Raw genomic sequence first — 42,318 nt, 5'->3', positions numbered from 1 at the left:
GTTGGACGTCGGAGAACCCGACTTCTTCACGTTCCGGACCGTCACGTTCCGGATGATGATGTTGCGCGACTCCCGGATGTGGATGCCCAACTGGTCGAAGACCGCACCGCTGCCCACGCCGACGATCGTGACGTTGCCGATCTGCTTGAGCTCGATCACGCCGGCGGCCGTCGAGCAGCTGTTGCCCGAGACCTTGGCGGTGTTGCCGTGGTTGATCGTGCCCTCGACCTCGATGATGATCGGGGTATCACTGGCGGCCCGCTTGCACAGGGCCTCGTGGATCTGGGTTCCGGTGGTGGCCCGGACCGTCGCACCGCCGCGACCACCGGTCGTCCCGCCGTTCTGGGACGCGTAGCCGGTCGCGACGCCCGCAGGCGGGTTCGTCGTGGTGGTGGTCGTGGTGGTGGAGGTCGTCGTCGACGTGGTGGTCGAGGTCGACGTGGACGTCGACGTGGAGGTCGACGTCGTGGTGGAGGTGTCGGTGGGCTGCCCGGTGCAGGCCACACCGTTGAGCTTGAAGGAGGTGGGCGCGGGGTTGGAGCCGGTCCAGGAGCCGTTGAAGCCCGGCGTGACCGACGCGCCCGTGGCCAGCGAGCCGTTGTAGCTCGCGTTGCGGACCGTCACCGCACTGCCCGACTGGGAGAACTCACCGCCCCACAACTGCGTGACCTGCTGACCCGCCGCGAAGCTCCACTCCAGGGTCCAGCCCGACAGCGCGTCACCCAGGTTCGTGATCGTGACGTTGGCGCCGAAACCGCCCTGCCACTGGTTGGTCACGCTGTAGTCCACTCGGCACCCGGCCGCGGCGGCCCCGGCGTTCGTGCCGCCGGCCACCACCATCAACGCCGTCACCGACACCGCCGAAGCGACGGCGGTCACGACCGGGATCCACCGCGTGCGTCTGATCATGCGCAGGTTCATGCATCGCCTCCTTGCGAGCAGAGACCGGAACATCCAGGCCTCCAAGCCATCCCGAGACCGTCCCGGAACAGTCGACCGCGGACACCGCGGCCGGCGGGGTGGCAGGTCGGCGCTCCGATGCGGACCGACCACCCCGCCGTGTTCGGGGGCGGTTGCGGACACGGGAGCATCCACTTCTCCCGTGGCCGCACACCGCCCCACGTACCGGTTACCGCTGGGTGATGTCGGACGGTGAGTAGAAGCAGTTCTTGCCGTCCGCGCCCTCACCGATCTTCTTGGGCTCGGAGCCCTTGGGCACGCCCTGGTACTTCTCGCAGATCACCGTGCTGCCGTACACCGTGATACGGGAGAAACGGGCCGTGTCGCCCCAGTTCGTGTTGATGCCCGCCAGCACCTTCGTGGACCGTGCGGTGACGCCGTCCATCACCACGTGCCGCTGGTAGGACGTCGAGCAGTTCCCGCACGCCCGGTACAACTTGCCCGCGCTGTGCACCTGGAAGTTGCGGATGGTGACGGTGCCCGCGCCGTTGTGCTGGAACACCTTGTCCGACGCCGACTTCGCCCCACCACCGTCCACCAGGTAGGTCGCCGAGGCACTGGTCGCCTTGAACGTGGCCGCGTCCTCGCCGACGTCGTTCCACCACACGTTGCGGATCGTGCAGGAGCCCTCGCAGTGGATCCCGTCACCCGCCGGCGCGTCGATGATCACGTTCTGGATCGTGCCGCCGTTCGCCACCACGAACATCGGGTCCTGGCTTTCGCCTTGGCCGCCGTCGCCGATGCCGTAGAACCGCTTCATCCCACCGTCGAAGAACGTCCCGGCGTTGCGGGTCGTCGTCTGGTGCACGCTGCCCGTGTCCGTGGGCCACGGACCACTGCCGTCACCGCCACCACCCGGCGTGGTGGTCGTCGTGCTGGTGCTGGTGCTCGTGGACGTGCTGGTGGACGTGCTCGTGGACGTCGAGGTGCCGGTGGTCGAGCCGGTGCACGCCACGCCGTTGAGCGTGAACGACGACGGCGCGGGGTTGGCGCCCGTCCAGGAGCCGTTGAAGCCGGGCGTGACCGACGCGCCCGTGGCCAGCGAGCCGTTGTAGCTCGCGTTGCGGACCGTCACCGTGCTGCCCGACTGGGAGAACTCGCCACCCCACAGCTGCGTGACCTGCTGACCGGCCGCGAAGCTCCACTTCAGCGTCCAGGACGACAGCGCGTCACCCAGGTTCGTGATCGTGATGTTGGCGCCGAACCCACCCTGCCACTGGCTGGTCACCGCGTAGTCCACCCGGCACCCGACGGCCGCGTTGGCGTTGGTGCCCGCTGCCATCACCAGGCCACCGGTCAGCGCCGCCACCGACACGGCCGCGGCAACACCGGCGGTACGGCTCTTCTTGTGCTTACCCATGCGCAGACTCATGCATCGCCTCCTTGCGAGCAGGACTGTCCGACCGCGAGCCCAGGCGGCGCCGATCGCGACAGCGCCGATTCGAGCGATGGCGGATCATGTCTGGGAACGCTCCCAGAGCATTGCGCAAGGTTACGCAACAAGCAACAACATTCACAATGATGAACAACCGCCGGTTTGTTCACCTGCTTGAACGCCCGCACCCCAATTCGGCGGGACTTTAATCGATCAGGTCGCCGCGTCAAAATGATTCACAAACATGAACGGCAAGCGTCACGTCGTGCCACAAATTCCCCCGGAACGTCGACGTCGCCACCGGGTTCCGACGCCACACAGGCCGGCGCCCCCACCCCCGGTGAGGGGTGAGGGCGCCGGCTTGGTCGGGCAGACCTGCGTCAGGTCATCAGCGTGATCAGCGCTGCAGCGTCAGCAGGCCCGGTCGGTACGGCAGGAGGCCGTAGTCCACGCCGTCGGAGCTGGGGCTGCGGCCTTGGTAGAGCAGCTGCAGGTTGCAGGGGTCGATCGTCTTGGTCTGGTCGGGGTTGTTGCGGATCAGGTCACCGTGACTGATGTCGTTGGTCCAGGTCGCGCCGCTGTTGGCCTTGCCCGCGAACGGGTTGCTCTCGGTGGCGGCCTGCGGGGTCCACGAACCGCCCAGGCTGCTGGACGTGAACGAGCGGAAGTAACGTCCCCTCGAACCCATCGCCTCGACGATCATCAGGTACTGGTTCTGGCCCTGGACCTTGTACACCTCGACGCCCTCGAACAGGTTCGCCTGGGTGTCGCTCATGATCGTCGTGTAGGACGAGCCGAAGCTGCTCGGGAAGTTCCCGATCGGCATCACCTGGCGGTAGATCTTGCCGTTGTCGCCGGCGAAGAACAGGTACATGTTCTGGCCGTCACCGATGACCGTCTGGTCGATCGGACCAGTGCCGGAACCGGTGATGCTCGCCGTGGAAAGAACCTGCGGGGACGACCAGCCGTTCGCGTTGCTGGGGTCGCTCGACGTCCGGTAGGTGAACGCGGTCCCACCCCACTGGTAAGCGAGCACCCAGATGTTCTTCGGGGCGAAGTAGAACAGCGTGGAAGCGACCGCGCCGGAATTCATCCCGTTCTGCGGCGTCGACGCCATGTCGGACCAGTTCGTGAACGAGGTGAAGTTCATCGAACCCCAACTCGACCCGAAGTCGTGCGTCGTGGCGTAGACCAGGTGCTTGCCGTTGTGCATGACGTGGGTGAAGTCCTTGAGCGAAACCCACCCCGACTTCGGGTTGGCCAGCGATCCCGTGGACGACCAGCGGTAGGTCGACGGCAGCGAACACGTGCCGGGCGTCGAAGTCGTCGTCGTGGTGGTGGTGGGGTTCCCGCCACCGACGCGCACGAACTGCCACTGCTGGTTGGCGCCGCCCCAGTCGCTGTACTGCACGACGTTGCCGCCGTCGGCGGTGGACGCGCCCTGGACCTCGACCGCCTTGTTGCTGTTGCGGTTGATCAGGCGCACGTAGCCGCTGTCGGAGTCGGCGAGGCGGAACTGCTGGTTGGTGCCGTTGAGGTCGGCCCACTGGACGATGGCGCCGCCGTCGGCGGTGGAGAAGTTGTGCACGTCGAGGACCTTGCCCGACAGCCGCGACTTCACCCGGTAGTAGCCGCCGCCGGAGTCGACGAACTGCCACTGCTGCTGGTTGCCGTCGTTGCGGGTCCACTGGGTGATGCGGGCGCCGTCGCTCGTCGCGAGGTTGTAGACGTCCAACGCCTTGCCGCTGTTGCGGTTGACCAGCACGTACCAGGCGTTCGTGTCAACGGTCGCCGCCGACGCGGGTGCCGCGTTGAGCGCCGCCACCATCCCGCCGAGCAACACGGCGACAACGGCGGTGGCACCGGCCAAGCGACGCCTGCGGGCTCGCGGGACGGCGGTGGGCGGGTGGCCTGATCTGGCCATGAGCGGGCTCCTCTTCGTCGAGGCGGGGGCGAACCGCGGCAGGGACAACGTTCACGCGACCGCTTGCACCGAGTGGTCCAGCACGCACCCTCTGAACGGACAACTATTACGGCTGCGTGGACAATCCGAGTCCCAAGGACGGGCGCAGGACTGAGGTGCCCACGGGTGCGGGTCGCATTCATCAAACTGTGAGGGATGATCTCCGTACGGTCAAGATGCGACGAAAATGTTTCGTACGGGTAAGCAGTCGAACGCTTCGAACGCATTGTCGAATAGCTAAAACCGGCGCTAACTATTTAGCTGCGGGCGCCCTTGCGTGGAAGAAGAAGGGGCACAGCGCCGTCGGCTCGGCCACCTCCGCTCCCGCAGCCGCACAGCCGGCCCCTGCCGCCCCCTGCCGACCGCGGCGACCGCGGCGACCGTCAGCGAACACGCAGGCCCACGCAGCTCCGTCACGGCTCGTGGCCTGGGAGCGTTCCTACGCCGTTCGGGGGTTTTCGCACCTAAACGGTGATCGTCACCGGGGAACCGCGCCTAGTGTGCGGCCATGATCGCCGGTGAGGGCCGTGCCGGGCCGTTCCCGCACGGAGCGGAGGAGTGGCGGGTGCGGCTTCGGTGCCGCGGGCGGCGCGGTGTGTTGGGTGCGGGCGTGCTGCTGGACAGCGAGCACGTGCTCACGTGCGCCCATGTCGCGCTGGCCGCCGAAGACCTCACCGTCGAGATGGTCGGCCTGCCGGGGATTCCGGTGAGCGCCGCTCACATCGTCGAGCACGCCGAGCCGCAGCACGAGCGCGGTGACGTGGCCTTGCTGCGCCTGTCGACCCCACAGCCGGGGGTGCGCCCGGCGACGTTGCGCAAGGTCGCCATGACGTGGAACAGGTCCGTGCACGCACAGGGCTTCCCGCGTGGTCTGGAAGAGGTCGGCGCCTGGGCGACGATGACGCTCTCCGGCCTGGCGGGCACCGAGTGGCAGCAGATGAACGGCGGCAACGGGCACCGGGTGCAGCGGGGGTTCAGCGGCGCCGGGGTGGCCGACGACGCGAACGGGCACGTGCTGGGCATCGTGGTCAGCGAGTACACCGACGACGGCGCCGGGCTGTCGTGGATGATCCCGGTCGCGGCGATCGAGCAGAACCTGCCCGTGCTGTCGCGCTGGGTGGTCGGCGACGACGGCATCGACGAGCGCTTCAAGAAGCGCACGGCCCACTACAACGACAGGGTGCGGGGGCTGATGGACTGGCTCGCCCGCAGGCAGGACGGCGGCGCGGTGCTGATCATCGTGGGCGAGGACCTGGAACACCTCCAGGACGCGGTCACGTTCTCCACCGTCGGCGAGTCGCCCGCGCCCGACCTCGCGATCAACGTCGAGGGCCTGACCACCGAGGAGGTCTCGCGCCGGATCGTCGACCGGGCCGGGCTGGTCAGCCGCGGCTCCAGCACCGAACGCGTGCGGGAGGGCACCCCGCCGATGACGGTGGTGATCGACGGCGTCGACACGGCCCGTGAACCCAAGTCGCTGCTCGACCACGTCGGCAGGCCGATGGTGGCGAGCGGGGCACGGCTGGTGCTGGGCTTCCGCGACGAGGACGCCGCGGACCTGGTCGCCGCGCGGGAGCTGGCCCGGGCCGCGGTCGTGACGCGGCTGGACGGGCTCGTCGAGCGGGTGACCGAGCTGATGCGGGAGGACCCGGACACCGCGGCCACCAAGCTGCGGATCGGGCTGAGCGCGTTGCGCCGCGCCGCCGCGGCGGACTGGCAGCTCGTCGAGCGGAAGCTGCCGCGGTTCCACCAGGCGGTCACGCGGACCGAGCGCGAACGTGCGGCGCTGCGGCACGTGCGGAACGAGTTGTCCGTGCTGCGCGGGCGGCTGGCGACGGCGCAGGCGAGGGCCGCCGCGGCGGGTTTCGCCGAGGACGTCGAGCTCGACAAGCACCACCGCAGGGCGCACGCGGCACTGGAGGCCGAACCGGCCGACCTGGCGGTGGCGCTGCGGGCCGTGCAGGCCTGCGAGGCGGCGGTGCGGCGGCGTTCGGGGAAAGGGGATCAGGGATGACCGCGTGCACCCAGTGCGGTGGGGCCGTCGACGACACCGGGTTCTGCGTCGACTGCGGCGAACCCGCGGTGGTGCGCGGTGCTTCCGCCCAGAGGCCGGCCCGGCCGTCGAGCACCACGACGAGCACCACGGCGAGCAGCCGCCGTTCGCACACCGGCGACCCGATGTCGTTGCCCGTGTTCGACTTCAAGGACCCGACCAGCCGGATCATCACCGACCCGCGCGTGCCGGTGCGCACCCGCCTGTGCCCCAACGACCAGTGCCACGACCGGACCGCGCTGCCCAAGCGCGACTCGGGGTTCTGCCTGGCCTGCGGCACGCCGTTCTCGTTCCTGCCCAGCCTGGAACCGGGCGCGCTGGTGGCCGACCAGTACCACGTGGTCGGCTGCTTCGCGCGCGGCGGCCTCGGCTGGATCTACCTGGCCAGGGACACGCACCTGGACGACAACCCGGTGGTGCTCAAGGGCCTCATCGACGTCGCCGACCTGGAGATCTCGACCAAGGAGCGCCAGGCGCTGACGCTGCTGGACCACCCGAACATCGTGCGGATCTACAACTTCGTCAGCCACCCGGACGCGCACACCGGCCAGGACCGCGCGTACATCGTGATGGAGTACGTGGACGGGCTCGTGCTCGAAGAGGTCGCCGAGCTGTCGACCCGCGGCATGGTGCCGCTGGGCGAGCCGCTGCGCACCGAGCACGTGATCGCCGCCGGGCTGCAACTGCTGGCCGCGTTCGACTACCTGCACGAGCGCGGGTTCCTGTACTGCGACCTGAAGCCCGACAACGTGATCATCCGCTCCGGCAAGTACGGCGAGCGCGGCAACCGGGTGAAGCTCATCGACCTCGGCGCGGTGCGCCGGATCGGCGACCGGAGCAGCAAGATCGTCGGCACCCGGCCGTACCAGGTGGACGAGCGGGAGATCGCCGAGCGCGGCCTGACCGTGCAGTCCGACCTGCACACGCTCGGCGTGATGCTGCGGAGGCTGGACTACGCGACCGCCGACCACGACGAGCCCGAGCGCTCGCACCTCGCGGTGGGGCTGAGCTCGTTCCTCCGCGCCTACGAACGGGCCAAGCACCCCGAACCGGACCAGCGCTACGGCTCGGCGGCGGAGATGGCCGACCAGTTGCGCGGTGTGCTGCGCGAGGTGGCGTCGTTGCGCGACGGTGTGCCGCGACCGGAGCCGTCGACGGTGTTCGTGCACACGACGACGCTGCTGGACGCCGGGCTCGGCGCGGTGCCGGCACTGACCACGTGGACCGGGCGCGCGGTCGACGTGCTCGCCGAGACCGAGCTGTCCGACGGCAGGCCGGCCGCCGACGCGGTCGCGGTCGGGTTGCCGGTGCCGCGCGCCACCGCGGACGACCCGGCCGCCGACGTGCTGGCCGCCGCCGACACCGAGGACCCCCGGCGCCTGATCGCGCGGCTGGACAGCGACAACCTGACCTCGCCGGAGACCGCGCTCGTGCGCTGCCGGGCGGCGCTGGCCGCGGCGGACGTCGCCGCGGCCCGGGAGAGCCTGACGCAGGCACGCGGCCTGCTCGGCAAGGACTGGCGGGTGCGGTGGCACGAGGGCCTGATCGCGCTGGCGAGCGAGGAGGTCGACGCGGCGCGGCAGGCGTTCGACGACGTGTACTCGTGGCTGCCGGGTGAGGACGCGCCCAAGCTCGCGCTGGCGTACTGCGCGGAGCACGCCCGCGACTTCGACCGGGCCGAGGAGCTGTACGAGGCGGTGTGGCGGCGCGACCGGTCGGTGGTGAGCGCGGTGTTCGGGCTGGCCAGGGTGCGGCTCGCGCGCGGCGACCGGGCCGGCGCGGTGGGGTTGCTCGACGAGACGCCGCAAGCTTCGCGGTACTTCGACGCGGCGCGCATCGCAGCCGTCCGGGTGCTCAGCGGCGGCATCCGGGCCGACGTCGGTGTCCTCCCGCCCACCGACGCGGACCTCGCCGCCGCCACCGACCGGATGGGCGACCTCTACCTCGACGGGGGCGCGTCCTCGGGCGAGGCGCGCGTGCGGCTGGAGACCACGGTGCGGGAGGCGGCGCTCGTCGTCTCGCTGGCCGGGGGCCGCGACTCCGCGCCGTTGCGGTTGAACGTCGAGCAGTCGTACCGCGCGCTGGCCCGGCAGGCCGCCACCCGCGCGGACCGTTCGCTGCTGGTCGACCGCGCGAACTTCCACCGGCCGATCACCAGCCGCTGAGGGGGAGCCATGGAGTCCGGGTTTTCGTTGTCGGTGAGCCAGAACCGCTACCTGTCCACGGAGGACGACGAGATGGACGCGGTGCTGACCGTGTCCGCTCAGGGCGTGGTCGGTGGTGGAGCCGCACCGGAGGTCGCGCAGGTGATCGCGATCGACTGCTCCGGCTCGATGGCGTTCCCGCGCAACAAGATGGCGGCGGCGCAACGGGCGACGAGCGCGGCGATCGACGCGTTGCGCGACGGCGCGTTGTTCGCGGTGATCGAGGGGACGCACGACGCGCGGGTCGTCTACCCGGCCGGACCGCGGCTGATCGCGGCGACCCAGAAGACCCGCCGGGACGCGAAGAACGCCGTGCGGCTGCTGAAAGCCGGTGGCGGCACGAGCATGGGCGAGTGGCTGGAGCTGGCGCGGAGCCTGCTGTCCGGGCACCCGACCGCGGTGCGGCACGTCATCATGCTCACCGACGGGCAGAACAACCCCGGCGACTCGAAGCTCGACCACGAGCTGCCGGAGTGCTCCCGGGTGTTCACCTGTGACGCACGCGGTGTCGGCGCGGACTGGGACAAGCGCGACCTGCTGCGGATCGCCGAGGCGCTGCACGGCACCGCGGACGCCGTGCGGCGGCCGGAAGACCTCGTCGCCGACTTCGAGGCGATGACCAGGACGGCGATGGAGAAGGTCATCCCCGAGGCGCGGCTCGTGGTGTCGACGACGACCCGCTCGTCGGTCGACTTCCTGCGGCAGACGTTCCCGACCGAGGCCGCGCTGGTAGGCGATCCGCTGGGCGAGCGGAAGACCGCGTTCCCGACCGGGTCGTGGGGCGCCGAGACCCGCGAGTTCTTCCTGCGGCTCGGCGTGTCGTCGGCCGGGGTGAGCCTGAACCACGACGTGCGGGTGGCGCGGGTCGACCTGGAGGTGCGCAAGCCGGGTTCGACGGAGTTCGTGCAGGTGTGCGACCCGGCCCTGGTGGTGGCGCAGTGGACCAACGACCTGAAGCTGTCCAGCGTGATCGACCCGAAGATCGCGCACGTGACGCGGCAGACCGAGCTGGGCGAGGCCGTGACGGCGGGCTGCGACGCGCACGACGCGGACGACCTGGACGCGGCGGCCCGGCACTGGGGACGTGCGGTGGCGCTGGCGAGTTCGCTCGGCAACGACAAGGTGCTGAACCGGCTGCTGCGGCTGGTCGACGTGATCGGCGACCCGGCCGACGGGAACGTGCGGATCCGGTCGGGGCTCACGCCGGAGGAGCTGCTGTACGCGGGGATGAGCTCGGTGATGTCGAGCATGAGCCCCGCGGCCATGCCTCCTCCCCTTGCGGCCAAGACTCCCGTGGACGACCCTCTCGAAGCGGCACTTCCGGACCTCACCTGTCCGAAGTGCGCGCAGCGGTGGGAAGGCAGGTACAAGTTCTGCGGCGCCTGCGGCGAACCGCTGGCCGGATGAGATGAGGGTTGTTCGTGACTGATTCGGAGCTCGTGCGTTTCCCGCTGGCCGGCGGGGGCTCGGTCCTCGTCGAGGTGACCGAGGTCCCCGGCGTCTCGCGCGCCGGACGGACCGGGAGGGTGCTGCAGGAGGCGCGGGACACGTTCGAGCAGGCGGTCGCTGGAGTGCGGGACGCGGCCGCGTCGGCGCTGGCACAGTTCACGTCGATGACGCGCGCGCCGGACGAGGTGGAGCTGAAGTTCGGGTTGAAGCTCGACGCCGAGGCCGGCGCGGTGATCGCGCGCACCGGCGTGCAAGGTCAGTTCGAGGTGAAGCTGCGGTGGCGTCGCGACAACGGACCGCTGGAGGAAGAGGTCGTCGAGGAAGGCGACTAGTCGACGTAGGTGATGGGCGGCAGCGGGAGCACCGGCCCCTCCTGGACCCCTGCCGCCCGCACGTTGTCGCGGAACCACTTGTCGTGCGAGGCCTGCAGCGAGCCGTCCGCGCGCATCCGGGCGATCACGCCGTTGACGAACCGGACCAGGTCCTTGTGCTTGTTGCTGATCGCGACCCCCGCCGTGCCGCCGCCCTGGCCGGGCAGGTCGGTCAGCTGGGTGCCGGGGTCCTGCATCTGCAGGCCCTGCAGGATCGGGAAGTCGGTGTAGACCGCGTCCACGAGGCCGCGTTGCAGCAGCATCAGGCACTCGCTGGAGTCGGGCGTGGACACCGGCTTGATGCCGGTGGTCTTCTGCGACTCGAGCAGGTCGACGATGCTCGTGGTGGCCGACGCGGCGCACACCTTCCGGTCGCGCAGCTTGGCCAGCGAGTCGCGCGCCTCGGTGCCCTTGCGGGTCAGCAGGCCCGCGTTCGTGGCGAGGTAGGGCGTCGAGTAGATGATGTCGTGGTTGAAGACGCGGTCGCAGGTCATCGTCACGTCGGCGACGACCATGTCCACGACCGGGACCTCGCGCAACGTCTGGTCGGCGTCCTTGGTGGCGTTGTTCTTCTCGGTGTCGAGCGCGAGCAGCCTGCTGCCGGTGGGCATGGTGACCAGGCGCAGCATCGGGTCGTTCGGCTGGATCGGACGGCCGAACAGCTCGGCCGCGATCTCGTTGATCAGCTCGATCTCGAAGCCCTGCATCGCGCCCGTCACCTGGTCGCGGCGGCTGAGCAGGGGCGTGGTCTGGCTGACGCCGACGTCGAGTCCGTTCTCGCGGATCTCCGCGAGCGTGGCGCCGTCGAGCACGCTCGTGCCGTCGCCTTGGCCGCCCGCGGAGTTGAGGGTGCGCCTCGGGTCGTACTTCGCCCTGCCGTCCTGCGTCGTGCACTCCGGCGGCAGTGAGGCCGGCTGCCCGGGATCGCGGTACCCGTTGGGCAGCACGGGTTCGGCGGTGCGCTCGACCGGCTGGGCGGGCTGCACCGCGCAGCCCGTGAGCAGCAGGAGGACCAGCAGCAGACGTTTCATCGGTAGTACTCCGCGATCCGGGGCCTGAGTCCGGCCAGTGCCGCGATGGCCGCACCCGCCATCAGCAGGGCGAAGACGACGTCCAGTCCGCTGATCCACGCGCGTGCCTTCGCGGTGGAGGCGGCGGACGCGGTGGTGTAGGCGGAGATCGCCGCGGTGAGGTGCTCGTCCACCAGCTCCGCCGTCGACCTGCCCTGCTCGGGCGGCGTCACGAGCGCGACGGTGTCCGGGTAGGTGAGCTTCGCGTCGGTGGCGATCAGCGCGGCGTCGGCGTCGGTCCACTTCCGCGTCGCGTCGGCCGCCTGGTCGATGTGCTCGCGGTCGGTGGCGGTCTCCTGCGCCTCCGTGATGAGTTCGGCGATCCTGGCGAGGTCGTTCTTCAACGCCTCCTTGTCGCCGACCGACGGGTAGATCAGCAGGCGGGCCTCGTTGCCGTCGGCGGACCGGCCGACGTTGCGCGCCTCCGCGAGCGGTGCGACCACCTGCTCCCGGTTCCGGATGCTGTCGTCGGCGTGACCGCTGGAGATCAGCAGCGGGACCGCGGTGACCACGAGCGCGGCGCCGGTCAGCACCGCCGCGACGATGAGGCCGGTGTTGTAGCGGCGTTTGGTGTGCCGGAAGAGGAACCTGTTCGACCAGTGGAGGACGCCCAGCACGACGAGACCCAGCAGCCAGATGGTCCAGGACTGGCTGGAGGCGTCGCTCTGGGCCTCGGTGAGCTCGGTGATCTGCTCCCGGTGCAGTGCCGCGGCGTCTTCGAGGATCTTGTCGCGCGCCAGGAAGCTCGCCTGGCTCAGGTAGGAGGTGGCGACCGGGTGGCCCTCGCGGGCGGCGCTCCAGCCGGTCTCCACGAGCTGCACGTACTGCGGCACCAGGTCGGTGAGGCGCTGGACGCGTTCGGCCGCGCTCCCGCCACCGTCCCGCTCCGCCGCCGTCCGCAACGCGTCGAGCGCGTCGAAGACGTTCTCCCGGAACTCCTGCTGCAACTGCGGCGAGCGCTGCTGGTTCACCAGCACCGCGTCGAGCGAGGTGGCGTCGGCGTCCGCGAACGCGCGGTAGATGTCGAGGGCCGCGGACGTGAGCACGCCACGCCGTTCCACGGCGTCGTCCAGCAGGTTCTGCCTGCCCTGGAGCACCACCAGGCCGATCAGGCCGAGCAGCAGCGCCGAGACGGACGTCAGCGCGGCGATCATGGCCAGCTTGCCCTCGGAGCGCCGGAGATAGGCGCGTAACTCCTTGCGCACGCTCGTTCGACACCTCCGCCCTTGAACGGGGCGAGTGAATCATTCGACGCCGCGCGGTGTCGTCGGAATCGGTGAAGTGCACACGTTCGGCCCTATCCGCGCGGCACGCTGATCAGCCGGCCAGCCCGCGGAGCAGGCCCTCAAGGTCGCGTTCGCCGTCACGGGTCTGGGCGCCGCGGGCCAGGCCGCCGCGGATCAGCCGTTCGGCGGCGGGCAGGACGACCTGGCCCGCCCACGCGTCGTGCTCCCGCAGGTAGCCCTCGGCCAGGTCGTCGGGGACGATGGCGCGCTTCGTCGCGCCGACCACGCCCTCGGGCAGGGCGGCGATGTCGCGGGCGAGGCGGTCCACGAAGTCGTCCAGCTCGTCGGCGGGCACGGCCCGGTTCACCCAGCCGTAGCGCTCGGCGGTCCGCGCGTCGTGCAGCGCGGCGCCGAGCACCACCTCCAAAGCGCGGTTGCGGCCGATCCGGCCGGCGAGGTACTGGGTGCCTCCCCCGCCCGGCACGATCCCCATGAGAGCCTCGACCTGGCCGATCCCGGCGCGACCGATCGCCGCGAACGCCATGTCCGCCGCCGTGACGAACTCCGCCCCGCCGCCGCGGGCCAGGCCGGCGAGCTTGACGATCGTCACCTGGGGCTGGCGCCGGAGCAGCTCCCCGAGTGCCTGGAAGACGTTGACGCCGTCGGGCGTGTCGGCCGCGAGGTCGTCGAAGGCGTCCGGCGCGTCGACCAGGGACATGTCGACGTGGGCGATGAAGAAGTCCGGGTCGGCGCTGTCGAACACGATCACCCGGACCGAATCGTCGTCCCGCAGCCCGGTCAACAGCCGCCGCAGGTCGGTCATGAGGGCGACGTCCAGGACGTTGACGGGCGGGTTGTCGATGGTGACGCGGGCGATGCCGGCCTCACGGCTCACTCGCAGGGTCGCGTAGGCGTCGTGGTGCACGAAGGATCTCCGATCGGTTCCTGTCAGGCGTCTAGGTTCCTGATGTATACCTAGGCTGCGGCGACGGGCGACCGGCGTCAAGAACGCACTTGAGGCATCCCAAGGATCATGGAGGATACCGACATGACCACCGGCGACACCGGCGCGGACACGGGGATCGTCTATCGGGCGGACTGCCCCAGCCGCCCGATCCTGGACCAGATCGCGGACAAGTGGTCGATGATGGCGCTGGCCGTCCTCGACCGGCCCCGCCGGTTCAACGACGTCAAACGCCGCCTCGAAGGCGTGACCCAGCGGGTCCTGACCCAGACCCTGCGCCGCCTGGAGCGCAACGGGATGGTCGAACGGCGCGTGCTGCCGACCTCACCGGTCGGCGTCGAGTACTCCCTCACCCCGCTCGGCGAATCCCTGCGCGAACCGTTCGGCCACCTGTACGGCTGGACGACCGCCCACGCCGACGAGATCCGACAACGCCAGCAGGACTACGACCGGCGTCAGCCCGCTTGACGATCGCGATCCGTCGGGACCGGCCGGCGCCGGTCCCGACGGATCGCCTGGTCAGCCGTCGTAGTGGAAGACGTAGAGGCCGAAGTCGCGGTCGCCGGCGAGCACGTAGTGTGTACAGACCGTCCGCGATCCCCTCGCCGGGGAAGTCCTCCCGACCACCACCACCGTGGTCCGGGTGGGCGCCGGACGATCCGGTCACCGCGGCGCTGAGCGCCAGCGTCACCGCACCCAGCACCGCGAGTCTGCGAACCCGTTGTTGACGTAGTCGACGCATCCGATCACGGCGGTACCCCCGGCGCGCCGGACCCTACGTCCGCGATCCGTCCCCCGATAGGTGCCGAAGTGGTGACTCGTCGCCGGGCGATAACTTGTGCGGTGGCAATGCAGATCGGTGCACCACGGGGGATCCACATGCGGTACCGCTTCACGTCCTACCACCCGGCGGGTGACGCCGAGGCAGCCGTCACGGACGGCACCAGGCTGGGCGGCCTGCCGCACTGGCTGGAGGAGCCACAGTGGCCCGTCGACCCGTACGAGGACGACCTCGCCCCGTTCATGGGCCAGTTCCGCGTGCCGGCGGCGGACGGGGACCGGATGGTGTACCTGTTCGCGATCGGGTTCTCGGGAGAGCACGCCACCGTCGTCCAGCCGGGCGGGCAGGTCACCGAGTCGTTCGAGACCCGTGCGTCGGCCACCGGCCCGACCGAGCTGGGCCAGGTCCACCTGCTCCGTGTCGAGGAAGAGATCGACTTCTCCCACGTCGAGCAGAACCTGGAGCCGGTCGAGGACGAGGACCCGGACGACCGGGAGGAACGACTGGAGGAAGTGCTGAGCGAGCGCCGGAAAGACGCCGCGGGCAGCATCCGGATGAACCAACTCGGCGGCCCCGACGTCGTGCCGGTCTGGTTGCAGGGCGACGACCTCCCCGGCGACGGCTGGCAACTGGTCGCGCAGTTCGACTCCTACCAACTGCCCTTCGAAGTCAACTTCGGCGACAGCGGCGTCGGCTACCTGTTCCTCTCACCGGACCACAAAACCGCCGAATTCTTCTACCAGAGCTGCTGAAGACGCCAATAGTCGACGAATACCACTCGTACCACCGATTGCCTGACAAACCCTGACGACGCCGGTGGTGGAGGACGATCGTCGGTCGGCCGGACTACTCGTCCGCGGGCTCGCGGCGGAGAATTTCACCGCCGACGTGGAATACGACGGTCTGGACGGGCTGTCGGGCGCGGACGACTACCTGACCCAAACCGTTCTCCTATCCGGTCCTGGTCGCCCGCCTGCGGGCACTGGCACGTCGAGGCGCCACCCCGCGACCGGTCGTGCTCCGTGCCGGAGACCTGGAGCTGGACCCGGTCGGGGCGCACCTGCAGGTGGCCGCACACCGATCAACCTGACCGCCAAGGAGTCCGCGGTGCTGGAGTTCCTCCTGCGCCGCCGTGACCAGGTGATCACCAAGACCGAGATCATCGCCGGGGTGTGGGACGAGGCCCGCGACCCCGACCCGAACCTGGTCGAGGTCTAGGTCAGCGCGCTGCGCCGGAAGATCGACACACCGTTCGACCGGCGCACCATCACCATCATCCGGGGCACGCTGAGCCGTCAGGTCCTGGCGCTGGCCGGTGGTGCGTTGTCGCTGATCGGGTTGTTCGCCGTGGTCGCGTGGACGGCGACCGGGCGGGTGCTGCGGCCGGTGGAAGCGATCCGGCGGCGGATGGCCGATATCACCAAGCACGACCTGACCGGACGCGTGCCCGTGCCGCGGGCCCGCAACGAGATCGCACGCCTCGCGACGACGGTCAACGCCACCCTGGGCCGGTTGGAGGCCGCGGTCGAGGAGAACCGGTGGTTCGTGGCCGACGCCTCCCACGAGCTGCGCAGCCCGATCGCCGCGCTGCGCGCCGAACTGGAGATCGCCACCACCCACCCCGCCCTGGCCGACTGGCCCGCGGTCGTCGACGCCGCCCTGGCCGACACCGAACGCCTGCAACACCTGGCCACCGACCTGCTCCTGCTCGCCCGCCTCGACCACACCCCGTCACGACCGCCCGCACCACCACGGTCGACCTCACCAGCCTCGTCACCGACCACACCGCCCGCCGTCGCAGCCGCCACACCCTGACCACCGACCTCCCCCACCAACCGACCCTCGTGCGCGGCACGCCTCCCCCTACTCGACCGCCTCCTGGGCAACCTCCTCGACAACGCCGAACGCCACGCCACCACCACCATCACCGTCCGCCTCACCACCACCGACGACAGAGCACTGCTGGACGTGATCGACGACGGCCCCGGCGTCCCACCCCCCGACCGCACCCGAATCCTCGACCGCTTCACCCGCCTCGACCACGCACGCACCCGTGACATCGGCGGCACAGGCCTCGCCTCCCGATCGCCCGCCGCATCGCCACCACCCACGCAGGCACCCTCCACGCCAACGATCACCCCACCGGCGCCCGCCTCACCGCCACGATCCCACTCGCTCCGACACCAACCGCGACGTAGTTACACCTGACCCGTTGACGTCCAACCAAGCGCCGCATGCACATCTGAATGCCCACTGACCAGCAGGGGAGTCAAGCCAGGGTCGTGCTGCTGGATTGGCCGCTGTCGCGCTTCGCTACCTACGCGCCGGACCGGTCTCCGCAACACCCACTCAGTGGCCGCTCAAGCAGGATCCGCGCAAGTCGGCGATCGCACATCCTGGTCGAACGCTCCGCTCACCTCCACGTCACTGGCCCCTTCATCGCGCTGCCGCAAGCTGTCCCTCACGGGCCGGGCCGGATCGAGCGCACTCCACACCGCACAGGCTATGGCGTACTCGCGGGAATTCACACGAGCCGGCAACAGCACTTCGAGTCGTCGCACCTTCACCGTCACCACAATGCCCGCGAACGACCAACCACATAATCCCTCGGCCAGGTGACACGAACGTGCAGCGTGGCCGGCGGTCCCATTTGAACTCTCTCTTCTGACCCTCGTGCTCCCACACCCCGACCACCACTCCTGCGGCAGGCAACCGGGCATCCGTGTTCCTCTCCCAAAGCGACGCCCACGGCTTCAGACGCCACCACGCGCGGTGGGCACGCGGAGAACGGCCCCGACGAAGCGCAGCCCCGGCGGTGGAGCGCAATTGCACAACGCCAGTTCAGGTCGCGCTCCAGAGCGTAGTCACGGATAAGGGGATGAACCTCTTCTGGACCTGAGGTTGCCTCACCCGTCACATCGGCGAACGGTTGATGTCCTCTTCGTCCGGCATCTGCCATTTGAAGAACTGTTGCAGGTCGTGCTCCACCGGGACGTGCTGGAAGCATCATCTGTGTCGATGCGCCGCGCGGACCGGGAGCACCTTGTCCAGCGCCGGGGCTATCGGTACGACCGGACAAGAACGCTGATCGGCGTCGAAGACCTGCTCTCCATCAAGATCGCTCGAAGGAACGGATCACCTGCCGAATTCCATTTCCAGGCCGTGGACGACAGCACGTACGAGAGAGGCGGTCCCCTTGCCATTGGCGTAGTGAATGGTTTTGTCTCCGCGGGCGACCTTGAGGGCGTCCGTCGCCGCATGCGCGGCTGCCTTATCGGCGACCACCAGGACGTCGGCGGTTTGAGCCGCGGACCGCAGTGCGTCGGTCGCGACCTTGGCCACCAGCGTCTCCACGCGGATGCCAGGGTGACGACGCCTCATGATCTCAGCGGCGCGGCGCGCTGCGGATTCCATCAGTGAGTAGATGGCGATGAAAACGCCATCGGGCAGCCGGATGCGTTCGGCCCCATCACGCTCTTCACCGGGCTCTCGCCGTAGGACCCCGCTCAGGTCGAGGCCGAATTCGGTCGCCAGCACCAATGCCGTGTCGAGCAGGGCCGCATCGAACCGGTGGGCGTTGTGCGCGCCGATCCGGCTCAGGAGCTGCCTCGCGAAGGAATCCAACGCCACGCCGCTGTCAGGGCGATGAGCGGCGAGCACCTCGATGGCTTCCAAGCCGAACGCCACGTCTGCGTCGGTGAAGAACGGTTTCCACCCCGCGTGCAGGTTGTCGACGAGTTCGTCGTAGATTTTCGGCCACACTCCGAGGTCGAGCGCGCGACCCACGACGTCGAGGAGGCGGTTCGCCCTCCGCCGGTCGCCGGATTGGTCCCCCAGAGCCCACACCTCGACCACGAGCAGCCGGAGGTCCTGGATACCGGGAACGTCACCTGCCGCACCGAACAGGTCCCGCTCCAAGTTCAACAACAGGTCGACGAGTTCGGGGAGCATGCTCGCCCCGAGCTCCTGGCTCAGCGGTCGCACGGCCTCCATGACGTCGGCGAGTGCGCCGACGCGCATCAATCGCGGTACGGCCTGGGCACTCAAGTCCTCCAACGCTCGCGCCCGTTCGACCGCCGTCACCGCGGTGAAGGCTTGCTCGATGGCCTGGCCGAAGTCCACGGTGACGAGACCAAGCTCCCGCGTCTCGCCGACCAACCGGCGGGACAGCACGCTGTCGGGCTTCGCCGCGTCCAACGCGCTCCGCCACTGCTGGTACAGGTCGATCACCCGGGGGTGAAAGGTTTCGACCAACAGGTCGGCGAGCACGGGAAGCAGGGCCACGGTAGGCGCCGCCGTGGCGATCATGTCGATGGCCGCGTCGAACCGCTTCTCGACGACGGCGTTCCGCAAGTTCTCCGGATCGGTTTCGACGGCGACCAGCGGATCGGGATCGACCCGTGCGGAGAGCAGCGAAGCGAGTCCCTGGTGCCCTCGCGCGTGATCCAGCCAACCCGCTTCCAGCAGGCGTGACACGACATCGGCGACCGGCTCGCCCGAAGCCAACGACCAGTAGGCGTAATACCGGGCACCCGCCGGTGACCTGATCGCCGTGACAGAGGGGACCAGACAGCCGAACTTCGCCATGGCATGCCCGAACTGCTCCAGATCCGCCTGTTCGGGAAGGCGCGCCAAGGCAAGGCGCGCCAAGGCGTCGGAGGCCAGTACGGGTCGGTCGAGCCGAAGCAGGTCGGGCAACTGCTCCAGGCTCTCCAAGCTGTCCCACTGCTCGAAAACAGCGAGGTACTGGAGCCGCAGGAACAGCCTGTTCGTTTTCGAGAGCCGGTGATCCCGCTCCAGTTGGGCGAGCAACTCCTCGGCCCGGACCTGTGCCCCTGATGCACAAGCGTCCCAGAAGTCGCCGATCAACGTGCCCAGGGGCGGTGTCAAACGGACCTTGCGGTGAGGACGTGCCGCGAGCATCCGGGTGAGGCGCTCCAGGCTTTCCTTGACCTTGGTCCCGGCGTTCGGGTGCTCGGGGATGAGGAAGCGGAACGAACAGCCCTCAGGGCCCACCAAGCTCCGCACTTCGGCGTCCATGGCTTGGTTGGAGTCGTCCGGCACCACCCACCCGTCAAAGACGATCCAGGAACCGACATGGGCCCGGATCAGATCGCGCACCCACAGGCGCTGATCGCGGTCCGGGCAGATCGCGTACCAGTAGGTCCACCCCGCGACCTTCATCGGGAGGAAGAACGGTGAAGGGGGCTCCGTCAACCACGCCTTCTCCGCATTGGTGACCATCCACTCCACGACTTCGTTGCTGGTCGCGGTGAACTGGTTCTTCCCCGAGAAGAACGCCGCCACGAAGGTGTTCCACGCCGTGGCGCGATCGACACCGCTCATGCGAACAGACCGAGCAGTTCGGTGGTCACGGTCGCGATGGTGGCACCATCGGTGGTGACGGTGATCAACTCCCCGTTCATCGACACCCCGCTGTAGGTCAGGTTCATCGAACCGTAGATCGCCCAGGAATCCGCGACCAGAGCCTTCTCATGGCTGAAGAGGTTGCGATCGCGCGGGAGACGTCGCGACTCGAAGTGGGCAGTCGTCCCGTCCAGTGCCGCTCCCTGTTCGATCCGGTCGATGAGTTCGTTCTCCCGTTCACCGGGACCACAGGCGATCCGGACCGCGACGCCCCGCATGAGCAGTGCCCGGAGCACAGACGAGAACGGCACGAAGGTCGCTGTCCAGGAGGGGTCTAGCGCTGTGAACCCACCTCCCCGGTTGTCCAGCGCGGGGAAATCCGACATCCACGGGGACACGACGAGCAGGCGGGCTCCCGGGTTGAGCAATTCCGTCAGGAGCAGACCTTCCAGGCACTCGGCGATGTCGCGGCTCGGCGACGCAGCCCTTCTGTGGATCAACCTGGTCATCATTGGGGCGCCTCTTGCAGGGTCACGGACACCGAGTACCGACCATTCTCCCGGACGACTCCGTCGAAGTGTGGGTACGCGTGCAGCCAGTCGATCTCCAGCGGGTCCACGACAAGACCTCGCAGTGCACGCACCAGTGCGGGCATGTCACCCGATTCACTGAAGACACGTGCGGCACCCCAGGTGCGCAACGCGACCACGAGGGCACTCCGCCACTCATCTACGTCGACATCGACGCCTCGTGGCCGTTCAGGAAGGGCGTCGCGGAGCAACGTCCTCTCCGTGGCCGGCGGATCGGACAGGAAGCGGTTGCTCGCGCGCAAGGTCTCCGGACGCCGAGCACATGCCCGCGTCCACAACAGGCTGAGCAACACCGACTGAGCCCTGGTCGACCAGTCCCTGTCATCGGTCGAGTTCGCGATGCGCTTCAACCGGTCGAGCACCTCCTCATCGGCCGCGAGGAAGGCGCATACTGCTCGGTGGTCGACGGCGAACCCCGCCAGGACGTCGAACTCGTCCCACCTCTCCAGGAGCAGGCGCAGCAGGTCGTCACTCTCGTTGCTGGAGCCCGGTCGGAAGATGCGCGTGGACAAGGCGGAGAGGTTGACGTGGGTGCGCGGTACACCTTCCTCCGCGAATCGGGAGACGAGCGACTGCCAGCTCGTGAGACGGTCGGAAACCTCCGTCCTGAACTCGGCAACCGCCTCGGCGATCCCGGAGTCATCGGCCATGAGGTCCAGCGCCCGCCGCAACGAGGGGTCGACCTCCTCGGTGTCGGAAGGCTCGGACGCAGCTGCGACCAGGGCGTCGAACCGACGTGGGTCGTCGGCGATGCGCCGGGCGAGCGACTCGACAAGGCCGCCGCCGCCGGGAACAGCGTCCGACACCACGACATGGGCATGGGAGCCGCCCTCGTCCAGGACGTCGACCAGTGCATCGGTGTCGACGTTGAAGTCCAGGCAGATCTGCTGCGCTGCGGACTGCCAAGCCGCAGCGACGGTCTGCAGGAACCGGGCACGCAGCCACGGCAGCCAGGTCTCGTCGGGGTCTTCACCGAGGACCGGGATGACCTCCTCCAGCGCCTGCACCACAGCGTTGTCCTCGAGTGCTTCCAGCACTGTGTCCCTCAGCGGCGTGTCGTCGAGCTCGGTGTGGGTGGTGGCGACCAGGACACCGTCTACCACCTCCGCGGCCATGGTGCGCCACTGCTGTGGCGCCATCCCGACCAAGCCACCCAGCCCAGGCCCGTGGAGCACCGCGGCGGCGGCGACGGACACGACGACGTCCGTGACCCACGTGGCCGCGAACGGACCGAGCCCATGTGCCTCAAGCCTTTGCTTGGCCAGGGCGACGAACCGATCCGTCCGCAACTGCCGGAGCCTCGCCTCGTCGCTGTGGAGCCGGAAGTCGGTGACGGTCTTGGGCACGGCGACCGTGACCACGAGCGCGTCGACTGCGCTCGCGAAGCCGACAGCCGCAGGTGCTCCGTTACTGGTAAACGTGTACTCGCGACGATCTCTGCCGGTACGGGTCACCACTTCCGCAACACCTTCGAGCGCGTACCGCCACGTCCGCAATGGGCCCCGATCGACGTTGAGGTGCGCCTCCACCTTGGGAATCAACTCTCCCAAGGGGCCGTTCCGCGGGCGGGACATGACCGTGCCCTCGACGTCGCGGTCAACGAGGAACCTCCAGCGGAGCCTGCCGTTCGACGTGGGCATCACCCCAGAACGGGGGATCTCGGGGTGGATGCGCAGGGGGCGCACGATCGGCACCAAACCGTTCGGCGTCGACACCTGGGCCACCACCTCGCCCTCCGGAGCCAGTCTCTGGTCCAGGTCGACCACACCCGACTCCGGGACCTCGATCCACAGGCCGCGCACCTTGCGGACCGCCCACCGGAGCGTGACCTTGCCGGGGGTCAACTCACTGAGCCCCATCCCCACCGGGAGCGACGTGTCGGCCGCCGGGTCGTAGTCGACCGGCGGGACGACCTCGACCTCCGGCAGTTCGAGATCAGCGAAGAGGGTAGACGGGATGTACTCGGGTAGCGGCTGCCGGGTCACGACGTCCGTGTTCGGCTTCACCTTGTGCCTCTGCACGGTCGCCCACTGACTGCTCAGACGCCGATGCGCCGTCGGCACGACCTCCAGCAGGAGCGAACGAGGGTGTTCCCAACAGACGCTCCAGGTCTCCTCCGTGTCGAGCCCGAGGCTCACCCGCACGAAGTCCACCAGGTCCTGCTGAGCTTGCTTCCCGTCCAGCACCTCCTCCAAGAGGCCGAGGCACGCCTCGACGTAATCCTTGTCCTTGCCGTCCTCGTCCGGCTTGGACAGCACCCTGCGCGGCGACCAGCGTTGCCTGCCGTCCACGCCGAGCCGAACGGCAATCCAGTCGACAAGGCACATCGCGGCCTGCATCTTCCGGACGGCCTGATTGCCCATGGGCAAACTCTTCGCGGGAACGGAGGGGTCGAGGATCGACTCGTAGGACTGGTAAGCGAGGCGATCGCGGCCGTAATCGGACAGCACCACGACCGTCCACGGCCGCTGGACCTGCAACCGGCCTGCCCGCCCCCGCCGCTGGAGGAACTGGGCGATGTCCCGGGGCGCCTTGTGCTGGAGAACCGCACCCACGCGGGGATCGTCGTACCCGACTTCGAGCGCGGAGGTCGCCACCACGATGTCGGCTTCCGAGTCAACGCCGATGTCCTGCGACGAGGTGCGTGAAATCTCCAACGAACGATCGCCGAACCCGAGTTTCTCCGCCAGCCACCAGTGCTGGCCGTCGCGCTCCCACTCCTTGAAGTCCTCGACGAGTTGACTGTGCTCCGCGTGCTGCCTGGTGCGCAGTGCGGCCAGTACCGTGCTGCGGGCGTCACGGTCCCCCAGCGGGTTGCGTCCTTCGGCGTCGAGCAATTGTCGGTAGAGCCGGTTGACCAGATCGAGGTTCTCGAGGAAGGCGAAAACCCGCGTACCGTACGGATTGTCCAGCTCTGCGTCCTTCTCCTCGAGAACTCTCCTGAGCAGCATGAGGCTCTGGATGGTGGTCGACAGCAGGGCGGACTGCGAGGCGGGGTCCCCGCGCAGGAGAAGTTGGTACTCACTGCCCTGGGGCTTGAGATCTCCGGGGTCTGGACGGATGTCCGCCACGGCGTCGACGGGGACGCCACAGAGGTCGGCGAAGAACGTCGCCGCGTTCGCGAGGGTGGCGCTCAGCCCCACCCAGGTGACCGGCCTTTCCAGCAGCTTGCGCCACCGACGGAGCAGAAAAGCGACCTGAGCCCCGCTGGTGCCCGCGTAGGTGTGCACCTCGTCCAGCAGGACGAGGTTCGGTCGGCGGCTAGCCCTCGCTCCAACTCCGAAGACGTGCCTGGACCACCCGTCGCTCAGCTGCTGGTTCAGCATTTCCGTTGTGGTGAAGAGGATGTCGGGCTGCTGATTCTGCATCGCCTTCCTGGTCAGCAGCAACTCGTCCGACTTGACCTTGTCCCCGCAACGCAGGCAGAGCAGGTGCCCCCACTGGACGTCGTTGGGAGCTGTCTTGGGTTTCACCCAAGCCAGGGGACCGCCGCAGGTGGCAGCGTTGTGGTCGGGATCGGGTGCGGGGCACGTCAGGAACGGGCAGATCAACCGGCCGTCCCGCCGGAACCAACCGTTGCGCTTGTCGAGTTCGGTGTAAGTACCGAAGGGCGTGGGACCGAAGTAGGCACCGATGGTGAGGGCTCTCCCACCCGCGCGTCGCAGGCCTCGGATCTCCGACAACGCGGTGGCGAACTGGTCTTTCAGGAGTTCGTTCCGCGGGTAGATGGCGACCGCCGTCGAGCCGTCACTCCCCGCGGCCGCCATCTGAGCGAGCGCGGGCAGGTAGAACGCCAAGGTCTTGCCGCTACCGGTGCCCGCGCCGACCACGACGCCGCGATCTTCGCCGGACTGCGTCGCCGACGTGACGGCGGCAGTGGCATCCAACTGGAACCGTGACAGCTTCCTCCCGTTCAGGAGGCGGCGAATCTCCACCAGCACCGAATCCGGCACTCCCAGACCGGTGAGCCGGTCGACGCACTCCTCGACGTCGATGTCACGCACCGAGAAAGTTCGCGGACGACGCAGGAACCTCACGTCCGAGACCAACCGACTGCCGGATTGCCACGGTCTGCCTGGGAAGAGTTGGCGCAGCCGACTGAACAACCGGACCGCCTCGGACATCCTGCTCCGGTATCGGTTCGGCCACTCCGCAGGCAGCTCGACCAGCAGGTTGGCCTCGACGAGGTCGCGGAGGCACGTCTCGGGGTTCCCCTCCTCCCAGCGATCGGCCAGCAAGGTGAGAACGTCTTCCCTGCTCCAGGACTCGTCGAGGAGGCCCCATGCCAGGTTGCGGGCCTCGACCTCCTCGATCAGATCGAGTGCTCTCAAGAGGGCTGGGCGTGGGGTGGTGCTCACGCTCGCAGCACCACCTTGAGCAACGCGGTGTGCGCCGAGTCTGCGAGCCACTGCTGGACCTGCGGTGTGATGAGGTGCCAGGGTGCGCCTTCGTCGGTAGCAGCCCTGCGGAGGAACTCCTTCACCTCCGGGTGATGATCCGCCAGCGCCGCGTCCAGCCGGGGACGTTCCCGCTCCCACCTCTCGACGTCCCGCAGGACGCCGTCCAGGTGCGGCACGAGATCTCGAACGCGGAGACTTTCCACCTTGAAGCGCAAACTCCGCTGAACGTTCCGGAGGCCGACCACGAGCGAGTCTTCGACGCCGGGGTAGGACACGACAGGCCGGTCGATCCCCCGCGGCAACAACTCGACCCGCCTCGCGTCGACAGCTCCGTTGAGATCGATCACGACTGTCCTGGCGATCTTCTCTCCGGCTTCGAGCGCCTGGTTCACCGACTGCACCTTGATGCGTTCGACGGTTGTGCTCAGGTCAGTCCCCACGATGGATTCGGCGGTCTTCCGCAAGGTGCTCTTGGCCTTGGCAACCTCGATCGAGGGCGGGTTCGGCACGACGGGTAGCCGAACTCCACGTTCCTTGAGGGCGGGGGCGGCCTGCGCAACCTCGGCAAGGACGTCCCAGGCCTTACGGGCTCTGCTCTGCACGCGTTCGACGGTGGCGCGCAACTCGATGTCCTGCTCCTGCTCACGCACCTGCACCAACCGGTTCAATAGCGCTTCGGCCCGCGTGAGGAGCGGTTTCGTCGTCATCGCTTCTCCAACCCGGTCACGGCGTCCATCGCGTCGGCGAGCCCTCTCAACGATCCGATCAGCTCCTCGGTGTCGACAGCCGCACCGCCGGCACCGGATTCGGTGAGGGAGGCTTCAAGCCCGAAGAGCACTTTGTTCGTCACGTCGGCGTAGTGGTGGAGGGCCTGCAACTTGGGCATCGGGTCGTCGCGCACTTCCCACAGATCTTCCGTTCCAGGAGAAGCCACCACCTTGGCGAGTTTGCGGTAGAGCGTCATCATCGCGGGTTTGACCTTCTCCGCGGCGGCGTTGTAGACAGCCTGGGTGTTCCGGCTCGGCAGCTTTCCGCTGTCGTGGCTCTGATCGACGAGCCGCTGAACCATCCTCATGGTCGCGGCCAAGTCCTCACCCGGGTCGATGAGGCGCTCCAGTGCTGCGATCGTCTCGCGCAGTTCAGTCCACGCCCGCTTGGTCGCCCTCTCGAGTTTTACCTGCAGGTTCTGCAGCATCTCCCCGTCGTCACCGATCTCCCGACTGTCGAACGACCGGACCTTCAAACACGCCTGGATCTCCGGGTAGACGAGACCTACATCCACCAGGGAGGGCTTTCCGCCGCCCTTGGCGGTCGTGGCGTGGTTCCGGAGCACGGTCAGCGCACGATCCCGGGCACTCCTGGTTTCCCTGAGGAAGGACTGCGCAGCCGCGTTCGTGCAGACGGGTTGGGCGAGCATGGCAGGCAGGGCTTGCCCGACCGTTGTACCGGGGGTGGGCGCGGCGTTGCGGAGGACAGTGAGGGCGCGGACCGCGGTCGACAACTCGGCCGCGCTCTTTGACCGCGCCAGGCGCGCGATGCTGTCGGCGTACCGGGCAATCCTCGCCTGCAACGAGAAGAACCAGGTGCCGCCGTCGACCGCGTCCAGGGGTGCGCCCTTCGAGGCTTCCAGCACACCTCGCAGCATCAGCGCGTTCTCGTCGTTGACCTCGATGCGGAACGGGTTCTCTGACTTCAGCGCTCCAGCGCCTGCGGCCTTGTCGATATCGATGTCGGTGTACCGCATCTCGTACGAACCGACGCGCCACGTGGTCTTGCCCGATCCCTTCGGCATTCGACCGATGGGCAGCCCGTACGGGCCTTCTTGCAGGTAGGCAACCGTCGTTTCGCAGATCCAAGTGCGAATCTTGTGCGCGGTTTCAGTCGACAGGAAGCCACCGGCAGCCCACTTCTCGAACTCATCGACGTTGGTCGTTTCGGGTGGCGCCGCCGCACGATCGTTCTTGTCGTCGGGGCGCACCTCCCCAGCCTCGGTTTCGCCGCCGACTTCATCGGCTTCTTCCTCGAGCGCGCTCAGGCGCACACCCAGGTAGTGCGCGATCTTCTGCACGTCGGCATCGACAGCCGGTGGGTTCTCCGCGTAGAACGCACGGAGGCTCAACTCCGCCTGAGGACTGACCTTGTTGTGCCGTCGTACGGCGGTTCGCGTTTCCACCGGCACGGCTTGCCGCTTCCCGTCCAGGGTCCGGGCGAAGTCGTCCGAGGGGAACACTCCGCCGACGGGGAGTTCTTCCTCCGCAGTGTCGAGCGATGCGCGGATCACCTGGCGGAGAATTTCCCTTGGCTTGAACTCCTCGGCACTGGCCAACTCGACCAAGCGGTCCAGAGCGATGCCGTTGAACGGGTAGAGACCGTGCCCGAGGCTGGACGTTCCGAAGGTCTCATGGCACTGCTCTCGAACAGGACAACCCTTGCACGCGTTCGCCGTGGCGGCGTTCGGGTCGTCCTCGTCCGATCGAGCGAGGAGTTTTTCCTCGGACAGGCGGCCTACGTTCAGGTAGCGGCCCACGAAGTCACGCAGACCGGACGCGCCGATGGCAGCAGGGTTGACATCGATCCTGAAGTGGACTCCACGATCGGCGAACGTGTCGACAGAGGCCAGATAACCGTCGGTGACCGCGATGGCTGCCCGCAACTTGCACAACTGCGAGTCGGCGGGCACGGTGAGCGCTTGCGCCAACTGTTTGTCGATGCCGTGCAGGAGGACCAGATCCTCCACGAAGAGGCACAGTTCCTGGTTCCGGGCCGCGATCTCCTTGCGAACGTCCTCGAAGACCTCCAGGAGGTCGGTGCTGGGTCCGGTGAAGACTTCGGCCTTGGCCCGTTCCAGGTAGGAGTCGCACAGCACGGCGATGTCCGTCCGCAGTCCCTTCGTGGCGACCACGCTCTGCACCAGGGATTGGAACTGCCGACCGGCGTCCTCGAAGCGAGCCGGATCGACCATCAGGTCCTGCTCGGTCAGGTGCAGTTCCTCTTCATCGGTCTCGCTGGCACCCGCGCCACCGCGGGCCAGGCGCACGATCCGGTGAACAGGACCTCCGGGCTTGCTGAGCTCCGCGCGGAACGTGAAATCACCCAGCAGGCGGTGCGTCCGGGCCCTCAGGTCGGCGAGTTCCGCGGGCGTGAGGTCGGACAACTCCTTCAACTCGACCGCCCGGTCGAAGGTCACGAGGTGGTCCAAGCGCGCGAGCAGCGCGTTCATCGCCTCCTCATCGCTCGCGATCTCGGACCCGGCCTTGGCCAGCGCCTCCCGGAGTTGCCCTGCCCGTGGCGTGTCGATGCCATCCAGGATTCGCTCGATCACCCGCCTCAGGTTGGTGTTCCGCTTCTCGATGTAGACGATGTGCCACGTCGGTTGAGGACCGATCTGAGACTTGAGCCACCGCACGAGATGGCTCTTGCCCGTGCCTTTGTGACCGGTGACGAAGACCAGCAGCGGTTCGTTCGCTTCGACGGGCCTGGTGAAGGCTCGGAGGAGTTCCTGCTCGGTCGCGTCCGAACTCTGCTTGCTCTTGACATCCCGAACTTGGTTGAGCGGCAGGGAGTGGTGGATCGAGGAGAACACGGCTTCGGCGCGCTCGTCGCCCAGTTCGAGTCCCCCGACGTCGACCTGCGTCGCGAAAGCGATGGCGCCTCGCTCCCAGCACACGAGGTTGCCGCTCATGCGGTCCCGCCTTCCCGGGCTTCGCGCACCCACTCGACGGTGGTGACCAAGCGATCCCTCGACCTGTCGGCACGGAGGCGGAGGATACGCACCCCCGTGTCACTCCGCTTGTCCAACGTCACCATTTCTTCGGCCTCCAACTGCGCCATCGACATGGACAACGCCGGTGACATGACCTCGGCCGCCCCCGTGCGTTCGCGATCGTGGCGCGATTGCAGCACGCCACCGTCGAGCAAGGGCAGGGCCTCAGCGCATCGCGAGACGAAGTCGGCGATGTCGAACGAACCGCTGGGGAGCCCGGAAAGACGAACCGCAAGAGCCTGGCTCGCGTCCGCGATGATGCCGGTGGAACCGACTTGACGCGCCAACCCGAGGTACGCCGCCCAGCGACGGAACGCCGTCCACCGCGTCGCGTTGCGCACAGGCCACGTGTCCTGGTCAGGTCCTAGCACAGCTATCTGCGTTTCGCGGAAGCTGCGCTGCCCTCGAACGCTGCCTTTGGCGGCCTCGAAGCGGTCGAAGGGCCACAGGGGGTTCTCGGTCGTGTAGAGAATCTCCAAGGCGCGCAACAGGTCAGCGGTGTCGTCGAGCCTCTTCGGAACCGACTCGCCTTCTTCGATGGCGAAGATGTTGTCCAGGAGGAAATCCCGGAAGGCGCGTGGGGCGACGTCCGCTGGACGACTCCAACGGCGGGCCACCGCATCCGCCACCCTGACCCGCCCGCTGTCCTGTTCGACCACACCGAGCATGCGCAGCGCGTCGAGCGAGTGGTTGGCGATGAGGTTGCCCCCGGCGCGCGGTTGCCCCGCTTTGGCCGGCGCTTCTTCATCAGCCTCGTCGAGAGCCACCTCCGTGCCAAGTGGCCTCATAGCCTCCACCAAACCAGGTGGGGCGACGAGGTCGATGAGCTCGTCCCGGTCCGCTTCGCCCTCCTTGAGCGTGAACAGGCCACGCACCAGGAAGCGCATGGCTTCCGGCAAGATGTCCGGTGGCGTCAGGAGAGCCATCTACAGCCTCCGCAGTACTTGATCGGCGCGATACGCAGGGCCCCAGGATTCCCTGAGGAGGACCCGGTGGTCGAACGGGCTCGGCTGATCCTCCGTCGTCAGCACCACGGTCAACGGTCCGTGCGACAACTTGGACAGCAGGAGGGCCGCCTCGGCTGGTGGTGGGTCGTCGCCCTGGATGCGGACGAGCGTCGGAACGCGGAGGTCGACGCCGTGGCCGAATTTGTCCACGACTCGATCTTCCCACCAGAGTCGATCGGTCTTGCCCGGGACCGGGGACCACTGTTGCGGGGAGACGAGTGCCGTCACCCCGTGCGCTATGAACCGCTTGACGACCTCGGCTTCAGCATCGGGGTCGGTTCCGTCGACCCAGACGCAGAGGCGCCCGGCCTCGGCGAGAGTGCTCAACGACGCCTGCGGATCAACGCTGAGCACGCCATCCCACAGGGGAACGGCCGGATAGGTCGAGACGGCGGGTGGCTCGTACGCGGCGCGGCAGGCGGGACATCCTCCGCATTGCCGAACGGCCGTCAACCGCCCTGATTCCGTGGTCAAGCCGTAGTGGTCGACGAGGAACCTGTTCACGCACTTGTCCAGCCCGTTCAAGATCGCCATCGCGGATTCCGACGAGGCGGCGGAGGAGGAACGACTCCGCGACTGCGCTTCGCGAAAGCGTTGCCGGAACCGGTCCTCGTAGCCGAGATCGCTCTGCAGGATACGCACAGCGGTCGACTCCCGATGCGCTGCGAAGATCTCCTGGACCTCGTCCTCCGGGGCATCGACCGGGACGTCGGGCCGCACCGGCCAGTCGACTTCGATCATCCCCGCACGGTCCATGGCGTTCAGGGTGTGCAGGTTCCAGTAGCGGTTCATGCCGCTCCACGGGAACGTCACGTCGTCGGTGGCCGCAGTAAGATCAACTTGCACGAGGCCGCCGTCCCGCCTGCCGAAGCTCATGCTTCGCCACCGTTTCCACGCCTTCCGATCCCCGATCAGCTTCGCATCGGCGAGGTCGCGGGCCACCTCCGCGTCGACGTCGGTCCACAGGACCACCGATGCGGACGCTTTGCCGTCGCGACCGCTCCGCCCGACCTCCTGGTACAACCGGTCGACCGATTCCGGTACGCACAGGTGGACGACACCCCGGACACCGGGGATGTCGACTCCGAGCCCGAACGCTGACGTCGCGATGACGATGTCGACGTCTTGGTCCTCGTCCCCGCCGAGGGCCAGACCGCGCGCCGCTTCTCTGCGTTGTTCCGCCGTCGCGTTCCCGGCGATCTTCCGGACGGCTCGCAGCCCCGCGGAGCGCGCCCAGTTGAAAGCCGTGTCCGTATTGGTGGAACGGGCCGAGGTGTGCAAGGTCGTGTAGACGATGAGGGGCCGCGGGAGGTGGCGGCACAGCTCCAGGAAGCGCAGACGCTTGTCCTCCTCGCTCTGGCAGTGGCTCACCCACCAGGCCGGCTCGGGCCTGGTCGCCTGCGCGGAGATGAGCAGTTCCCGATCGCCAGGGAAGAGGCGTCTCAAAGTCTCCAGGCCGTAGTCGTCCAACGTCGCGGTCAGCATCACGGTGACGGGCCGCCGGTTGTCCGGTGCTCCATCGAGCATCCTCCGTCGTAGACCCGCGAGGCTCTGGAAAGCCGGCCTGAAGTCGTCACCCCACTCGGCAACGATGTGCGCCTCATCGATCGCAAGCAGGTCCAACCGGCCTTCGGCCGCCGAGGTCTCCAGGGGACCGGCGAGTACGGTGCACGCGGCTTCCGGTGAGGTGATGACCAGCCACTGGGCGCCTTCGCGGACCCTACGGACGAGTTCGGCTTTCGCCTCCGAAGCCAATCCCGCGTGGTAGGCGAACGCGGTCGGCTCGTGCGTGAGCTCGCGCACCCTGCGCTCGAGGTCCAGAGCGAGCGCGACGGTAGGCACGATGAGGCAGGTCTGCCGCGGGCGGTTCCTGATCGCACGGAGGAGAACCACGTCAGTCTTGCCGGAACCGGTGGGCAGGACGCAGATCAGGGCGTCACCCGCCCTGGCTGCTCCTACGGCTCGGACTGCTTCTTTCTGCCCTGGGCTCAAGTACTCGTCGTGCCCCAGCGCTTCGGTGTAGAAGCGGTCAGCGGGAAGGCGCCAGTCGGGCCTGCGCGGCTTCCGCGAAGAAGGCGCTTCGTCAGGCGGTGTCCCGTGGGTTTCGAGCCATGACGGCGTCCAAGGCTCGGCCTTCCACTCTCCCGGCCTCGTTGACCTGAACCCGTGTGCTTTCCAGGCCGAAGGAGGAATCTCGTTCAACACGGGGGCATCGACCGAGACGGAGCGATAACCACGCGCGACGAGGACGGACCGGATGAGCGGCAAAAGTTCCGCAGCGCGCGCAGACCAAGAAGATCGGAGCCGACGAGCCAGGCGCGGGTTGTCTGCGGCTATCTCCTGGAGGGACAGAGCGGTCACGACCGATTGACCCAAGTGATGAAGACGGCTCCACAACTCTCGAGGACGAACTGCGGGTTGGCGAGGGCTTGGTCCAGCGCCACCGCGACGCGGCGGTCGACTTCCAAGGTCCTTTCGGTCCGGGCGCGAGCATTCAGCACGGCATCCTCCCGCTCCTGTGCCGCCGCGGCGTCCCTTCGCGCAGTGGTGAGGCGACGAACGACGTGATCACGTTCGCGCACGTGCACGAGAGCACTGTGGTGGGCGGTCTCGCACGCGCCGTTCCAGTCGATGGGCGCGGTGAGCTCGCGGAAGCGTTCGGGACGGCTGCCCAAGTTCTCTCCCCGTACGTGTTCCAAGTGCTGGACCATCTGCCGATTGCACGGTCCCAGGCCCGCCAGCCACCACACGCGCTCCACGGTGGTCGGGAGGTAGAGGGCGGCGCGCGCCTCGACAGCCCGCGCGAACGCCTGGTCGGCAACCGGCACGCCGACCAGACCGGGACCGATCTTGAAGTCGAAGCAGAAGGCGACCAGAGGCGCCCGGTCGGGCTCTGCGGCGCGCTGTACGAGTTCCACGGCAAACGCCTTGCCCCGGTCGTCGTGTTCGGCGATCTTCGCGAAGGCGTTCACCAGCGGTTCTCCCCAGCGGAGGAAGCCCCGCCCTTCCGCCGCCTCCATGCGGTCCGCGGTGTAGGGCTGTGCGAAGATCTGCGTTCCGAGAGCGCGCAGCGCCGCCTTGGTCAGCAGGGGCGGCTGCTTCTCCCCGGCTGCGAACCGGATCTCGGTTTCGTCGTGGTCCACCTTGAAGGCCAGCATGTCGTGCACGTAGCCGACCACGGACTTCTCGATGTCTTTCTGCCGTGAGTCGACACTGGCCAACCGTTCGGCGAGCTCCTCGTCGTCGGCACGGTCCTCGATGCTGTCGAGCAGGTCCTGCGCAGCGATCCGCTGACGTTGCTCCTCCAGCGTGTCGACACTGTCCGCTATCGCCTTCATCGCACCGGCGAGATTTCGGGTGACCGCCAAGTCGAAGAACTCCACTTCGAGGTCCGCAAGCACGTACTGGAGCGTCGAGGTGGACGCCGTGAACGCACTGAAGACATCGATGAGTGTCATGGTCCAAGCGCCGAGTTGCTCGTCGAGCGTGGGGTCGGCCTCGCCGAAGACCACGGACCGCACGGGATTCTTGAGTTCACTCCAGCGGTCGAAACGCCCCAGGCGCTGCTCTAAGCGCGCACTGGACGCAGGGATGTCGAGATGGAGCACTTCATCGACGAACTGGAGGTTGACACCCTCCTCAGCGGAGCGGTCGATGACCAGGACGTTCCGTTCGCCGCTGCGCTCGAACTCTGTGGTGAGTCGGTTGCGCTCGTCCTCGTCCTGTTCTTCCAAGAGAGCCGTGACCCGGTAACGGCCGAAAGCCTCGACAAGTTGACGGGCCGTCGAACGGGCTGTGTTTGGATGGCTGCAGGCGATAGCGCACTTGCCGCGCCCGATCCTGCGCGAGGCCCATTCGACCGCAGCGGCGATGCGATCGGTCTCGACGTCCGCGAGCGCCAAGCGTTCCAACTCGCCTGCCATGTGATCAGCCAGTTTCAGTTCGCGCAGTTCGGCGACTGCGGCACCCTCATCCGGGGACAGGTCGTGCTCGGTGCCTCCGCGCAGGGCCACGACGAGGTCCTCCAGCGCCACCACCGGCGCGAGGATGCGTCCGAGAACGGCTCGGAGCACGCGACCGGCACCAGGGTGCTCCAGCAACTCGAGTTCGAGTCGCAGGTCCTCGAACACCGAGAAGACCTCGCGGCGACGTGGATCCGGGTCGGGAATGCGCCACGGGTTGCCGAACCCACGCCCACGCACAGGAAAAGCCTTTTTCACCGCCGACGCGCGGCGGTTTCGGATCATCCTCCGGTGCAGACGGTAGGTCTCCGAGACGTGGATGCGCAAGCGCTCGACGAGATTACGCGTCTCCTCTTGACGTTTTGCCGTGGCGTACTTACGCGCTTCGACGACCAACCGCTCGACCACCGGGTCTTCAGCGAGCAACTGTGCGACTTGCCCAAGCGGTTCGTCCAGATAACGAAGGGGCGTTTCCGCACTCACCGCAGACATGGCCTGCGCCAGTTCGTCACGCATCTCCACGCGGCGCTTGAAGGCGTGCACATCGGTCAACAGGTAGTTGGTCGGGTCCAGGAGGTGCAGCAGGCCGAGGAAGGCGTCTTCGTTGCTCCGCACCGGCGTCGCACTCAACAGGAGCAGTGCCCTCGATGCATGGGCGATCGCACGCAGCGCCTCGTAGCGCCGCCCGCGGTCGCTGTCCGTACTGTAGTCCACATGATCGGTAAACCGATGTGCCTCGTCGACGATCGTGAGCAATCGGTCGACCGGCTGAATGTCGTAGATGCGCGAGTGTCCGATTACCGACACCCTGTCCGGGAACTGGCCAATACGGAATTTCCGACTGAGTTCCGCTTCCCACTGGCCGACGATCTGATCCGGCACGATGACCACCGCGACCCCCTCGGCGTCAAGCAGGAATTGACGCAGCACCATTCCCGCCTGGATGGTCTTCCCGAGACCGACCTCGTCTGCCAGCAAGTACCGGGGCACCGGGTCGGACAGGACGCGCCGAGCAGCGCCGATCTGATGATCATGGATCTCGACTGCAGAAGAAAGCAACCCCCCTAATCCACCACAGGCACTACGCTGCTCAGTGACGCCGCGCAGGAACGCCGTGCGATGCAAGTGAAGGAACCTGGTCTCCACCGTGCCTGCCCTGAGCAAAGCAAGCGGGTTGCCCACCGGCAGCGACCAGCGAACCTTCAGTTCGGCGGACGGCACGGGCCGGGTGTCACCATTGGGAAAGTGAACGTAGTACTCATCCGCTTTCGGAGTGCACGGCGAATCGACCCTTCCGACCATCCACCGTTCGCCGTCGAACCACCACACTCGCTCCTGCGAGGGCAGGTACTCCGCTTTGAACGATCTACCCTCTGCACCGAGCACGACTTCCGGCGTGGTCGGCGAGTCGAAGAACCGGATCGTGCCCTCCACGAGGTCGGGCCTCCCCCATCCGTACTCGTCGTCCACGACGAAGTGACCGGCGACCAGTGGATGCCGCTGAGGAACCCCCATTCGGCTGACCGGACTCAACCCGTCACCCGCCCCACGGCGATGGGAGGACGCCTCGGCTTCCACCGCTCCGACACCGCCCGACTGCACGACTTCACCGCGCTACACCCCTGTTCCGCCCCGCCTCGTTGCCTGCCCATCGACGCGGGACCGAGCGTCGTTACAGCAACGAACCCCACCTAACGCACGAACCCGGTACAACTCCACCACCTCAGGTGACCATGACGATACCGACAAGGATCACCCGATCGTGCACCACCCGCCACGAGACGCAGTTGATCTTCACCTCGAGCCCGTCGGCCACCGCACCTGGAAACCCGACCACCCCTCGACTGCTCACCCTCAAAGCGAACTCATCGATGAAATAGGGACTGCAAATCGCCACTCCGTCGAAGATGAATGATCGATTCCTCACGGCGTCGGCATGTAGGAGCGCGATAGACCACGTCGGAGAGGTGTAATTTGGGCACGTGGAGGGCTTCGTCTCCGCTGCCATCTCCCGACTCGGCGGCGGGCGAGCAGGGCTCGGGCATCTGGGGAGTGGGCGCCCTATGACTGCGCCACCCGTGAGAGAACACCTCCGCCGCCTCCGGAGGATCGCAACTGCGACTCGCTTACCACCGCACAGTGCTACCTGTATCCGACCCGTCTACGCCTTGGGTTGCGGGGTCTTACGCGGCACCACCGGCAAAGCGGCTCGATCCACTCCCACAGTTCGTCCGAGACGATCCATGGCGACGACTCACCACTCCTCACGACCGAACATGATCCAACTCGAACACGACTGGTGTCACTGCGGTGATCATTTTGTCAGGACCGGTTACCGGACAGGCAGCTCATCTTATCTAGATCTTCAACCACAACGGCCAACGACTCTCCGACCTCGGCCCTACCGAACACCGCGATCCATAGCCATTCAAGTGCTGACCATGACCCAGACTGCGACACCCAACGCCCGGATCAGATCACCGCTCCCCGCAAGACCAGAACGTCACCGACACCGCGCAGCACGCTCACGTCGACTGCACTCACACCACCACGACCTGAACGAACGGGCCGGGTGGGGGTGGGGCGTTTCGCTAGTCTCCTGACGTCTGGTGGAACCGGGATGACGCCGGGTGCGTCAGCTTCGTGGGCGGGGAGAGGGGGTGTCGGGTGACTGAACCGGGACTGACGCCGGAGCAGCGCCAGGCACGGATCGGCGAGCTGCGGCAGCAGGCGGACCAGGCGATGGCCGGGTTGCGGGCGCAGTTGCAGGCGGTCGAGCAGGCGCAGGGGCGGGCGTTGAGCGGTGGTGCGGAGGCGACGTCGCGGGACGGGGCCGTCAAGGTGACCGTGGACGCCACGGGCGTGGTGACGGGGATCGTGTTCGCGCCGTCCGCGTTGGCGTCCACGCCGGAGAAGCTGGCGGCGGCCACGGTGGCGACGATCCAGCAGGCCGCGGCGCAGGCACGCGCGACGATGGCCGCCGAACTGGGTCCGATCACGGCGGCCGGCGCGGAGGTGCTGGAGGCCGCTCGGAGCGCCATGCCGGGGTTGGGCGGGTTGGTCGTCCCGGAGGTGCCGCGCACCGCGGTCGACCCCGGTGAGCAGGCCCAGCGGTTCACCGCACCGGCGCACCGGTCGTTCGGCGTGCCCGAAGAGCTGGTCGAGCAGTCCCGGCCGACGCCCCCGGTGAAGCAACGGCCCCCGCGGCCCAAGAGCGACGAGCCGAACGACGACGAAGGTGGCCCGGTCTTGCGCGAACAGTCCTGGTGACGGCGCGGGACCGGCGGAGGGGGCGGGATGGGAATCACGTTACCGGGCGAGGTCGCCTGGGTGCTGGATCTGCTCGGCGTGGACTGGCCGGAGATCGACGAGGACGAGCTGCGCTCGATCGCCGACGACCTGCGGTCGTTGGCGGAGGAGATGCGCGGTCAGACCGGTGACGCGCAGGCCGACATCGCGGAGATGCTCGGCGTCAACTCGCTGGAGTCGCTGAAGCTGTTCGAGGCGCTGTGGAAGAAGCTCGCCGAGGGGCACCTCGACCAGCTCGCCCAGGGGTTCGACCTGCTCGGCACCGGGCTCGACGTGGCCGCCATGGTCGTGGTGGGCCTCAAGCTCGCGGCCATCGTGCAACTGGTCGTCCTGGCCGCGCAGATCATCGCCGCCCAAGCGGCCGCACCGGTCACCTTCGGCGCGTCGCAGGCCGCCGCGGCGGCGCAGGCCATGATCACCCGCACGGTCGTCAAGCAGCTCATCGAGCAGGCCGTGCAGTCGGTGCAGCAGCAGCTCCTCGACGCGGTCACCGGTCCCGTGTTCGCGGCCCTGGAGTCGGCGGGCATGGAGCTGGCGGGCCAGCTCCTGGGCACCGCGTTGGGCACCCAAGAGGGCGTCGACCTGGGCAAGGTCGCTTCCGCGGGCGGGGAGAGCTTCCAGCAGGGCGTGCAGGCCTCCGCGGAGAACCTGCGCAACCTGCCCCAGAACACGCTGAACGCCACCGCGGCGTCCGCCGCTTCGACCGCGACCGCGGGACGGGGGGTGCCGACCGGTGAGTGACATCAACTTCGACCCGGACCGGCTGGACAAGTCCGGGGGCACGCTGGAGAACTTCGGCCAGAAGCTGCGCACCGGCGGTGACAAGCTGGCCGCCGCCGGGGACAAGCTGGCCCAGAGCGCGTCCCGCGACCGCACCGGGATCGGCGCGACGCTGACGCAGTTCTTCGGCAAGGCCACCGAGATCGGCGGCAAGGTGGTGGCCGAGGGCGGCCGGGTGGCCGAGAAGTCCGGCGAGAACCTCAAGGCGACGGCGAAGTCGATCAAGGAAGTGGACCACCACTACCAGCGCCAGTTCACCGGCACGCACCAGGACCGCACGTCCGTGCAGGCGTTGTCCGGCGGCGGCACGACCAAGGCGTCGAGCGCGTCGAGCGGCGGCTCGAAGGTCAGCTCGCCGGGCTCCGTCGGGACCGGCGGCGGCGATCCGGCCTCCTCCCCCACCGGTCCGGGCGGTGGCGGCTCGGGCGTGAGCAAGCCCCCGACGCTGCCACCGGGTGGCGGTGGCCCCGGCGGCGGGAAGCCGGGTGACGGCCGCAACCTGGGCCCGTCGTGGCGCGAAGAGGCGGACAAGCACTTCACGCCGAAGGAGCGCCAGGAGCTCGACAACGCGATGCGCAAGCTGTCCGAGGAGCCGAACGACCGCGGCGTCCCCGGTTCCGGGCGGCTCACGCAGCACGAGCGCGAGTTGATGGCGCGGGCGCAGCAGCTCGTCACCATCGACAAGGACACCCCGATGCAGAAGGTGATCCCCCCGGGTGACGTGGACAACTACCTGAACGGCAAGTACTCGGAGGTCGGCGGGTTCGTGGCACGGCAGCAGGACGCCGCCCACCTGAACACGCCCGCCTCGCTGATCCAGGGTAACCGGTTGGACTACGCCGGCACCCCGTACCGCTCGGACATGGATCGGGTGAACGTCATCGAGTTCCCCGCGACGGACCCCGACCGCTACAAGACACCGCTGGGCGCGCCGGCCCCGGCGGATCACGGTGCGCTGCCGACCGACCCGTCCGTGCGCCACGCCTCGGACCGCATGCACGACGCCGCCCGGACGGTCGGACTCGACTCGTCGACCTACAACCAGTCGAACTACCCTTGGCCGTACAGTGGCGCGGGCGTGACCGCGGATCCGAACGGCGTGCCGGAGCGAGAGATGTCAGACCGCATGGGAATACCGCACGGCTCGCAGATGGTCGAGTACGACCAGAACGGCAACCGGACCGTTAGCCACGTCTTCGACGAGGACGAGGGTTGGGTGCCGGCGTCGTGACTTACCGCGGATTCCGATCCAGTCATCACGCCCGCATGAACGGACGTGAGTACAAGGCTGTTTACGGTCGTGACAGCGACTCCATCCTCATCATCGAGAAGACGCCGGAGAACCCGGATCCGTCCCGGTACAAGTGGGTCGACTACCACCGGGGCTGGGTCGCGAGGTACCCGATCAGCGATGTCGACCGGGTGTTCTCGGTGAACACGTTCGCCCGGTACCGCGGCCACAAGTGCGAGGTGGTGTCCGCCAACGACGACGGCACCATGGAGATCCAGTACAAGGACTCGGACGGCGGCTGGGCCGTCGCCATGGGGTTCGTGCAGCACAACAAGTACGAATTCCTCAAGACCGTGCCAGCAAGCGAACTGCACGACTACCACGAGCGGCAACGTGACCTGCTGTTCGAGGAATGGCGCGAACGCACCTTCCCCCGCCCCCCGGAGGCCACGCCGTGACGCCGCCGGTGCCCGGCTCGGGCGCGCTCACCCCGCGCGAACGCGAGCTGACCGCACGGGTGCACATCGCGGTCACCATCACCCCCGACACGCTCATGGTGAAGGCGCTGCCGCCCGGCGCGCCGGAGCGCTACCTGGCGGCCGAGGTGTCGCAGGGCGTCTGGGGGCAGCGCTCGCCGTTCGACTACCGCACGGTGGGCGGCACGGTGGTGCGCGCCCAGGACGTGTCGGGGTTGCGCACGCCGGTGGACTTCCTGCGCGCGCTCCGGCTGGACTACGCGGGTTCGCCGTTCCGCCCGGACCTGCCGGTCCTGCACGTGCTGGAGTTCCGGGCGGTGGAGCCGAACAAGTTCATCGTGCCCTTCGGCGCTCCTTCGGTCGCCGACCCGGCCGCGCCGCTGCCGTGGGACTCGGACGCAGTGCGCGGCGCGGCCTACGCGATGGCGGACGCCGCCGCGGCGGCCGGCGTGGACCCGAACACCTACCGCAAGCAGATCAACCCCTGGCCCTACAGCGGCACCGGGATCACCGCGGACCCGCAGCTGGGCGTCCCGGAGTGGTGGCGGCGTCCCGACCGGGTGCCGGGCGGATCGGTGATCGTGGCGCACGGCCGTGACGGGTCGAGGACGGCGGTCGCGGTGTACCGGGGAGAGGCGTTCGGATGGGAGCCGGTGCGATGACGTACACGCGTCCGAGGTCGGGCATCTTCGCCACCGTCCGCGGTGTCGAACACCTGTGCAACGACTACCCGGCGGACGGCCGGGTGGTGCTGGTGTCCCGTGAGCCGGACAACCCGGACCCGGAGCTGTTCAGCCGCGACGAGGCACGTGGCCTGTGGGTCGCGGTCGTGGGCTTGGACCAGTGCGAGAGGCTGGCCGACGTCACGACCCGCACGAGCTACAAGGGCCGCGAGTGCCAGGTGGTGAGCATCGGGCCGGACGGCGACGTCGGCCTGTACTTCCTCGACGACGACAAGTCGGAGGCCGCCGAGTTCGGCTTCGTGCAGGTCGACCAGGGGACCTGGGCGAAGACGGTGAACGTCTACGACCTGCCCGCCCTCTACGAACACCACGCCGACCTGTTGTTCGAACACCTGCGGAGCGCCAACGTCCCGTCCGCGTGACGGGAGTTCCCGGATCTCAGCGTTCGGGCAGGAGCCGGCCGGCCGCCGAGGATGTGCGCAGAGTCGACCCGACCGGAGGAGGAGTCGTGGCAGTCCGGCGCAACACCCGCGCGGCCGTAGCGCTCATGACCGGGAGGACGCTGCCGAGCGGGGGCAGCGGTAGTCCCAGGTGGCGACCCGACCGAAAGGGGCGGGTGTGATGGTCGAGCCGTGGTTCACCGAACGGGCCTCGCTGGGGCGCTCCGGCGTGACCGTGACCAAGCTGGGTCTGGGCACCTCGCCACTCGGCGGGCTGTCCGCGCCGGTCGACGAGGACGAAGCGCGAACGGCACTGGAAGTGGCGTGGGACGCGGGCATCCGCTTCTTCGACACCGCGCCGCACTACGGGACCGGTCAGTCGGAACGGCGGCTCGGCGCGTTCCTCGCCGATCGGCCACGCGCGGATTTCGCCGTGTGCACCAAGGTCGGTCGGCTGTTGGTGCCCGGCGACGCGCCGCCCGGCGACTGGGGTTTCTACGGCGATCCGGGCCTGGTCAGGGTGAACGACTACAGCGCCGAAGGCGTCTACCGCTCGCTGGCGGACAGCCTGGAGCGCTCGGGGCTCGACGCGTTCGACGTCGTCCTGATCCACGACCCCGACCACCACTGGGAGCAAGCGGTGACGGGGGCGTACCCGGCGCTGGAACGGCTACGCGCCGAAGGTGCGGTGCGCGCCATCGGGGCGGGCATGAACCAGGTGGAGATGCTCACCCGCTTCGTCACCGAGACCGACATCGACTGCCTCCTGCTGGCCGGCCGGTACTCGCTGCTGGACCGGAGCGCCGCCGACGAACTGCTGCCGCTGTGCGCGTCACGCGGTGTCGGCGTGCTGGTCGGCGGCGTGTTCAACAGCGGCATCCTCGCCAACCCGGCGCCCGGGGCCGGCTACAACTACGCCCCGGCGTCCGACGACGTCCTGCGGCGCGCGCAAACCCTGGCCGCACGGTGCGCGGCGCACGGCGTCCCCCTCGCCGCCGCGGCGATGAGGTTCCCGCTGCGCCACCCCGCCGTGACCGGCGTCGTCATCGGTGCCCGGAGCGCCAAGCAGGTCACCGGGAACGTCGTGAACGCGCGAGTGGCCATTCCCGAGGAGCTGTGGGCCGAGCTCGACCTGCCGACGGACGCGCTCTGAGACGTGCTGTGCAGCGAGGCGGCGAAGGACGCCGAGGGGTAGAAGGCTGAGGTCGACTTGAGGGCCGCCGCCCCTCGGCGTTGCCCCAGCGTCTCATGTGGGACTTCTCCGGAAAACCTTCCCGTTACATCTTGACGCGGGTCGTTGTTATCGTTCACAGTTCGCCATGGCACGTTCAACCGCGCCGCTCACGTGTCCCCCTATCTGCCATATATCCAGAGATTCCCGCCCGGATCGCCGCCGCGGAAGTTGTTAGCGCTAACACGATGTGGCCCGTTGGTCTGTGCAGGGGTGTCGTCGGCGTCCGCGCCGACGTGGCCCCGCTGCACGTCGACGGTCCCCATGAGGAGAGGAAAGACGCTATGTCGGTTGGGTTTGCGCGTACCGCGAGGTGGCGTGGTCGGTGGCGGTCGGGGTTGGCCGCCGCGGCGGCGGTGGCGTTCGCGGGCGGGTTGCTCACGGTGGCCTCGGCGCCGGCGTCGGCTGCCACGGTGGACACCACCGCGTGGTACGTGCTGGTGAACCGCAGCAGCGGCAAGGCCTTGGACGTCAGCGGCGTGTCCACTGCCGACGGAGCCCCGCTCCACCAGTGGACCCGCACGAACGCGAACAACCAGCAGTTCCAGTTCGTGGACTCCGGCGGCGGCTACTACCGGATCAAGGCGCGGCACTCGGGCAAGGTGCTGGACGTGTCCAGCTGGTCGACGGCCGACCACGCCGCCATCCACCAGTGGACCGACC

At 68.3% G+C, this 42,318-nt stretch carries 32 protein-coding genes; 17 read left to right on the top strand and 15 right to left on the bottom strand.

Annotation, left to right across the window (positions count from 1 at the left end):
• The 3 genes from ADK67_RS54170 to ADK67_RS37360 all read right to left on the bottom strand — a co-directional run.
• On the bottom strand, positions 1 to 921 hold a 921-nt coding region (locus ADK67_RS54170), incomplete at its 3' end, for a cellulose-binding domain-containing protein (protein ID WP_231648543.1).
• Positions 922 to 1,129: 208 nt separating this feature from the next.
• On the bottom strand, positions 1,130 to 2,332 hold the full coding sequence (locus ADK67_RS54165) for a pectate lyase (RefSeq protein ID WP_082404399.1): 1,203 nt from the start codon (positions 2,330 to 2,332) through the stop codon (positions 1,130 to 1,132).
• 400 nt (positions 2,333 to 2,732) lie between these two features.
• Entirely contained in the window at positions 2,733 to 4,259 is a 1,527-nt protein-coding gene (locus tag ADK67_RS37360; protein WP_082404397.1) for a non-reducing end alpha-L-arabinofuranosidase family hydrolase, read from the bottom strand.
• 547 nt (positions 4,260 to 4,806) lie between these two features.
• Here ADK67_RS37360 and ADK67_RS37355 point away from each other — a divergent pair.
• From ADK67_RS37355 to ADK67_RS37340, 4 genes are read left to right on the top strand one after another with little or no spacing between them, the layout of a single operon-like run.
• The gene (locus ADK67_RS37355) at positions 4,807 to 6,312 is read left to right on the top strand and encodes a S1 family peptidase (RefSeq protein ID WP_053721294.1); all 1,506 of its coding nucleotides are present in this window, start codon (positions 4,807 to 4,809) and stop codon (positions 6,310 to 6,312) included.
• A complete protein-coding gene (locus ADK67_RS37350) occupies positions 6,309 to 8,516 on the top strand; it encodes a serine/threonine-protein kinase (protein WP_053721293.1) in 2,208 nt (735 codons plus the stop codon). The genes ADK67_RS37355 and ADK67_RS37350 overlap by 4 nt, the downstream gene beginning before the upstream one ends.
• 9 nt (positions 8,517 to 8,525) lie before the next feature.
• On the top strand, positions 8,526 to 9,962 hold the full coding sequence (locus ADK67_RS37345; RefSeq protein ID WP_053721292.1) for a vWA domain-containing protein: 1,437 nt from the start codon (positions 8,526 to 8,528) through the stop codon (positions 9,960 to 9,962).
• Between the two features lie 14 nt (positions 9,963 to 9,976).
• On the top strand, positions 9,977 to 10,336 hold the full coding sequence (locus ADK67_RS37340) for a CU044_2847 family protein (protein ID WP_053721295.1): 360 nt from the start codon (positions 9,977 to 9,979) through the stop codon (positions 10,334 to 10,336).
• Here ADK67_RS37340 and ADK67_RS52970 read toward each other — a convergent pair.
• The 3 genes from ADK67_RS52970 to ADK67_RS37325 form a co-directional block, all read right to left on the bottom strand.
• The gene (locus ADK67_RS52970; RefSeq protein WP_053721291.1) at positions 10,333 to 11,406 is read right to left on the bottom strand and encodes a transporter substrate-binding domain-containing protein; all 1,074 of its coding nucleotides are present in this window, start codon (positions 11,404 to 11,406) and stop codon (positions 10,333 to 10,335) included. The two genes, ADK67_RS37340 and ADK67_RS52970, sit on opposite strands and share 4 nt — an antisense overlap.
• Positions 11,403 to 12,650, bottom strand: a complete 1,248-nt coding sequence (locus tag ADK67_RS52965; protein ID WP_053721290.1) for a hypothetical protein — start codon at positions 12,648 to 12,650, stop codon at positions 11,403 to 11,405. Before ADK67_RS52965 ends, ADK67_RS52970 begins: the two co-directional genes overlap by 4 nt.
• Before the next feature lie 112 nt (positions 12,651 to 12,762).
• Positions 12,763 to 13,596: an enoyl-CoA hydratase/isomerase family protein gene (locus ADK67_RS37325; RefSeq protein WP_053721289.1), complete on the bottom strand. Its 834-nt coding sequence runs from the start codon at positions 13,594 to 13,596 to the stop codon at positions 12,763 to 12,765.
• Between the two features lie 123 nt (positions 13,597 to 13,719).
• Between ADK67_RS37325 and ADK67_RS37320 the strand changes: the two genes are divergently transcribed.
• The 5 genes from ADK67_RS37320 to ADK67_RS54150 all read left to right on the top strand — a co-directional run bounded on the left by ADK67_RS37320 (position 13,720) and on the right by ADK67_RS54150 (position 16,624).
• Positions 13,720 to 14,103 (top strand): winged helix-turn-helix transcriptional regulator, encoded by a 384-nt coding sequence (locus ADK67_RS37320; protein WP_053721288.1) that lies wholly within the window; start codon positions 13,720 to 13,722, stop codon positions 14,101 to 14,103.
• A 411-nt stretch (positions 14,104 to 14,514) separates the two neighbouring features.
• Positions 14,515 to 15,168, top strand: a complete 654-nt coding sequence (locus ADK67_RS37315; RefSeq protein ID WP_157621289.1) for a hypothetical protein — start codon at positions 14,515 to 14,517, stop codon at positions 15,166 to 15,168.
• 64 nt (positions 15,169 to 15,232) lie between these two features.
• Positions 15,233 to 15,634: a winged helix-turn-helix domain-containing protein gene (locus ADK67_RS54880; protein ID WP_331459364.1), complete on the top strand. Its 402-nt coding sequence runs from the start codon at positions 15,233 to 15,235 to the stop codon at positions 15,632 to 15,634.
• A gap of 105 nt (positions 15,635 to 15,739) precedes the next feature.
• Positions 15,740 to 16,231 (top strand): histidine kinase dimerization/phospho-acceptor domain-containing protein, encoded by a 492-nt coding sequence (locus ADK67_RS54155; protein ID WP_053721286.1) that lies wholly within the window; start codon positions 15,740 to 15,742, stop codon positions 16,229 to 16,231.
• 63 nt (positions 16,232 to 16,294) lie between these two features.
• Positions 16,295 to 16,624, top strand: a complete 330-nt coding sequence (locus ADK67_RS54150; protein ID WP_082404395.1) for an ATP-binding protein — start codon at positions 16,295 to 16,297, stop codon at positions 16,622 to 16,624.
• 927 nt (positions 16,625 to 17,551) lie between these two features.
• On the opposite strand, the gene dpdD is transcribed toward ADK67_RS54150, so the two are convergent.
• The 9 genes from dpdD to ADK67_RS51610 all read right to left on the bottom strand — a co-directional run bounded on the left by dpdD (position 17,552) and on the right by ADK67_RS51610 (position 35,402).
• Positions 17,552 to 19,762, bottom strand: coding sequence for a protein DpdD (gene dpdD, locus ADK67_RS37300; protein WP_053721284.1), 2,211 nt, complete (start codon positions 19,760 to 19,762; stop codon positions 17,552 to 17,554).
• Complete coding sequence (dpdK, locus tag ADK67_RS37295; protein WP_197289801.1) at positions 19,759 to 20,292, bottom strand: phospholipase D-like domain-containing protein DpdK; 534 nt, start codon at positions 20,290 to 20,292, stop codon at positions 19,759 to 19,761. The genes dpdD and dpdK overlap by 4 nt, the downstream gene beginning before the upstream one ends.
• On the bottom strand, positions 20,292 to 24,731 hold the full coding sequence (dpdJ, locus tag ADK67_RS37290; RefSeq protein ID WP_053721282.1) for a protein DpdJ: 4,440 nt from the start codon (positions 24,729 to 24,731) through the stop codon (positions 20,292 to 20,294). The genes dpdK and dpdJ overlap by 1 nt, the downstream gene beginning before the upstream one ends.
• The gene (locus ADK67_RS37285; RefSeq protein WP_053721281.1) at positions 24,728 to 25,480 is read right to left on the bottom strand and encodes a hypothetical protein; all 753 of its coding nucleotides are present in this window, start codon (positions 25,478 to 25,480) and stop codon (positions 24,728 to 24,730) included. The genes dpdJ and ADK67_RS37285 overlap by 4 nt, the downstream gene beginning before the upstream one ends.
• Positions 25,477 to 28,455 (bottom strand): protein DpdH, encoded by a 2,979-nt coding sequence (gene dpdH, locus ADK67_RS37280; protein ID WP_053721280.1) that lies wholly within the window; start codon positions 28,453 to 28,455, stop codon positions 25,477 to 25,479. The genes ADK67_RS37285 and dpdH overlap by 4 nt, the downstream gene beginning before the upstream one ends.
• Positions 28,452 to 29,462, bottom strand: a complete 1,011-nt coding sequence (gene dpdG, locus ADK67_RS37275; protein ID WP_053721279.1) for a protein DpdG — start codon at positions 29,460 to 29,462, stop codon at positions 28,452 to 28,454. The genes dpdH and dpdG overlap by 4 nt, the downstream gene beginning before the upstream one ends.
• On the bottom strand, positions 29,463 to 31,904 hold the full coding sequence (gene dpdF / locus ADK67_RS37270; protein ID WP_269436123.1) for a protein DpdF: 2,442 nt from the start codon (positions 31,902 to 31,904) through the stop codon (positions 29,463 to 29,465).
• Positions 31,901 to 34,939, bottom strand: a complete 3,039-nt coding sequence (gene dpdE, locus ADK67_RS37265; protein ID WP_197289799.1) for a protein DpdE — start codon at positions 34,937 to 34,939, stop codon at positions 31,901 to 31,903. Before dpdE ends, dpdF begins: the two co-directional genes overlap by 4 nt.
• Before the next feature lie 289 nt (positions 34,940 to 35,228).
• Positions 35,229 to 35,402 carry a hypothetical protein gene (locus ADK67_RS51610; protein WP_157621285.1) on the bottom strand — a complete coding sequence of 58 codons (174 nt, stop codon included), beginning with the start codon at positions 35,400 to 35,402 and terminating at the stop codon, positions 35,229 to 35,231.
• Positions 35,403 to 36,172: 770 nt separating this feature from the next.
• On the opposite strand from ADK67_RS51610, the gene ADK67_RS37260 reads away from it, so the two are divergent.
• The 8 genes from ADK67_RS37260 to ADK67_RS37225 form a co-directional block, all read left to right on the top strand.
• The gene (locus tag ADK67_RS37260) at positions 36,173 to 36,775 is read left to right on the top strand and encodes a YbaB/EbfC family nucleoid-associated protein (RefSeq protein ID WP_053721276.1); all 603 of its coding nucleotides are present in this window, start codon (positions 36,173 to 36,175) and stop codon (positions 36,773 to 36,775) included.
• A gap of 27 nt (positions 36,776 to 36,802) precedes the next feature.
• Complete coding sequence (locus tag ADK67_RS37255; protein ID WP_053721275.1) at positions 36,803 to 37,555, top strand: WXG100-like domain-containing protein; 753 nt, start codon at positions 36,803 to 36,805, stop codon at positions 37,553 to 37,555.
• A complete protein-coding gene (locus ADK67_RS37250) occupies positions 37,548 to 38,825 on the top strand; it encodes a hypothetical protein (RefSeq protein WP_053721274.1) in 1,278 nt (425 codons plus the stop codon). Before ADK67_RS37255 ends, ADK67_RS37250 begins: the two co-directional genes overlap by 8 nt.
• A 35-nt stretch (positions 38,826 to 38,860) precedes the next feature.
• Positions 38,861 to 39,283: a hypothetical protein gene (locus ADK67_RS37245; RefSeq protein ID WP_053721273.1), complete on the top strand. Its 423-nt coding sequence runs from the start codon at positions 38,861 to 38,863 to the stop codon at positions 39,281 to 39,283.
• Entirely contained in the window at positions 39,280 to 39,963 is a 684-nt protein-coding gene (locus ADK67_RS37240; protein ID WP_053721272.1) for a hypothetical protein, read from the top strand. Before ADK67_RS37245 ends, ADK67_RS37240 begins: the two co-directional genes overlap by 4 nt.
• Positions 39,960 to 40,406, top strand: coding sequence for a hypothetical protein (locus tag ADK67_RS37235; protein ID WP_157621283.1), 447 nt, complete (start codon positions 39,960 to 39,962; stop codon positions 40,404 to 40,406). The genes ADK67_RS37240 and ADK67_RS37235 overlap by 4 nt, the downstream gene beginning before the upstream one ends.
• 199 nt (positions 40,407 to 40,605) lie before the next feature.
• The gene (locus ADK67_RS37230; protein WP_053721270.1) at positions 40,606 to 41,577 is read left to right on the top strand and encodes an aldo/keto reductase; all 972 of its coding nucleotides are present in this window, start codon (positions 40,606 to 40,608) and stop codon (positions 41,575 to 41,577) included.
• 362 nt (positions 41,578 to 41,939) lie between these two features.
• A partial coding sequence (locus ADK67_RS37225; protein ID WP_197289798.1) for an RICIN domain-containing protein occupies positions 41,940 to 42,318 on the top strand: 379 nt, incomplete at its 3' end.

Source organism: Saccharothrix sp. NRRL B-16348, assembly GCF_001280085.1.
In the GTDB taxonomy this organism is placed as follows: Bacteria; Actinomycetota; Actinomycetes; order Mycobacteriales; family Pseudonocardiaceae; genus Actinosynnema.
Note: the sequence above shows the minus strand (reverse complement) of the source record. Positions and strands in the feature narration are given on the sequence as shown.

Bases quoted from the DNA above. Each gene is read 5' to 3' on its own strand.
- ADK67_RS54165 (WP_082404399.1), bottom strand. From the start codon at position 2,332: ATGAGTCTGCGCATGGGTAAGCACAAGAAGAGCCGTACCGCCGGTGTT.
- ADK67_RS37360 (WP_082404397.1), bottom strand. From the start codon at position 4,259: ATGGCCAGATCAGGCCACCCGCCCACCGCCGTCCCGCGAGCCCGCAGG.
- ADK67_RS37355 (WP_053721294.1), top strand. From the start codon at position 4,807: ATGATCGCCGGTGAGGGCCGTGCCGGGCCGTTCCCGCACGGAGCGGAG.
- ADK67_RS37350 (WP_053721293.1), top strand. From the start codon at position 6,309: ATGACCGCGTGCACCCAGTGCGGTGGGGCCGTCGACGACACCGGGTTC.
- ADK67_RS37345 (WP_053721292.1), top strand. From the start codon at position 8,526: ATGGAGTCCGGGTTTTCGTTGTCGGTGAGCCAGAACCGCTACCTGTCC.
- ADK67_RS52970 (WP_053721291.1), bottom strand. From the start codon at position 11,406: ATGAAACGTCTGCTGCTGGTCCTCCTGCTGCTCACGGGCTGCGCGGTG.
- ADK67_RS37320 (WP_053721288.1), top strand. From the start codon at position 13,720: ATGACCACCGGCGACACCGGCGCGGACACGGGGATCGTCTATCGGGCG.
- ADK67_RS37315 (WP_157621289.1), top strand. From the start codon at position 14,515: ATGCGGTACCGCTTCACGTCCTACCACCCGGCGGGTGACGCCGAGGCA.
- dpdD (WP_053721284.1), bottom strand. From the start codon at position 19,762: ATGAGCGGTGTCGATCGCGCCACGGCGTGGAACACCTTCGTGGCGGCG.
- dpdK (WP_197289801.1), bottom strand. From the start codon at position 20,292: ATGACCAGGTTGATCCACAGAAGGGCTGCGTCGCCGAGCCGCGACATC.
- ADK67_RS37285 (WP_053721281.1), bottom strand. From the start codon at position 25,480: ATGACGACGAAACCGCTCCTCACGCGGGCCGAAGCGCTATTGAACCGG.
- dpdH (WP_053721280.1), bottom strand. From the start codon at position 28,455: ATGAGCGGCAACCTCGTGTGCTGGGAGCGAGGCGCCATCGCTTTCGCG.
- dpdG (WP_053721279.1), bottom strand. From the start codon at position 29,462: ATGGCTCTCCTGACGCCACCGGACATCTTGCCGGAAGCCATGCGCTTC.
- ADK67_RS37255 (WP_053721275.1), top strand. From the start codon at position 36,803: ATGGGAATCACGTTACCGGGCGAGGTCGCCTGGGTGCTGGATCTGCTC.
- ADK67_RS37245 (WP_053721273.1), top strand. From the start codon at position 38,861: ATGAACGGACGTGAGTACAAGGCTGTTTACGGTCGTGACAGCGACTCC.
- ADK67_RS37235 (WP_157621283.1), top strand. From the start codon at position 39,960: ATGACGTACACGCGTCCGAGGTCGGGCATCTTCGCCACCGTCCGCGGT.
- ADK67_RS37230 (WP_053721270.1), top strand. From the start codon at position 40,606: ATGGTCGAGCCGTGGTTCACCGAACGGGCCTCGCTGGGGCGCTCCGGC.